Origin of the sequence: Flavobacterium sp. 38-13, assembly GCF_001899155.1 — a bacterium.
GTDB lineage: Bacteria > Bacteroidota > Bacteroidia > Flavobacteriales > Flavobacteriaceae > Flavobacterium > Flavobacterium lindanitolerans.
In genome coordinates this window covers 233,654-291,324 of record NZ_MKVG01000014.1, presented here as the reverse complement: position 1 = coordinate 291,324, position 57,671 = coordinate 233,654, and the positions used below count along the sequence as shown (strand labels likewise).

Below are 57,671 nucleotides of genomic sequence, written 5' to 3'. Positions count from 1 at the left end.
AACCTGATGTTTAGAAACCAGGCCGGTACTATTCCAAATGCCAGTCATTTTGAAAAAAATTCGGAAGATTTGGAAGAAGAACAGGATGATTTCATCAAAATACGATTAGGATACAATTCCAGAAACAATTACCACAGACAGGTTCTTTTAGGTTTTATGAACGAACTTGCCAGCAGTGAAATTGAACCGGGCTATGATGCCATCCACATTGACAATCAGGTTAACGACATGTATTTTGTCCACAATGGCACTAAACTGGTCATTCAGGGTGACGGTTATTTTGATGTCAACAATATCTATCCTGTAGCAGTAAAAGCAGACGCGGCTGGAAATGTAAAATTCATGCTTGACAAAGTAGAAAATCTGGACGAAAATCAGGGTATTTATATTTTTGACAACATGACCGGAATCTATCACAACATCAGGAACAATGCCTTTGAAATCAATCTTGATGCGGGATTGCACGACCGAAGATTTTCGCTACGATTTTCACCACGTGAAAACTTAGGAATTGAAAACCCTACTCTGGAACAAGGGGTTGATATTGCCTTTACGAGCAACAACAATACGTTACACATCAAAAACAAATTATTGGATACTACGGTAACTTCGGTTGCTGCATATACAATATTAGGCCAAAGCCTTACCACATGGAATGTGGAAAATCAAACACAACAAAACATTCAGATTCCAATTTCAGGTTTAAGCGCCGGAGCTTATATTGTCAAAATAATCACTACAGATGGTGAGCTAAGCAAAAAAATCATCGTAAAATAATTATAATAATGGGGATTATAATTATTTAGGTTGGTTTAATAAAAAAGTCCCGGGTTTCCGGGACTTTTTTTATTCATATTTTAATTATTGTAACATCTTTTTCAGGCCTTCAAAATCTAAAGTGTGTTTCTCACCCGTTACCAAATCTTTTAGGCTGTAGCTTCCGGTTGCAATTTCATTAGAACCTGCCATTACAGCAAAAGTAATCTGTCGTTTTTCGGCATATTTGAACTGCTTATCCAATTTCGCCTTGTCAGGATACAATTCTACTTTTATGCCTTCATTTCTTAATTTTGTAATGGCCTGCATCGCATAAAAAGCTTCGGTTTCACCATAATTAAAAAAGATGGCTTTGGAAGTAGCCGTAACCGTTTGCGGAAAAAGCCCCAATTCTTCCAATACCAGATAGATTCTGTCAAGTCCGAAAGAAATCCCGACACCACTCACATTTTTCAATCCAAAGATTCCGGTCAGGTCATCATACCTGCCACCACCACCAATAGAACCCATGGCAACGGTTTTTGGAGCAGCTACTTCAAAAATAGCTCCTGTATAATAGTTCAATCCACGAGCGAGCGTAACATCCAAATCCAGATTTGATTTTTTCAAGCCTAACTTAGTCACCGTATCACAAATAAATTGCAACTCCGCTACTCCTTTTTTTCCTTCTTCAGACGACTGCAAAAGTTCTGAAAGCTTCTCTATCTTTTCTGCAATTGTTCCGGTAAACTGAAACAAAGGCTGGACCTTTTCGATAGCTTCGGGCAAAATTCCTTTTGCAAGCATTTCTTTTTTCACGCCTTCTTCGCCAATTTTATCCAGCTTGTCCAAAGCCACAGTAAAATCAATAAGTTTATCGCTTGCGCCAATAACTTCTGCAATACCGGACAAAACTTTTCTGTTGTTAATTTTTATGGTAACACCTTCCAGACCTAATTCGGTAAAAACCGCATCATACAACTGTACCAATTCCACTTCCTGCCATAAAGAAGTCGAACCAACCACATCGGCATCACATTGGTAAAATTCCCTAAAACGTCCTTTTTGCGGATTATCGGCTCTCCAAACAGGCTGAATCTGATACCTCTTAAACGGAAATTCTATCTCCGCCTGATGCTGTACAACATATCTGGCAAAAGGCACGGTCAGGTCATAACGCAATGCTTTTTCTGATAATGAATTGGAAAATTTGGCAAGATTATTTGCCTCCAAAGCTGCTAAATCCGCTTTTTTAACCTTGTCTCCAGAATTTAAAATCTTAAAAATCAAACGGTCACCTTCTTCTCCGTATTTTCCCATAAGGGTTTCAGAATTTTCAAAAGACGGCGTTTCAATAGGCTGATAGCCATATCGTTCAAAATTGGTTTTTATAATCTGGATAATATACTGTCGCTTCGAAACCTCGATTGGTGAAAAATCTCTGGTCCCTTTTGGAATTCCCGGTTTGGCCATTTTTTAGACTTCTTATATTGTAATTTAAACTTATGCAAATATCTTATTTTTATTTGGGATTTGGGAAAATAGAATCGGGTTTCAACTTCCCTCCCCGACTTTCGACTTTCGACTTTCGACTTTCAACCTTCGACTTTCGACTTTGGACTTACAACTTTCAACCTTCGACCTACAACTTTCGACTTTCAACTTGCAACTTTCGACTTAAAATTCATACTTTAGAGCCATAAAACGGAGACATGTTCAAACTGCTGAAAGAAAACGTGCATATCGCCATGGGTTCCATCCGAACCCAATTATTGCGTACCATCCTGACGGTACTTATTATCGCTATCGGAATCACGGCTTTGGTTGGAATCCTTACCCTGGTATCTGCTTTGGAGAATACCATTAGCGGTAATTTTTCCTCTATGGGCTCCAACACCTTTTCAATGAGCCAATATGATTCATCCGCTCAAATCAACAGGAATAATAATACTGAAAAAGTCAACCCGATTATAAGCTATCCGCAGGCAAAAGCATTTCAGGAAAAATATTCCTATCCTTTTACTACAACCTCTTTATCTTTTACGGCAACCTCAACTGCTGAAATCAAGTTTGAAAATAAAAAGACTGACCCGGATATTTCCGTTTTGGGTGTAGATGAAAATTTCCTGGTGAATTCAGGACTGGAAACACAAACCGGAAGAAATTTTACCGGGTTTGATATTCAAAACAACAATTATGTATGCATTGTGGGTTCCGATTTTTTAAAAGGAATTCTAAAAGACGTCAATCCAATTGATAAAGTACTTTCCATTCGGGGTGCTAAATTTAAGGTAATTGGAGTACTTAAAGAAAAAGGCTCCACCTTTGGAAACAGCCAGGATTTGCGCGTATTGATTCCAACCCAGATTGCGCGTTCCCTGTTTACGGCACCCAACATCAATTATGACCTTAAAGTACTTGTAGGAAAAAAAGAATTATTGGATTCGGCTGTTGATGATGCCATTATTACTATGCGTAGAGTACGTAAACTGAATCCGGTTGAAGAGAATAATTTTGGAGTTACCAGAAGCGACGAACTTTTAGAAATGCTACGCTCCCAAACAGAAATTATGGGCTATGCCGCCTGGATTATTGGCATCATTACCATTTTTGGCTCTTCTATTGCCCTGATGAACATCATGATTGTTTCTGTGACTGAAAGAACGCGTGAAATTGGCGTTCGGAAAGCACTTGGAGCAAAACGTTCCACCATCGCCTTCCAGTTTTTCACAGAAAGTCTTGTTATTGGGCAAATTGGAGGTTTTGTTGGAATTTTTCTCGGAGTACTGATTGGCTATTTAATTTCTCTCGGTCTGAACTTTGAATTTGTTGCTCCGTGGATGGCAATCATCGCTGCTGTAATTATCAGCTTTATCGTCGCCTTATTCTCCGGACTCTATCCTGCCATTAAAGCAGCCTATCTGGACCCGATAGAAGCTTTAAGATACGAATAACAGTCTATTTTCTTCCGAAAATCATCCTGTCATTTCCATAAATATCTTTTCTTAATTCGATTTCGTTAAAGTTTTTCGCTTCTAACAAATCAATCATTTCAGTCCCCAGGTATTGATTAATTTCAAAATACAGCATTCCGTTTTCTTTTAGGTTTTTCTGTGCCAGTTCAGAAATCTTTCTGTAAAAAAGCAAGGCATCATCATCTTCCACAAACAAAGCCAGATGGGGTTCATACTCCAAAACATTCTTTTTGATTTCGTCCTTTTCAAGGTTTCTCACATAAGGCGGATTGGAAACAATAAGGTCAAAATTCTGTTCCAAATCTTCTGTTTTTAGTATATCCCTTTGCATAAAAACAACATTGACTTCATTAGTAAAGGCATTCTTTTTTGCTGTTTCCAAAGCTTTTCCAGAAACATCAATGGCAAAAACTTCTGCATCGGGAAGGTTTTTCGCCAGTGAAATCGCTATACAGCCACTACCTGTTCCTATATCCAGAATTTTGATTTTTCCTTTGAATTCGTTCTTTTTGACAATCCATTCCACCAATTCTTCGGTTTCCGGCCTCGGTATTAATGTATTTTCATTCACTTCAAATTCAAGTCCGTAGAAATGGGCCTTACCCAAAATATATTGTATCGGAATTTCTTTTTCGAGCTTTTCCACAACCAGATTCCACCTGCTTATTTCCTGGTCTGTAAAAACAAAATCAGGTTGCAACGCCAGGTCAATACGTTTCATTTGGTAAAAATCTTCTAAGAGGATATAGAAAAAACTTTCTGCTTCAAGCACATCATACAGAGGTGCCAGCTTTTGTATAAAACGATTCCGGTAATCTTTGGCTAACATTTTTGATTGGTTTTTTGCAGATTTAGCAATCGAACTGGATAGCAATTTCAGCAACTTTTTTGACATTGCTTCCGGGTTCGGCTTTGGAAGAAAGGAACAAAATTACTCTTTCCTCTTCATAATCCCTATTGGCCCCAAAAATAAAATCCAATTTGCCATCGCGGTCAATATCGCCTGCAAAAAGTAATTCAACAAAAGTATCATTAAAAGAAGGTTCCTGTAAAAGTAGCTTTTCGGGAGTATTTTTCGTGGAAATATACAATTTGTAGTTTTTCACATTCTGAAAAAGCTCTTCTTTCCCGTCATCATTAATCACTTTTTCAGATGCCAGCACTTCTCCTTCTCCTCGCAAAACATATTCCGTGCCATTAAAAGTAAGTGTTATTTTTTCGTTTGGCCAAATCTTATTCCTGTCCATTTTCAATGATTTGACTTCACCTGATTTTAATTCAGGCAAGTCTATAAAAAGAAGTGTTTTTGTAGCAGAGTTGATAATTTTGGTGGAATCACCGGCACATTCGTCATAGCCGTTTTCTATCTTAAAATCAGCTTTCCCCAGATAAAACCTGCCATTCTTCTCATACAAATCCGCCCAGTTTTTAGTCAAGGAAGTGGCCGGATTTTCATTCTCCCAAGTGCGATAGCTTGTAGCCCTTAAAATATCAAAATCGTTTTTAAAATCAGCTTCATCTGCAGGCATCGCCACCGGAGTTTCTTTTTCTACCACCGGAACATTAACCGTATCAACGTTTTTTTCCTGCTCTACCACTTCTGCTTTCTTACAGGAAAATAATATAAAAAAGACAAAAAAAGGGAATAGTATTCTTTTCATTTCAGATTCTGGATTTCAAGCCCTAAAAATTTTAGCTTATTTTTGTTCCGTGAAGATACACGAAAAATACATATTACGATGCATTGAGCTTGCCAAAAACGGACTTGGAACAACTTATCCGAATCCTTTGGTGGGGAGCGTTATCGTATATGACGGCAAAATCATAGGCGAAGGCTGGCACAAAAAAGCCGGAGAACCCCATGCCGAAGTCAATGCGGTCAATTCTGTAAAAGACAAATCACTGCTCGAAAAAGCAACCATTTACGTCAGTCTGGAACCCTGCAGCCATTTTGGAAAAACGCCTCCTTGTTGCGACCTGATTATACAGCAAAAAATCCCCAATATTGTCATAGGAACAATTGACCCTTTTGCAAAAGTATCCGGAAACGGAATCAGGAAACTCGAAGAAGCCGGCAGGAACGTAACGGTTGGCATTTTGGAAAAGGAATGCAACGAACTGAACAAGCGTTTCTTTACATTTCACCAAAAGAAAAGGTCCTATATTATTTTAAAATGGGCTGAAAGCGCTGACGGTTTTTTAAGTCCGGACACCCGGGACGAACAAAAACCGGTATGGATTACCAATACCTATTCCCGACAATTAGTCCATAAATGGCGAACCGAAGAACAAGCCATTTTAGCAGGAACACAAACTGTATTGGACGATAATCCGAAGTTAAATTCCCGCGATTGGAAAGGCAATAACCCTATCCGAATTGTATTGGACAGAACCGGAAAAATCCCAAATCACTATGCCGTCAAAGACAATACGTCCAAAACGGTTATCATTACCGAACAGGAAAAAACGACAAATTCTGAAAATATTATTTTTGAAAATACTATCTTTGATAGTAGCCTCCCCGATTCTATTTTGAAAATTTTGTACAAGAACGATATTCAGTCCGTGATTATCGAAGGCGGCAAAATGACATTGCAAACTTTTATAGATGCAGGACTTTGGGATGAAGCCAGAGTCTTTAAAGGAGCCATTTCATTGGTTTCAGGAACGGCGGCTCCAAAATTTAAAGGAGAATTGATAGACAGGAAAAACATCCTGAATGACGAACTTTTAATTTTCAAAAGCCATGATTAATACAATAATTTTCGATTTTGGAGATATTTTTATCAATCTGGATTTCGAAGCCATGCAAAAGGCGTTGAAATCATTGGGATTAAAAGAATGGACAGAGGAACTGGACAAATTGAACTATAAATTCGAAAAGGGAAACATCAAAGAAGAAGCTTTCCTGAAAGGAATCCAAAGCCATATTCCTAATGCTTCGCTGGAAGAAATCAAAAATGCCTGGAGCAAAGTGCTTTTGGATTTTCCCTTATACCGATTGGAATTTCTCCAAAAGCTCTCGCACAATTACCGTTTATTTTTGCTAAGCAATACCGATTCCATCCATGTGGAGCAATTTGAACATATTGTTGGCGAATCGTTCAGCCGGGATTTTTACCAATGCTTCGAGAAAGTTTATTTTTCGTTTGAAATCGGACAGCGCAAACCGGAACCGGAAGCCTTTAACTATATTATCAACAAACACGAATTATCACCCAAACGCACTTTATTTGTTGACGACCGGAAAGACAATACAGATGTTGCCGAAAGCCTCGGGTTTCAGGTATGGAACTTAAAAGTTGGCGAAGAAGATGTTGTAGATATGTTCGACAAAAAAATTATTTCATTATAAATCTTGGAAGTAAAAGATACTTACAGAACGCTTGATTTTCCTTCGGAAGAAGTCTTATACAAAGAAAAAAACAGCAAATTTTTCGGTTATGCATTCCCGATTTCCTCTGAAGAGGAAGCCAAAGAAATCCTGGACAGCCTGCGCAAGCAGCATCACTCTGCCAGACATTGGTGTTATGCGTTCCAGATTGGAACAGAAAAAATACATTTCAGGGCTAACGATGACGGCGAACCCAGCAATAGTGCCGGCATGCCCATTTACGGACAAATTCAATCGTTTGAAATCACAAACGTACTGGTTGTGGTTGTTCGTTATTTTGGAGGAATCAAATTGGGCGTTGGCGGATTGATTGTTGCCTACAGGGCTGCGGCACAAATGGCGCTGGAAGCTTCAGAAATTGTAGAAAAAACAATTGACATCCATTACCTGATTTCTTTTGACTACAAAAACATGAATAAGGTAATGCGGGTCATCAAGGAAAAAAATCTGGATATCGTTTCACAAAAAATGGAAATGAGCTGCGAGATTGAAATAAAAACCCGAAAAAAAAATGCCGAAATGGTATTCGACATTTTTTCTAATTTATATGAAATCGGCATCAAATTGAAAGAATAAATACCGATTTGATATTATTCTTCCTCAAGCGCTAAAAGCTTCTCAACAATATAGTCCGGAGGAAGCGTTGGACGTCCGGTTTTCATGTCAACAAATACTAACACCGAATTACCGATTGTTAATAACTCATTCTTTTCATTATAAATTTCGTAGTCGAATTCTATCTTGACAGACGTCTGGCTTTTAAAGATAGTTTTTACACGAATCAGGTCGTCATATCGAGCCGGTTTTTTATAGTTCATAGAAAGTGAAACTACGGGAAGCATAATTCCGTTTTCTTCCATCCATTTATAAGAAACCCCTAGATTTCTGAGCCATTCCACACGCCCCATCTCGAAATATTGGGCATAATTTCCGTGATAAACAACCCCCATTTGGTCCGTTTCAGCATAACGAACTCTTACTTTAAACTCATATTCCCGCATACCTTTTTTTGTAATTTAAATTTAAGGTTAAGACAATGTATTTTTACTGTGTACTTACAACAATATTTTTACAAAATCAACATGTAATTAATTTTTTTTTACAGATTTTTGTCACATATTTGTTCTCCCAAAGAAGTTACGAAAGAGGCTCTTTTTCTTTTGTAGGAATAACTTTAAAAACATAATAATTTATCAGGATAATATGAACAAAACTGCGCAATCGGTATGGGAAAACTGTCTCTCTTTTATAAAGGACAACATTCAAGATCAGGCATACAAAACTTGGTTTGAACCTATTAAATCGGTTGAGCTAACAGACAATGCTTTATACATCCAGGTTCCTAGTAAATTCTTCTATGAATGGTTGGAGGAACACTATGTTAAATTATTAAAAGTTGCGTTGACAAAAGAACTTGGAAAAAACGCAAAGTTACTCTATAAAATTAAAATGGAAAACACTTATGGCAATAAACAACCGTTTACGGAACAATTGCCTAGTGCGCACCGCCAACCTGTAAAAGCACAGGATGTTGATGTTCCGTTACAAAATAAAAATCCTGAACTGAAGAATCCTTTTGTTATTCCGGGAATCAGAAACGTCAAAATCGAATCCCAGCTGAATGCCAATTATAGTTTTGACAACTTTCTGGAAGGTGATTCCAACCGATTGGCCCGTTCGGCAGGTATGGCCGTTGCCAATAAACCAGGCGGTACTTCCTTTAATCCTTTGTTGATTTTTGGCGGCGTTGGTTTGGGTAAAACCCACCTGGCACACGCAATAGGTGTCGAAATAAAAGACAAATACCCTGAAAAAACCGTACTATATATTTCTGCCGAAATATTCACGCAGCAGTATATTGATTCCGTAAAGAAAAATACGCGTAACGATTTCATCCATTTTTACCAATTAATAGATGTACTTATTATTGACGACGTACAGTTCTTATCCGGAAAAACAGGAACACAGGATGTATTTTTCCACATATTCAATTACCTCCACCAAAACGGAAAACAGGTAATCCTTACTTCTGACAAGGCTCCTGTTGACATGCAGGATATTGAGCAAAGATTGCTTTCCCGTTTTAAATGGGGACTTTCTGCAGAATTGCATCAGCCGGATTACGAAACAAGAATTTCCATCTTAAAGAACATCCTTTATCGTGATGGAGTTGAAGTTCCGGAAGAAATCATAGAATATGTTGCCCGAAACATCAAGACAAACGTACGCGAACTCGAAGGAGCTATAATTTCATTGATTGCACAATCTTCTTTCAACAAAAAAGAAGTAACCTTGGATCTTGCCAAGCAGATTGTAGAAAAATTCGTGAAAAACGTAAAACGCGAAATCTCAATCGACTATATCCAAAAAGTCGTGTCGGATTATTTCCAGCTAGATTTGGATATGCTTCAATCAAAAACAAGAAAGCGACATGTGGTACAGGCAAGACAGCTGGCCATGTTCTTTGCTAAAAAATACACCAAAGCTTCTTTGGCCAATATTGGCTCACAAATTGGAGACCGTGACCACGCAACCGTGCTTCACGCGTGCAAAACTGTTGACAACCTAGTTTCAACAGACAAACAGTTCAAAAAATTTGTAGACGATATCAACAAGAAATTATCTTTATAAGAATCCGGAAACTTCCCGAAGCCTGAATTCTGATAACTGACATCTTTTAAAATTATGCCCGTAAAAATATTGATGGTCTGTCTCGGAAACATCTGCCGTTCACCATTGGCAGAAGGAATCCTGCAGTCCAAACTTCCGCGTGACAGGTTTGTTGTAGATTCTGCAGGTACCGGCGACTGGCATATAGGCAGACAACCTGATTCCCGATCAATAGCCGTAGCCAAATCAAACGGACTCGATATTTCAAGACAAAGAGGAAGACTGTTTACCGCCACAGATTTTGAGACCAACGATTATATTTTTGTAATGGACAATTCCAATTATAAGGATGTGATGCGTTTGGCTCCGAATGCAGAAGCAAAATCAAAAGTCAGCCTGATTCTTAACGAACTTTTCCCGGGTGAAAATGTAGATGTTCCGGATCCTTATTTTGGATTGGAAGACGGATTTTCAAATGTTTATGGAATGTTGGACGAAGTTTGTGAAATCATAGCCGAAAAACTCAAAGCAAAACACCAATGAAAGTCTTAGGAAAACTATACCTGATTCCGACCACGCTTGGCGAAAGTGACCCGATGGACGTATTGCCTCAAACCGTGAAAAGAGCCATTGATTTCATTGACTACTATATTGTCGAAAACGAAAAGACAGCCCGAAAATCCATAAAGGCTATACACCCTGAAAAAAAACAGCCGGATTTAAAAATAAGCCTGCTTAACAAACATACAGACAGTCGCGAATACGAACAGATGATTAAACCCTGCCTGCAGGGAATTAATATAGGATTAATGTCTGAGGCCGGATGTCCAGGAGTTGCAGACCCAGGTGCTGTAATCGTCAAGATTGCACATGAAAGAGGAATTCAGGTTGTGCCATTAGTAGGCCCTTCCTCCATCCTATTAGCTCTTATGGGTTCGGGAATGAACGGACAGAGCTTTGCCTTTAACGGCTATCTCCCTATTGACAAGTCAGAAAAAAAATCAGCTTTAAAAAGCCTGGAAAAACTGTCCTACGATAAAAACCAGTCACAGCTTTTTATAGAAACACCTTACAGAAATAACAAACTTCTGGAAGACCTGCTCCAGACATTGCAAGGCAACACCTTATTATGTATTGCGTGCGACATTACGCTGCCTACGGAATATATCAAAACATTAAGAGTGGCAGATTGGAAAAAGACAAAAGTTGACCTCCATAACAGACCTTGTATTTTTATTATTCACAAGATCAATTAGCAAAAACATAAAGCAATAAAAAAGGAAGACTTTCGTCTTCCTTTTTTATTCTCTCATAAGCTTTTAATTCAGCTTCACTTTTGCATTCATATTAGGAATGATATGCGAAGTATCATAACCGCCAAACAGCTTAAAATAACTCTTCATCGAGGTACCAAAACCATCTTTAAATTTGCGTTTGCCATTGCTGTGCAAATAATTCTTTACAGAACCGGCTCCACCTAAATGTGCCGCTGCCAGAATCCCGGATTCGGTAATTTTCACACCGTTGATAATCTTTCCTTCAAATTTTTCAATTTCAGCAGACAATTGTGCCTTGTTGATGGACAATAGCGCCTTGAAAGCTTTTTCCTGAAGTCTTGGATTGTTTAAGAATTCACTTCGGCTTTTAATGCCGATAGAACGCAGAGCCGACATACCAAACTGGTATTTGCCCATGTATCCAAAAGGATTCACTAATTTGTATTGGCCTTGAGATTCTCGGATAGCTATGGCTTGTTTAAAGCCGGTGTACGATTTCCCGGTGTAAGGGAGTTCCAGGTTGACATATTGGCTTTCATCCAGTGTAGGAACGGTGCTAATGATTTCTTCATCATCTCCTACATAAAACCAAGAGTCTTTTTCAGATTCTTTAGAGGTAAACCCTAATGTAATGAACGCAACGGACAGTATCAGTCCGCCAAAAAAATAATACTTTCTTAACATAAATTTGATTTCTCAAGCGCTGTCACCATCTTGAAATTTCTACGCGGCAAATATACAACAAATAATATTAATCTGAAAATCAGCCTGTTAATGTTTTCTAAAAATAGATAAAGTGCCACTTTATACCGCCTAACTCCCTGAATTCTATAGTTGGTGCAGGAATTTTTACAGAATTAAAAACAGAGAAAAGCGTCTTTAAAAAATGTGAATTGGTATTAATTTTTGTCAAATCAACGTCAAGACTAAGATAAAATTGGCGCGTTCTTTCCTTTTCGGGCAGGAAAATCGTATTTACCAATTCGTCATTTGCCGTAATCATTCCTTCTCCTCCATAGCCAACAGCCACATTGAGCCATTTTGGGATTTTTGATTCCTTAAAAAAAGAATGGATATTGGCTGAAAGCCAGTAGGTCTGGCCGTTATAATCTTTTAGAATTTCTTCAGAAAAAGAAGCGCCCAACACTTCCGGTCTTGCCTTGGCATAAGGAGTTCTGTGAAAAGAAAACTTAGGAACAATTCGCTGTTCGTTCCAAAGCAGTTCCTGTGATACATATAATAAAGTTCCCGAAGCATTTGCCGCGGCATCACCCCACGAAAATCCCCATTCAGAAGAATAGCCGTCAAGGACTTCCACGGCGGTCAGGAAAACAAAACCTGTGGTGGCCCCGTAAATTAGCTGGTCCTTTTTTGAAACACCACTCCAGTTGAGAAGTTCTGCTCCAAAACGACCAATATGATAAGAAGAATAAACATGCCCGGCTTTGTCCATCTGAAGCCAGGAAGCATTGTCATTTTTGAAATGGAAGCCGGATTTGTCGTAATCATTGTACCACAATTGGCTCAATCCGACTAAGGCTCCTGTTATGGCTACACCTTCCGAAATAACAACGGCATTTCTTCGCGGTATATTTAAACTATCAGATGGCCTGAGAAAATCCTGAAATTGATTTTGCGCCAGGCCATCTGTAAATAGCAGCAAGAATAAAAAATATAATGCGCTATGATATTTCAAAACTATCTTTTGATTCCTTGTTTGTTCACCCAAGCTACATATTTCTGACGGTTTACCTCATGCTGAGCAGGTGTCACTGCAAATTCATGATAACCAAAATTAGTAACGCTTGCACAGAAATAGATGTAATTGTGTTTTTCCGGATTCAATACGGCATCAATTGCCGATACGTCAGGCATAGCAATAGGCCCAGGAGGCAATCCAAAATTTCGGTAGGTATTGTATGGTGATACCGTTTCAAGGTCCTTGTACAGAACTCTTTTTATGACGCGGTTAAAATCATTGGCTTCTTTTTTCACGGCATAGATAACCGTAGGGTCCGCTTCCAGTTTTATTCCTGATTTTAATCGGTTTAGGTAAACACCCGCTACTCTTGGTCTTTCGTCTGTCTTTACCGTTTCCTTATGTACGATTGATGCCAAAGTAGAAACTTCCAATGGTGTAAGATTTTGGGCTTCAGCTTTTGCCTTTCTTTCATCATTCCAGAAAGCACGGTATTCTTTTGCCATCCTGTCACGGAATTTCTCTGCAGAAGTATTCCAGAAAAATTCATACGAATTAGGGATAAACATACTCAGTACATTTTCTTCCGTAAATCCGTTTTCATCCAAAAATGCCTTGTCTGTAAAAGCTTTCATCAGAGAAGTACTGTCCGCTTCAATCTGCGAACCGATTCTTCCCGCAAAATCCTCCAGTCTTTCCTGGTTATTGAATGCCAGTTTTACCGGAAGGCTTATACGTAACGAATTGATGATATCATTATTATTCATTCCTTTTTTCAAAAGAAATTTACCCGGTTTTACATTAGTAATGTATGATTTCTTTTCTGCAACCATCCTGAAGTTATCCAGATTTTCAACATAGGGTGCTACAATTTTTTCTGCAGTTTCATAATTTGCATCTGTCGGAATATAGACATACACCTCTTTTTCTGAGAAGTTGGTATTGGCAGAAAAGATTTTTCTGTACAACATATAACCATAGACAGATAATGCCAGCACTAAAAGCACTGAAAATATGGCAACGATTTTTTTAATTTTCACGTAATACTTTTTTTAAGATTGTTGATTGATTAGCTGAAACATCGCTTCGTCTTTATAAACGCCATCGATGAGATTCCATTGTTTTTTTATTCCGATTTTTTCAAAGCCAAAATTAGTAAAAAGAGCTATACTTGCTTCATTCTCCGGATTGATATTTGCGAAAAGCTGTTTTAAATTTAACTGGCGGAAAGAATATTGGATAAGCAGTTCCAATGCCTGCGAGCCTATACCCTGATTCCGATTCCCTTCGTTTTTGATTACAACCCCTATTCCGGCACGATTGTTCCTTGGGTCGTATTCAAAAAGGTCAATCAGTCCGACAGCCTCGAATGTATCATTTTTGCAAATAGCCAAACGCAGTTGTTTGGCTTCATAAATATCCTGATGGGCATTTTCGAGATACTGACGGATAAGAAACCTACTATAAGGAGTTTGCGTATTGCTAAATTCCCATATCGATTCATCGTTCTCAACGGCAAAAACAAATTCAAGGTCTTCGGGTTCGAGAGCTCTCAGATAGATGGTTTTTCCTTGCAGCGTTATCATCAGGAGTTTTTATTAAATTGTAATATTTCCGCCAAAGACAAAAGTGGCAGGACCTTTTAAGAAAACGTCTGTATATTTTCCGCCTTCTGGAACAAAGGAAACTTCCAGTTTACCGCCTTCAACATTTAGCTGGATTTTATCTGAATTTGTTTTGCCCAAAGCATGCATTGCAATGGCTACAGCAGTTGCTCCGGTTCCGCAGGAAAGCGTCTCATCTTCTACTCCTCTTTCATAAGTGCGTACTGAAAAAGTGTCAGCTGATTCCTGATTTACAAAATTAACGTTACTTCCCGCCTGTCCGTATAATGCTCCATATCGAATTGCAGCACCTTTTCCTTTGACATCAAAATGTTTTAAATCTTCTACCAGTTCCACATGATGTGGTGAACCTGTATTTAGAAACACATAACCTTTTTCTATTTTCACCTCATCTACATCTTTCATCTGCAACGAAACTGTTCCATCTTCAAAGACAGTAGCATTGTGCAATCCGTCTGTGGCTACAAACGTAGTTTCATCGCCAATAACACCAAGTCGCTTTGCGAAAGCAACAAGACAACGCCCGCCGTTTCCGCACATAGAACTCTCATTGCCATCTGAATTATAGTAGACCATTCTGAAATCTGTCGAATTGTCATTTTCAAGCAAAATCAATCCATCGGCACCAATCCCGAAACGCCTGTCACACAGACTTTCCACCAATTTGGTATTATTTTTGGAAAATAATCCCTGACGATTATCAATCATGATAAAATCGTTTCCGGTTCCTTGATATTTATAGAAGTTGAGTTGCATTTTTCTTTCGTTTATTAAACCTGGCCAGGTGTTGGAACACCCTGCCAGGGTAGGAAATTTATCAGAACAAAAATAGGAATATTTAATGAAAAGTTAATCATTGTTAATCGGGAGTTAAACTTAAAATCATGGCACAATTTTCAATATATATTTACGATTAAATAACTTAATTACAAATACTATGAAACGATTTTCCGGTTTATTCTTAGTGTCCCTATTAAGTGGCGCAACCACTTTGGGCGCTTACAAGCTGTTTATTGAAAATGACGGCTTATTTTCTGACAATCAAAAATCAGTTGTGACAACTGCCCCCGTTAACTATACGAAAAATGTGGGCTTGGGCGCAGAAGCAGTTGATTTCACCGCGGCAGCGGATAATGCAGTACATACTGTAGTCCACGTTAAAAATCTTTCTTACAGAACCATCAGTAATCCGATGCTGGAATATTTTTACGGCTATAAAGGAGGCCAGCAACAGGCACAGGTAGGAACCGGTTCGGGGGTTATCATTTCTGAAGACGGCTATATTGTTACCAATAACCACGTAATACAGGATGCATCTGAATTGGAAGTGACCCTGAACAACAAAGAAACCTATAAAGCAAAATTGGTAGGAACCGATTCCAAAATGGACATTGCCCTACTTAAAATCGATACCGGTAAAAAACTTCCCTATGCCATTTTTGGAGATTCAGACAACGTGAAAGTGGGTGAATGGGTACTTGCAGTAGGAAACCCATACAATCTGACCTCAACAGTTACGGCAGGTATTATTTCTGCAAAAGCCAGAAATCTGGACCAAAGAGGCATTCAGTCTTTTATCCAGACTGATGCGGCTGTAAACCCTGGAAACAGCGGAGGAGCCTTAGTCAATACAAGAGGTGAACTGATTGGAATCAATACTATGATTTCTTCAATGACCGGTTCTTATGTAGGATATTCTTTTGCGGTTCCTTCTAACATTACGCGAAAAATCATTGAAGATATTATGGAATACGGAAATGTACAGCGCGGTGTCTTTGGTGTGGAAGGTTATGAATTGAACAGCACTATCACAAAAGATATGGGGCTTTCTACCTCTCAAGGTTACTATGTAAAGAAAGTGGTTAAAAATTCCGGTGCTGCCAAGGCAGGAATACAGGAAGGCGATATACTGATTAAATTAGACAACACCAATATTTCAAGTTATGTTGACCTGTCCAGCTACGTAAATACCAAACGTCCAAATGATGTGGTAAAGGCAACATTTATCCGAAACGGAAAAGCAATGCAGGTGCCTGTAACCATAACCAAAAACGAATTTGTCAATGCAGAACTCAACGGAATTATTTTTGAAAACCTTGACGCTTCCGATAAAAAACGATTCAACATTGACTATGGTGTAAAAGTAAAAGACATCACAAATAAAAATTTCATGCGTTACTATAATGCTTTGAAAGGAAACATACTTATAGGTATTAACGATGCCAAGGCTGTAGATACCGAAACAGTCGCAAATATTCTCAACGAAAAACTCTCAAACGAATCAGTGGTCGAATTGACCATGATTAACAAGCAAGGTGTATTGGTGAAATTTTTTGTTGAAGTAAATTAAATTTTTGACAATTTACCATCCGGAACACGCAAGTATACCTAAAATATTTGTCACAGAAAGCCAGTTATCACAACTGGCTTTTTTTATGTAAATTTTTTTAATAAAATACTTTACGAAAACGTTTGAAATCTATACTTTTGCGCCATCAAAATATGCACAACACACTAAACTACATTTTTTTACATTATGACAAAGACCGCATTATACGAAAAAGAGCTTTCTTTTCAGGCAGACAGAAGAAGAGCTGGCGTAGAATTCATTAAAATCATTAGTGATTTATGGTATGACAAGTCTATTGAATTAGTTCTTTTCAAAAATCAGCTAATCAACACGAATGTAAGCGACATTATTAATCTTCACGAATATGCCGGAGAATTTGTCGGAAAACCTATTAATGTTTTTGACTCTGTTGAAATTGCACGTGCCATCTTATCTTTAGACCTTCCTCCTGCGAAATTGGATATTGGTAAACTAACTTACGAATACCATCTGGAGGACAACAAATACAATGATGCGAAGGCTTTTGTTATTGACAAATTGAAAAACGCAAAAGATTTTCCAAACAACAAGCCGAAAGATGTTGTATTATACGGTTTTGGGCGTATTGGAAGACTACTCGCACGTGAATTGATGTCTAAGACAGGGAAAGGAACACAGTTGCGATTGAGAGCGATTGTGGTTCGTGAAAAAAATGATGCTACAAGCTTAGAGAAAAGAGCTTCTCTTTTGAGATATGACTCTATTCATGGTGACTTCCAGGGTTCTGTTGCTGCAGACCCGGAAAACAATTCCCTGATTATTAACGGAACTACTGTTCACGTTATTACGGCAGGAAGCCCGGAAGAAATCGATTATACAACTTATGGAATTTCTGATGCCCTGGTAATAGACAATACAGGTGCTTTCACAACACAGGAAGCTTTGGCCAGACACCTGAAATCAAACGGTGTTGATAAAGTTTTACTTACGGCTCCAGGAAAAGGCGTTCCAAACATCGTTCATGGTGTTAACCACAACGAATACAATCCGGACGAAGTAAACATCTTCTCTGCCGCATCCTGTACTACAAATGCTATTACTCCAATCTTAAAGGCAGTTGAAGATACTTTAGGCGTTGTAAAAGGACATTTGGAAACTATCCATGCCTATACAAACGACCAGAATCTGGTTGACAACATGCATAAAAAATACCGTCGTGGCAGAGCCGCTGCCTTAAACATGGTTATTACTGAAACCGGCGCCGGAAGTGCAGTTGCAAAAGCATTGCCTAGCCTTGCCGGAAAACTGACTTCCAATGCTATCCGCGTTCCTGTTCCAAACGGTTCGCTTGTAGTGTTGAATCTTGAAGTAAACAAGGAAACATCTGTTGAAGAAATCAACAATATTATGAAGCATTATGCTTTGGAAGGAGAACTTGTTGAGCAGATTAAATATTCGCTTAATAACGAACTTGTTTCTTCTGACATTGTAGGAACTTCTGCTCCATCAATTTATGACAGTAACGCAACCATAGTTTCTGCCGATGGAAAAAATATCGTTCTCTACATCTGGTACGATAACGAATATGGCTATAGCCACCAGGTAATTCGCTTAGCGAAATACATCTCTAAAGTAAGAAGGTATTCTTACTATTAGTAGTTTTTTGAATTTTAATTTTGGTAAAAAATCCGTCATAGCAATAAGGCGGATTTTTTTTATTTACATAATTCACAAAATGAAACTTATTAAATATTAACATTCTCATTTTGCGATTTAATGTATTGTTTTATAACTTTGGTAGTACCCAAATCTAAAATGTTATGAAATCAATACTACTCCATCTCATGATGCTATTGCCAGTACTTGGATTTTCGCAGGTAGGAATAGGCACAACCGACCCAACTGCTATGTTAGACGTCAACGGTAATTTCAGATTACGAAGCACTACCAGCAATACGCGTGCAACGGCTGCAAAAGACTCTATACTTGTAGTAGATGCTATGGGCAACGCACAAAGAATATCATCGAAAAGTGTTATTGAAAGTCACCTTAAGACTTTTATCAAAGGTGGATTTGCATCAGGCAGTCCGGCATTAATCAATATAAGCATTTTGGCAAATGCCTATACTACCATACCTTTCAATACAATAGAATTTGACACCAATAACGAATACAACACTACAACCAATACTTTCACTGCAAAGCAACCCGGAATCTATTCCATATATGCTGCTATCAAAGCCAGTCCTGGACTTGTAGCAGCCAGTGATTTTGGTCTGGCCATATTTAAAAATGGCGTCCTCAATGTAAGGGAGAGCTATATGAATGTACAGCTATTAGGAATAAATATTAATCCACCCAACCGATCCATACAAACTTTGATGCAGTTAAATACAGGCGACACAGTAACTTTCAGAGGTTTTAGCGGAGGAGTTCTTACCGTGGGAATATTATCTGGCGGCGAAGAATCTTATTTTACTATTCATCAGGTTAGATAAATAAGCTATATTAAAAATGGTTAAATTTGTGAGACAATGATTTTTAAACTTCACAAATGCACCCAGAACACAACTACAAGCTGACTGTCCGCTGGACCGGAAATAATGGTACAGGAACATCCAGTTACAGGGCTTACGAAAGAAGCCATGTAATTCTTATTGACAACAAAGTCGAGATAAAGGGTTCGTCAGATCCTGTTTTTCATGGCGACAAAACCGTCCATAATCCTGAAGATCTTTTACTGGCTTCACTTGCTGCCTGCCATATGATGTCTTATCTGCATGTGTGCGTCAATGCAGGAATAGTCGTAACCGATTATGAAGACAATGCTACCGGAAAAATGACCGTGAACAATGATGGTTCAGGACATTTTACGGAAGTCACTTTAAATCCAATAGTGACAGTAAGCGACTCTTCCATGCTGGAAAAAGCAAATGAATTACACAAAATGGCCAACAAGCTTTGTTTTATTGCCAATTCGGTCAATTTTCCGGTAAAACATATTCCTCAGAGCAAAATCTAAAAAAGATATGGGCAGAATTTTGAAACAATATATTCAAACAGTCACGGTCGTATTCTTTTTTATTACTCAGGTCAATGCACAAAATGATAATTATGATTCGCTAATTGCTGAAGCAGGATTATTTCACCTTCAAAAAGATTATAAAAATGCGATTGCTTCTTTTGAAAAAGCTTTTAAAATAAAAACGCCTGATGCCCTAAATTCCTATAAAGCCGCAGGAGCCTACTCTCTAGATAACAATAACGAAAAAGCTTTCAAATACCTGAATCTAGCACTAGATAACGGATGGACAGAAGCCGATTGGCTCGCTTTTGACCCCTACTTTGATTACCTTAGAAAATCCAGTCCTGAAGAATGGGCGAAAATAGAAAATAAGGCATATGCTAAAGAGCAGGAGTACCAAAAAAAAATAAAGTTCCCCGAACTTCGGAAGCAAATCAATTTAATGACTCTAAACGATCAGAAACTCCGGTATCAAAGGGCACAAACAAAAAATACCGAAGAAATAAGAGAACTGGACCAGGCTATTAATCGTTCCGACTCTAAAAACCTGGAAGAGTCAAAAGCTATAATTGCCAAATACGGCTGGCCTAAAATATCCGAAATAGGAAAAGATGGGCAAAACAATTTCTGGTTGATCATACAGCATGCCGATCAGGATGTAAGATTTCAAAGGCAGGCTCTAACTGCAATGGAAAAACTTTTTAAGACAAACGAAATCAGCTTAGAACATTATGTCTTTCTTTATGACAGGATACAATGCAATCTAAACTATAAGCAATTATATGGAACTCAGGTAGTCTGGACACAGAACGGCAAGGCGTCGGGCTTTCGTCCCATCCTAAAAGAAGACACTACAGATGAACGAAGAAACAAGATTGGACTACAACCTTTATCTGTTTATTCTAAGACTTATGGTTTTGCCTATAGAAATAAAACTAAAGAAGAAGCGAAACAAATTGAAAAGGCTGATTTAGTTTATACTCAAAAGCTTATCGACAGTGCAAAAACGGCTTATGATAAAAAAGAATTCCAAAAAGTGTATGATTATTACAATACTGCCTCTACTGTTATGGGAGGCATGAATGAAGCCCAAAACTATGAAGCAGCCGTACTGTTTGCAACTATTTTTAACACCAACGGAGAAGAACAATACCGAAGTATTTCTTTAGATTTCCTCAGTCTGCTTCATTTGAGAGGGACGTTACCCCTTAAAAAATTAAAACGTAATCCTGAATTTGCGAAATTCCGCGGAGATGACCGTTGGATTGCTATTCTGAAAAATTCATAATCCTAAAATATGGCAAAGTCAAAACTTAGCGAACAAGAACAAGTCACTGAATACATTCAAAAACTTGACCCTTCAATTTCCGAAACGATTACATTTTTAAGACAAGCTATTCTTGCAATCAATAATGAGATTAGCGAACATATCAAATGGAATTCTCCCAGTTTTTATTATTCGGGTGAAATGAAACCTTTTGACCCTAAAGAATACAAAAGGGATATCCTGGTTATGAATATACGCCCTGGCAAGCCAATTTTACTTGTTTTTCCAACCGGAATCAAAATAACTGACACTTCTGGGCTATTGGAAGGCAATTATTCTGATGGCAGAAAAATAGCCACAATAAAAAATTTGGAGGAAGCAAAAAGCAGGCAAAAGGATCTAGAGAATGCAATCAGAAACTGGATGGACCAGATAGAAAAATAAAAAAACTCCCGATAAATCGGGAGTTTTTTATAAATGATTGGCTATGAATTAAGCCTTTCCTGCTGCTGCAATCAGGTTTAATGCAGAACCGGCAATAAACCATCCAATCTGCCCTTCATTATAAGTGTGGTTTGCCAGAATTGTTTCTGTTGTTCCGTTATCGTGGAAAATCTCAATAGTAAGTGGTTTTCCCGGAGCAAATTCTTTCAGGTCTACGAAATTGAAAGTATCGTTTTCCTGGATTTTATCATAATCTTCTTCATTTGCAAATGTAAGTGCCAACATACCTTGTTTTTTCAGGTTAGTTTCGTGAATACGTGCAAATGATTTTACCAATACTGCTTTTACTCCAAGGAAGCGAGGTTCCATTGCAGCGTGCTCACGGGAAGAACCTTCACCATAGTTATGGTCACCCACAACAATAGTAGGAACTCCTGCCGCTTTGTATTCTCTTTGAACCGCAGGAACTGAATCGTATTTTCCATTCATTTGGTTTTTCACAGAATTTGTTTTTTGGTTAAAGGCATTCACCGCACCAATAAGCATATTGTTTGAAATATTATCCAAGTGTCCGCGGAAACGCAACCATGGACCTGCCATAGAGATATGGTCTGTCGTACATTTTCCGAAAGCTTTGATTAGCAATTTAGCACCCATGATATTTTCTCCATTCCATGGCTCAAAAGGAGCTAATAACTGCAATCTTTCTGAAGTTGGGCTAACAATAACCTGAACTCCTGAACCGTCTTCAGATGGTGCCTGGAAGCCCGGGTCTTCTGCTTCAAATCCTTTTGGAGGCAGTTCGTTTCCTGTTGGCTCGTCAAGCATTACTTCCTGACCGTCTTCATTGATTAATTTATCTGTTATAGGGTTGAATCCTAAATCACCGGCAATAGCCAAAGCTGTCACCAATTCAGGAGAACCTACGAAAGCCAAAGTATTTGGGTTACCATCCGCACGTTTTGAGAAGTTACGGTTGAAAGAGTGAACGATAGTATTTCTTTCTTCTTTTTCAGCTCCTTCTCTATCCCACATTCCAATACATGGTCCGCAAGCATTAGCAAAAACAGTCGCACCGATTTTATCAAACGTATCGATAAAACCATCTCTTTCGATTGTATAGCGAACTACTTCAGAACCCGGAGTAATGGTAAATTGTGCTTTGGTTTTTAAATTTTTATCGGCTACCTGTTTTGCCAAAGAAGCCGCACGTGAAATATCTTCGTAAGAAGAGTTTGTACAAGAACCTATCAAACCTACCTGAATTTCCAATGGCCAGTTGTTTTTGATAGCCTCTTCTTTCATTTTAGAAATTGGCGTAGCCAAATCCGGAGTGAAAGGACCATTCAAATGTGGCTCCAATTCAGAAAGGTTGATTTCGATTACCTGATCAAAATATTGTTCCGGATTAGCATATACTTCTGCATCACCTGTAAGGTATGGCGCTACTTTATCTGCAGCTTCTGCCACATCCGGTCTTCCTGTAGAAATCAGGTAACGGCGCATTGAATCGTCATAACCAAAAGTTGAAGTAGTGGCTCCGATTTCTGCTCCCATGTTACAGATTGTACCTTTTCCGGTACAAGACATAGCAGTAGCACCTTCACCAAAATATTCAACAATAGCTCCGGTTCCTCCTTTTACAGTAAGGATTCCGGCTACTTTCAGGATTACGTCTTTTGGAGCTGTCCAACCAGACAATTTTCCTGTCAATTTAACACCAATCAGTTTTGGAAATTTCAATTCCCAGGCCATACCCGACATTACGTCTACAGCATCAGCACCACCAACACCAATGGCAAGCATTCCCAAACCACCAGCGTTCACTGTGTGAGAATCCGTACCAATCATCATACCTCCAGGGAAAGCATAATTTTCAAGAACTACCTGGTGGATAATACCTGCACCCGGTTTCCAGAAACCAATTCCGTACTTGTCAGAAACTGATGAAAGGAAATCAAAAACTTCATTGCTTTGTGTTTTTGCTCTGGCCAAATCGGTTGCAGCATCCACTTTCGCCTGGATTAGGTGATCACAGTGAACCGTTGTAGGAACGGCTACCTTATTTTTTCCGGCGTGCATAAACTGCAATAATGCCATCTGTGCCGTAGCATCCTGGCAAGCCACTCTGTCCGGAGCAAAATCAACATAATCTTTTCCTCTGGTGAAAGCCTTAGAAGGCATTCCTTCCCAAAGGTGTGAGTATAAAATCTTTTCTGAAAGCGTTAATGGACGACCAACCAATTGACGTGCCTTATCAACACGCTCTGCCATTGTTCCATACGCTTTTTTAATCATTTCAATATCAAAAGCCATAATCAGTAATTAGTCTATTTTATTTATATTTTAGTTTGTTTCTTTGCAATGCAAATTTACTCATTTCCCTCCATATTTGAAAGATTTTTAAAAAAAGCGGTGTTTCGAAACATTATTATTCCCAAAATCTGATTTTTAATGATTATTATTAAATTATAATTAAAAACCAATTAATTTTTTCCGTTTTTGTTAATTTAAAATCTTTTTTTTGTCAAATTCGAAATTTAGGCCAACCGAAAGAGCACCCTATAAATTAAGAATGTTTCTAAATTACAGACAGAGCATGAAAAAGGCGAAAAAATGCTTCGTAAAAATGTTATTTTTTTGACTTTTCTCTCAGGTCCATCATTGGCTTTTCATACCAAATATAGAGCCCATAACTAAGGATGATTGTGAGCAATAAATAGATGAAAGTAAAGACCTGTTTTTGTAGCATCGAATAGTCTTCTGTTGGCATAAAATACTTCATAAGCTGCAAGATTACGCTATAATGCAACAGATATATCGAATAGGAAATCAAGCTTACAAAAACGACAGGTCTTTTCAGTTTCGATTTCTCTGATTTCCAACCCGATAAAAACGGAAGAAAAAAGGAAATAGAGACAGAAACTATTGGAAGATGAGCCATATAGAGATACTTATTTTGCCCTTCTGCCGTGAATCCTATTTTGCCTATTCCGAAAGCTATAAACAGGAAACATAAAACGCCTACTACCAGAAAAAAGGACTTGTTCCTTTTCCAGAAGTTCTGGTGTTGGCAATAAATCCAACTTGCCAATACTCCATAAAAAATAGCATCCAGACGATAAATCACCACTGCTTTTAATGATGTGTTCCAAATATCCAAATTGGTATAACCCGTATTCTGATAACAAATGATTTTTGCCAATAGGGAAATTATTAGCAGCAAAAACAAAAGGAGTATAAAGAATTTTGATTTGTTTTTAGGCGCAACAAAAGGTGTTATTAGTAATAAAAGCAATGGCAGTACAATATAGGCCCATTCTTCTACGGCAAGACTCCAGGATTCCGGAAAGAAAGCAGGCATGACGCCGCTAAAATTCTGGACAAAAAAGAAATACTTCCACAGCGACTCTATTTTGTAACCGATAACAGATGCTATGAGTATATTGACAAGCAGAATCAGAAAATAATTCGGAAATGTTCTAAACCATCTTCTTTTTAAAAAATCCCTGACCTGTGAAAAAGAAAAGTCATCCTTGAGATACGACTGCAAAAGAATTCTTCCGATAAGAAAACCACTGAGAACGAAGAAAATTTCAACCCCTAAAAACCCGAAAAGTTTTAAAAGCTGTGCAATAAAACTGTTGCTTTCAGGATAAATCCAAAGACAATGCGAACTGAGAACCATAAGTATGGCTACAGCCCTCATAAGGTCCAAACCGAAAATGCGTTGCGGATTGTTTAGTTCTTGCTTTAGCAATGTGTTTGTATTTCTGTCAAATATAGAAATACAATTTGTGAATAGTTTCTACAGAATATAAATTTTACAGCTTACATTAATTTCTGGATAATCATTTCTTCCGAAATTCCTTCCGCATCTGCTTTGTAATTCTTGATAATCCTGTGACGAAGAATGCCCGTTGCAACTGCTTTTACATCTTCAATATCCGGAGAAAATTTCCCATTGAATGCAGCGTGAGCTTTTGCAGCCAATATCAGGTTTTGAGAAGCTCTGGGCCCTGCTCCCCAGTCTAAATAGTTTTTCACGTAATCATTTGATAACGTATTATCCGGACGTGTTTTACTTACCAACGTTACGGCATATTCAATTACATTATCTGCTACCGGAATACGGCGAATAAGGTGTTGGAAATCGATAATTTCCTGTGCTGTGAAAAGCGGATTTATTTTTTCTGTCTGATCTGTCGTTGTACTTTTCACAACCTGTACTTCTTCAGAAAATGACGGATAATCTAATTTAATAGCAAACATAAAACGGTCAAGCTGGGCTTCCGGAAGCGGATAGGTTCCTTCCTGCTCAATTGGGTTTTGGGTTGCCAATACGAAATAAGGCAGGGATAATTTATAATGCTGTCCGGCTATTGTTACCGCCCTTTCCTGCATGGCTTCCAAAAGTGCTGCCTGTGTTTTAGGCGGTGTCCTGTTAATCTCATCTGCCAAAATGATATTTGAGAAAATAGGTCCTTTTATAAATTTAAACTGACGGCTTTCATCAAGAATTTCACTACCAAGAATATCAGAAGGCATCAAATCCGGCGTAAACTGAATACGTTTGAAATCCAAACCAAGAGCCTGAGAAATCGTATTGACCATCAGCGTTTTTGCCAATCCGGGAACTCCAACCAAAAGGGCATGCCCTCCTGAAAAGATGCTCAACAAGATCTGGTCAACCACTACTTCCTGTCCAACAATTATTTTTGAGATTTCTTTTTTAAGCTCTATTCTTTTCTGAACCAGATTCTGTATTGCAGCTACGTCTGACATTCTATAATTGTTTGGTTATTAAAATTTCGATTCGGTTAAATGTGTCTGATTATTTTTTAAGCCAGTTGTTTACAAAAACGCAATCTCTGTACTCGCCATTAATCTTGATGTATGTTTCCTTGATTTTTTCATCTGTCCATTTGCTGATAGCTTTGATTTGTTTTTCTTTCAAAGCCAAATCCTTAATTTTCAGATAATCCTGCGCATAGTCTGCTGTATGGGCATCATAACGTTTTGTAACAGTAATCAGCTTGAATGTCTTACGTCCCAACCTGTCTTCGTCAACCATTGGTTGTGATACCTGACCTTCATTAAGATCTGAAATCTGTACATATAATGACGGATCCATTTTAGTCAGGTCAAAACGAGGATCAAGCGTTTGAGGATTAATCAATACACCTCCATTGGCTCTTGTTTCTTTTTCATCAGAAGAATTTCTTGCGGCATCGGCAAATGAAATTTCGCCGTTAACAATTTTATTTCTGATTCCAATAATCTTGTCTTTGGCTTCCTGCATGGCTTCCTCAGATATTTTCGGAATCAGCAATATGTGCCTTAGGTCAACATCCTGTCCGCGAATTTTTTCAACCAGAATAATATGCCATCCGTATTCTGTCTGAAAAGGTTCTGAAATTTGTCCTTCTTCAAGACTAAAAGCTCTTTCCTTAAATTCTTTTACCAGATTTGTTTTTCTGTTGACACGCATAAAACCTCCATTGGATTTTGTGCCCTCATCTTTGCTGTACAACACCGCCTTACTAAAAAAGCTACCATTACCGGCCATTACATCATTCCTGAATTCATTCAGCTTGTCAATTACTTTCTGCCGTTCTTCTTTGGTAACTTCCGGATTGATTACAATTTGGGATACTTCTACTTCCGCACCAATCTGTGGCAATTCTTCTTTAGGAAATTTTCTAAAGAATGTCCTTACTTCTTCAGGAGTAATTTCAACATTTTCAATGATTTTATTTCTCATTTCCGAAGTCAGCTTACCCATTTTCAAGATATCAAAGAAATAGGTTCTGAATTCTTCCTCGTTTGGCCTGTTATAAATCTTTAATAATTTTTCCATCGAACCGGCACGCTCTACAAAAGCATCGATTCTTTCCTGCATCATACTGTTGATTTCAGCATCTGTCACAACAATACTGTCCTGAACAGCCTGGTGTGCATAGAGTTTATCTTCCAGCAATTTTCCAAGCAACTGACATCTTGTAATATCTTTTATAGGGTTACCCTGGTTTGCAATTTCAATATAGGCAATATCGATATCAGAGTCTAAAATCACATAATCTCCCACAACGCCAATCACTCCATCAATCTTCTGTTTCTGGCTTACAGGCTTCGGAACGACCTTTTTTACAGTATCGTTCTGAATGATTTCCTGTGCATTTACGGCATTAAAAAATGCTGCAAAGCCAAAAATCAGACAGGCATTCTTAATTATAGATTTCATACTTCTCATTTTTAATGGCATCATCAGTAATGTCTTTTTCAATTTTTTTTATTAATTCTAATTTTCTTTTGTTTAAAATCACCTGTTCCAGTGTCGGCTTTATATATTCGTATGGGCTCACTTGATTTTTATCCAAAACGTTTGTGACTTTCACAAGATATACTTCTAAAGAATCCTGTTTTTCTATTGCTTTCCCAGCAGCAATATATTGCGACCTGTTGTCTGGAGTAATGAAAGGCAGTTTACGATACACCTGATTCATTTCAACCCAGACGGAATCATTCAACACAAAACTTTTGAACTGCATTCCATAAGTATCCCAAAATTTCCTGTCTGATTTTCTGTAGTCAAAAAATTTGCTTTTTATGGTTTGAAATTTCGGGTGGTCTTTTGGCAATTGTATATAACGCAATTTTACCAAAGTTCCGTCTGTCTTGAAATTTTCTTTGTTCTGTTTATAATATTCTTTTAGCTCAGCTTCAGTAATTGTTGTGTCTACTGTAGTCTTTACTAATTCTTCCAAATAACCTTTTGTATAAAGATCAATTTTATACTGCCTGATAAGTCCATTGTATTCTGCCTGCTTGTCAGCACTCAAATTAAGCTCTGCTGCATTCATCATCAATTTCTGTGATGCCCAACGGTCGATGAAATTCCTGACAATTACTATACTGTCTTCTTTTGAAGTTCCCGGCGGCACCAGGTCCTTAATTTCATCCTTAAATAAGTATGAGTCATTTACTCTGGCAATGGCTTGTGGTTTTGCTTCCGGTTTGGTATTACATGAAGCAAAAAACGACAGCAATCCTATGACCGCATACTTCTTCATTTATGACTTAATCTGCTTTTTCACCTTTTCAAAAGCAGGCTGGTTAACATCTACCTTGAATTCCTGTTTCAAATCACTAACCCATTTTTCTTCAAGATATTGTTGGTAATCGTTCACAACTTTTCCTTTTGCCTCTTCCAGTGTTTTTGGACCGGCTTCAAGATGCTTGTTTATTTTGACAACAAAATAATACTCACCGTCTTTTATAATTCCGGAAACACCGTCTTTCTTTTCAAGTCCTTTTGGGAGAGCATCACTGTTTTCTTCAAAAATTCCGGCATTTGACATTACCTCAACTTTGCCGTTCTGGTTGAATTTTTCCTTGATAAATTCAGCTGATTTTCCTTGTTTCAACAATTTTTGTGCTTTTTTAGCCATATCCATTTTTGTTGAAGAAAGAATCAGTGCATCTACCCTATTCCCCCAACGGTAATTATTTTTTCTGGCTTCATAAAAATTCTGCAATCCAATCGTATCCGTTTTTGCCTTTTCCCAGATTTCTTTTTCCATCAGGTCAAAAAGCAACAGTCCGTCACGGTATTCTTCCATCACAGCAGCAAAATCAGGGAATTCATTTTCAAGATTGTTATTGTACAACTCATTGACTTTCGCATCCACATACTCCTGGTATTTTTTCTCTACCAGTTTACTGATTGGTCTGATTGTATTTTCACCTCTTTGTTGTGCGACCAAATATTTAAGAAATTCATCTCCTGATATTGTCTTCTTATCTATTGTAACCAGGTTTCCTTCAAAAGGCTTCATATTTTCCGGAAGTTTCCAGTCACCGGTATAGAATTTATCATTTACCGTTTTTGAAATTGCAGCAAACAGCTTGTCATTTCTTTTTATTGAGTATTTCTTTTTCAGCTTTTCAGTCAATGAATTTGTAATCAGTCGCGAACGCTCGTCTTTTCTGATTTTACCATCCAGTTCTGACTGCATTTCCTGCGCTGTTTTAAGCGGATGTTTTTCGATTAGCTTAATGATGTGCCATCCAAAATTACTTTCTACCGGAGCTGAATAATCGTTCGGGTTTTTCAATGCGAATGCTGCATCTTCAAATTCTTCAGAACTTAATTGTCCTGAACCAAAACGATTCAGCACTCCGCCTTTTGAAGCCGACGATTTGTCTTGAGAAAATTGCTTGGCAAGGCTTTCGAAGTTTTCGCCCTGTTGTAGTTTTTTATAGATGTCCTGGATTGTAGCCTTTGCTTTTTCAGCTTCTTCAGGGTTTTGGTTGTTTGGTTTTAGGATCATAATGTGGGCAACTGTAAGTTCGCCACGGTTATCTCTGATGTCTTCCACTTTTATTATGTGGTAACCAAAACGGGTTCTCACAATTTTTGATATGTGCCCTTTTTGAGTTTTGTAGGCTGCAGATTCAAATGGATATACCATTCTGAAAGCTGAAAAATAACCTAACTCTCCTTTATTTTCTTTCGCTGAAGGATCTTCGGAATATTTAACAGCCAGGTCACCAAAGTTTTCACCTTTCAAGGCTTTTTCCCTAACCTCAACTGCTTTTTTATAGGCTTTAAGAGTATCTTCCGGCGAAGCATTCTCATCTACCATAAACAAGATGTGGGCTGCCTTGATTTCTTTCTGTGACCTTTGATAGGCTTCTTCGATTAATTCCTGTGTAACCTTGGAATCCGTAAGATAATTTTTTGAAAGTTGGTTTCTGTATGACTTTAATTCCGCCTGATAGGCCTGTCCGTTTTGAAGTCCCAGCTTATTGGCTTTATTAATTTTCAACTTATAACCTACAAATAAGTCCAGATATTGATTTAAATCTTTTTGGGATTCGTCTTTTACCAAATCAATATTTTTATTGTAAACCCTTGCAAATTCGTCGGTATAATAAGGCTTACCGTCAATTGTAAATAAAACTTCCTTATTGTTATTTTGAGCAAAACTCGTAAAACTTGCGGAAAGCAGTACTCCGAAGAACAATTGTTTTAATTTCATTATGTAAATTCTATAAGTTGGGAATTAATTTAACGCCTGAATAGCAATCAACAAAAGTAACAATTCAAACGCATTAAACAAGTACGGGCCTTACTATTAACAAAAATTTATTAACAAATTATTAGCGATATTTTCATGTATTGGGACGCCGTATTTATAAAAAAGCATAACTCCGGTTTCTTGTTATTATTATACGCTGATTATTTGTTGAATAAATAGTATTTTTGCAATCCATTTTTATACAGGATATGAGTTTTCAAAAAGAAATAGAAAGAAGAAGAACTTTTGGGATTATTTCGCATCCCGATGCCGGAAAAACAACACTGACTGAAAAATTACTTTTGTTTGGAGGAGCAATTCAGGAAGCCGGAGCCGTAAAAAACAATAAAATTAAGAAAGGTGCCACTTCCGACTTTATGGAAATTGAGCGCCAGAGAGGGATTTCGGTTTCGACCTCGGTTTTGGCTTTCAACTATAAGGATAAAAAAATCAATATTCTCGATACGCCGGGACACAAGGATTTTGCGGAAGATACCTATAGAACGCTTACTGCAGTTGACAGTGTTATTGTTGTTATTGACGTGGCAAAAGGGGTTGAGGAACAGACAGAGAAATTAGTTGCTGTTTGCCGAATGAGAAATATCCCGATGATTGTTTTCATCAACAAATTAGACCGCGAAGGAAAAGATGCTTTCGACCTGATGGACGAAGTGGAACAAAAATTAGGATTGACGGTTACTCCATTGAGTTTCCCAATTGGAATGGGTTATGATTTCCAGGGAATCTATAACCTGTGGGAGAAAAACATCAATCTTTTTAGTGGCGACAGCCGTAAAAACATTGAAGAAACCATTGCTTTTTCTGATGTCCAGAATCCTGAACTGGAAAAAATCATCGGCCAAAAACCGGCAGATAAACTGCGTGAGGAGCTGGAACTGATTGAAGAAGTTTATCCAAACTTTAACAGGGAGGCCTATCTTGAAGGAAAGCTACAGCCTGTATTTTTTGGTTCTGCCCTGAATAACTTCGGAGTTCGTGAGCTTTTGGATTGCTTTATAGAAATTGCACCGTCACCAAGACCGAAAGAATCTGAAACAAGATTGGTAGACCCTTACGAAAGTAAAATGTCGGGATTTGTATTTAAAATCCACGCCAATATGGACCCAAAACACAGGGACAGGCTGGCTTTTGTCAAAATCGTATCGGGTACTTTTGAAAGAAACAAGCCTTATTTGCATGTACGCCAGAATAAAACTTTAAAATTCTCAAGTCCGAATGCTTTCTTTGCCGAGAAAAAAGAAATTGTCGATATCTCTTATCCGGGTGATATTGTAGGTCTGCACGATACCGGGAATTTTAAAATTGGAGACACCTTAACGGAAGGCGAATTGATGAGCTTTAAGGGAATTCCTAGTTTTTCGCCGGAACATTTCCGTTATATCAACAATGCCGATCCGTTGAAATCGAAACAGCTTGAAAAAGGAATTGACCAGCTGATGGATGAAGGTGTAGCCCAGCTTTTCACTTTGGAAATGAACAACAGAAAAGTAATCGGGACCGTGGGAGCTTTGCAGTATGAAGTTATCCAATATAGATTGGAGCATGAATACGGGGCTAAATGTTCGTATGAAAACTTTCCGGTGCATAAAGCATGCTGGGTAAAACCTGATGATGCCCGAAATGAAGAGTTTAAGGAGTTCAAACGCATCAAGCAGAAGTTTTTGGCCCATGACAAATACGGGCAATTGGTATTTCTTGCCGATTCTGATTTCACTATCCAGATGACACAAAACAAATACCCAACTGTGAAATTGTTTTTTACTTCAGAATTTGATTAATCAAAAAACATCAATAAAAAAAGGCTGTACATTGTACAGCCTTTTTGTTTTTGAGCTTCTAACAATTAAGCCTTTTTCGCTTTTCCTTTAATAAAAGTGTAGCCTAAAACCACTCCTGCCAAAAGCATTGGCACGATATAATCATTGATTGGTGCTGGCGTTACATCTTCATCATCTGGTGCTTCAGTTGGATTTTGAGCGAAAGATGCCGTGCTTAGGAATAACAAAAGCAACAGGCTTGATATTTTTGTTGTAATTGAGTTTTTCATATCTGACGGGGTAATATTAGTAAACAATTTTTTTGTTGGCAGTTCCATTTTCAGCCGTAGTAATTTTAACTACCAAAACCTGGTTTGCAATAGGAAGATTTGCTATTACTGTTGATGAAGCGTCGATATTATTTTTGGTATAAATAAGACGGCCGCTCATATCGTAAAGCTCAATGTTTTCCATAACATAGTTTCCGGAATTGATAACCAAAGAACCGTTTTGTTTGTATGCTACAATATTATTAGAAGAAATTGTAGGTACCTTCACACCAAGTGCTGCTCTGTAAACTATCTCAAAACGATTGTTAAATACTCCTGTTTCAGACGCAAATGAATAAGCACCTGATTTAAGATTATGAAGTTGTCCTGTCGCATTATCTTTTAAGAAAACTTCCTGGCTGCCCGCAAAAAGTCCATCAACATGATCAATTGCAATAGTGTAGTTTCCTGCAACATCTGTTTTAAAGCTCATTGGAACCACATCATCAGATGTAAAAGGAAGACTTCTTCCCTGAATTGCAAATTCCTTGTTTTCGATATAAGAAGTGAATGCAATGGCACTATCATTAAAATAGCTACCTTCAATACCATAATCAACACCTGAAGTAGCACCTGTCATATAACCTAATAAAGTCTGACCTACAACCTCAGTTCCGTTAGAAAGATTCAACCATATTCTGTGTCTTTCTACTTCGGTTGTATTTGCATTTCTAAAAAATGCACCTCCGGTAGTTGCTGAACGAAGCGCATTGCTAAAATTCAATGTATTTTGAGTCGCTCCTGATTTTACTTTTACGAAAAATCCTTGTCCGGCATTGATTACACCATTTGGGTTAAGAGCTGCTGCTTCCGGCTGGGCACTTGTTACTCCCATTCCTGTTGAAGTAGCGTAACCGCTACCTGAAGCTCCGTTTCTTTTTCTCCAGAACCAGATTGTTCCATCAATTGCATCGGAGTTAGAAGAAAACAATTGAGCAATTGAAATTGCAGATGGATAAGGATTTCCAACAAGGTTGAAACCTGTATTTGCATTTGAAAGTGCCACGTTTACACTTTGGTTGTATGGAACACCTGTAAATTCTGCATTGATTGCAGTTCCAGGATTGCCTGCAACATAGGCCGGATGTGAGTCCGGAGTTCTGATTAAGTAACCTTTTCCTGATTCAAAATTATAGGACCCTTCACTTTGCGTTGGGAAAACAGCTTCGTAATCACCATTTGTACCCGTAGCTGTGTTGTATGTATAAAATCTGTTGGAAAGCGTTGCCGAAGAAAAACCTTTTAGGTTTTGCCCGATTACAGGTGAAGACCATAAAGTGTAGTCAAAACGGTATAATGGGTTACTATTTCTTTTTACTTTGATTGATCCTGTATTGGCTACAGCATTTGTCTGAATCAGATTCGCATTGTTCTCTACAATAAAATTACTTGAAGCTGCATTGTTTACAATTGCATTTTCAACAGTTACCGAAGTTCCTGATGCCACTGTAAATATCCCTGAATTTACCGCAAGCGATTTAGCTGTAAATGCCCCTTGTGGCGCAGCTGCACCTGTAGAGTAATCTCCTGCTATAATAGCGTCTAAAGAAGAAGTTGGTGTTCCGTTTGACCAAGCAGTTCCATCCCAAGTTGTAATTTGTTTTGCCTCGATCGTAACTTTAATATCATCTAACCTCCAATTTGCGGTACCTGCCGATGCACCGCCTGAACCATTAGAACCATATATTCTAAGTGTTATGGCTACATTTTGCCCACCCGAAATAGCAGTCATTGATGGTGAAATTAATTGCCATGTACTTCCTGTAGATAAAGTATTTGAAGCCACTGTTGAACCATAATTATCAAGACTGGTTCTGATAGAAGCCAAAGCTGGCCCTGTACCTGATGATCTAGAACCAAAAGACACACCCGTTATGGAAAGCGAATATCCCGATGCAGGTGTAAAAGAAATTTCAACATAGGCACTACCATTAGACGCTGTATTTAGTGCTCCAGTTCTAGCTGCAAGCCCGAAATTACTAGTACCAGAACTTCCTGCATAACCCGATGAAGCAGCCGTGGTAGTAATAAAGGTAGTTGTCCCATTATTATTCCTCTGAGCCCAAGTGCCAACAGTAATATTTGAGTTTGTTCCAGATGTAGGGGTAGATGCAGAACTACAATCCCACACATATTCTGTTTGCCCCCATACTCCATTAAAAAATAATCCAAACACCAAAATCATCAGTGTCCGTAAGGTTGTAAATAGTAAAGTTTTTTTCATTATAAATTTGTTTTTCACAAAGTTAAGGATTCGTTAATAAAATATTAAACAAACGTATTATCTTTTTGTTAAGAATTAACATTTTATGTTATTCATCGAAACTTATTGTGCTTTAAACGATTACAAAGAAATTTTTTAACAAAAAAAATCTTTATAGAAATTTAAAAATTTTCATTTTAATAACTTTTTTACAACAAAAAAAGCCTCCCGAAGGAGGCTTTTCATTTTATCAATAAAAATTGATTATTGATTTTTCAACAGTTTAACCATTTTAGATTTGTTGCCTGCAGACACTTCTAACAAGTAAGATCCTGCTGGCAAATTAGACATATCGATTTGTGTCTCATTTGCATTTACTGATTTAGTAATCAGCTGCTGACCTACCATGTTGTAAAGTTTAAGACCAGTTATGGCTTCGCTGTAAGATACAGTTAAGATATTGTTTACAGGGTTTGGATAGTACTTAAAGTTTGCATTATCGAAACCAATTACTCCCAGTGCCGTACCCGCCTGTATAGCTACTCTTTGAACACTTTCGCAACCACCAACAGTTTGTGATGCATAGTAAGTTGTTCCAGAAACTATTGGAGTTGTAGATGGCAATACGTTTCCAGCTGCACTTGAGTCATACCAGATAATTCCAGTACCATTCACAGTCAAACTTGCCAATGTTGCACCAGCAGGGAAATCTTGTGGAGAGGTAGCTGTTGGAGCCGGAGTAACCGTTACAGTTACATTCAACGTTTGAGTTGTAGCACATTGTCCTGCAGCCGGAGTAAACACATAGCTTCCGCTAGCTGTGTTACTGATTGTTGCAGGACTCCATGTTCCTGTAACTCCATTTGGAGAAGTTGTTGCCAATGTTGGAGCTGTTGAGCCCTGACAAATATCTGCAATTGGTGCAAAGTTAGGAACAGTCTGTGGAGTAATAACCACATTCAACGTTTGGGTTGTAGCACATTGTCCAGCGGTTGGCGTGAACACATAACTTCCGTTTGCACTCATATTAACCGTTGCAGGAGACCATGTTCCGGTAATTCCGTTTGGAGAAGTCGTAGCAAGTATTGGAGCCGTAGATGACTGACAAATTGTTCCAATTTCAGCAAAGTTAGGAGTTACAGTTGGTGTAACAGTTACCAAAGTACTGTCTGCTGAAGAACAGGTTCCAATAGTAGCAGTAGCTGTATATGTTGTGTTACCAACAGGTTTCACATATATTCTTCCTGCTGCACTACCGGCTACGTATGCAATTGTACCTGCTGCGTCAGTAAACAAGTCACCTGTTCCAGTTGATGTCCAGGTAATTGCAGGAGCAATTATTTCAAACGTAACATCATTTCTAGAGCTATAAGTAAAACTTGAAGTTCCAACAAATGCATCTATTGCTGTACCAGTCACATTATCTGCTCTATAGAAAATAGTACTTACAAAAGTTGTAGGGCTATGTTTAGCCGTGTTATAAGTAGTACTATTACCACCGTTATTATTGCTATAGTTCATTTCAATAATTAAGTTATCAGTACCATTCCAGGTAAAAGGAGCGTCTAACACAAAATTATTCAAGCCTACAACCGGAGTATAGTTAGCAGCAGCCTTAACCGTTGTCATACCCGCCTCCCATGAAGTAGCTGTAGCAAAACTTGCTGTAGCAGAGTTTTTCATTTTTACAACAAGATTGTTAAGTGCATATGTAGTATTGGCTGTAGCTAAATCTAATTTTATAGCACTAATCTGCGTATTAGGAATAAAGCCTAAAGCCGTCAATTCAGCTGCAGTATAAATCCACTGTTGTTTTGTACCACCATAATATGCCTGGAATGGATTTGGACCTAATGTTGCATTAGTAGCGTTAGTACCTGAAGTAGCAGCTCCCGTTCCGGAAACAACAGTTGGTGAGGTAGGCACACCTGATACTGTCAATTGCTGTACACTTCCGGCGCAAACTGCAGGCGCATCAGGCGTCACAGTAATTGCAGGAGGAGTTGTATTTACAGTAACATTCACTGTTGCGGTATTAGAACATCCACTTGTAGTGTTGGTTGCAGTAAGCGTGTATGCAGTAGTTGCCGAAGAAGTGAATGTCCATCCTGAACCAGCATTTCCGGAAACACCTGTAGAAGGCGACCATACATACGTATCATAATCTGAAGCACCAGCAGTAATTGTTACAGCTGTAGTAGCAACACCTCCACAAACCGCGGCCGGGTTTCCACTCAATGTAAGAGCCGGAGCAGTTGTTACCGTAGCAACAACAGCAACTCTTGGCGAAGAACAGATGGACTGCCCGTTGATTATAAATTTAGGTCTGAAATTAGTTGTACTGCTTACATCCGTTTCAGCTAACATCGCTGCAGGAGTAACACTATCTCTCTGTCTGTAAGCCGATGCTACGAATCCTACATCATCTACCTTTAAAGAACTACTTGAAGAAGATGTATTGCTTGGAACACTACTCCATGAAATAGTAACAAGAATGTTAGAACTACCATCCCAGTTGAATACTGAAGATGAACCTGCACCTGTTCCAAAAGCTAATGTATTCACTGTGTTAGCTACTGGTGTAAATCCACCATTGGTTCCGGTTCCAGCGTATACTTGGACCAATCCTGAGTTAATAAAAGTAGTTGTAGGAGCTGTCGTTGCTGTTGTATTTGCCAATTGTACAGTAAATCCTTGGTAAGCCTGACCTGAAGTTGTAGGTTCAAACCCTAAACTAGTAAAGTTAGACGTTCCTGAAAATCCAGCGGCAATCAATTCAGAAGCTCTGATAATATACTGAGTCTTGGTTCCTCCCCAGCTTCCAGGGAAGAAAGATTGTCCTGCAGTAGTTGAATTTGTTGCTCCGGCTCCTAATGTATTAGCAGCAGGTGGAGTAGACACTTCAGCAGCAACATAGTAGGTTGTTGTTGCAGAAATAGATGGAGTTGTAAAGGTATTTCCTGTAGCTACCGGAGCACCTCCAGCTGCTGCTGCATACCAATTGATAGTAGCACCTGCACTTGGTGTAGCTGCCAACTGAACAGTTCCCGTACCACAACGTGTAGCCGGCGTATTTGTCGCAACCTGATGTGTGAAAACAATATGCACAGGAGTTGAAGTTCCTGTAGCTGGTCCCGCAGAACATGTCACTACGCACTCATAATATGTAGCTACCGTTGGCACTACAGTCAATGTAGGTGTGTTTGCCCCGGCAATATCATTATAAACAGTTCCGTCTGTAGAACTTTTCCATTGATACGTAACACCTGAACCAGAAATTGCATTTTGCAGGCTTAATGCTACAGAAGCACCAGCGCAAATTGTAGTAGCAGAAGCTACAGTATTTCCTGGATTTGGAGTACCACTACAAGCATTAGAATCTGCAAAAGAAACATAGCCTGTGAAATTAGCGGCAGAAATAGGCAGATTGGACTGAGTAGTATTAGGAGCTCCAGCCGTTCCAGCTGCATAAGTAGCAACGCTACCAAAAGCATTTGTGTAAACACCTGCGGGAGTTAACGCCTGAACAGGGATACTTGTGCTCACAATTGAAGCATCTCCCAATCTTACATTCATATCAGTAATTGTACCTGACATTAAAGGAATTTCCCATCTTCTTGTTGCAGACAAATTAAGTAAGCTTACGTCTGCTGTACCTGTATTAGAATCAAAAGCTTCTGCTTTAAAGTTAGAAACCGCAGTAGTAGCAGGAGCTAACCAAATTGGTGCATAAGCAGCTTTTCCAACTGGGAAATGCAGGTAAGTAGTATTTGGGTTACCACTTATTATAGTTCTTGCCAACGGACCGTTTACATAAGCTGTTGCGCTTCCTCCTGTTAATGTTCCACCAGCAGTAGCAGTTCCTAATGTCAATAGGTTAACATTAGTCGTATTAACTTTTCCGCTTGTAAGCGTTAATGTCCCACTAATTGATAAAGGAACATCCAAAGTTAATCCTGTTGCGTTAGTATTGTTAACCGTTAAAGATGTCAAATTAGCAGTAGAAGTAGTTCCTGAGTTTCTGAATACACCTGCTCCGGAAATAGTCTGAGGATTTGTAGATGGAACAGCCGAACCATTAAAGTCATTAATATTTAATGTACTTCCTGCTGTTAGTGTTCCGTTATTAATAAGGTTTCCTGCTAAATGGTGTGTAGTTCCCATTTGGTATTCACCGGAAATAATATTCAGGTTACCTTTAATTGGAATCGTACTGTTTGTTTTTACAAATCTATTCGTCCCAATAGTACCTACATCTACAGTAACATTTCCTAAACCATAAAGGGAGCTTCCCGGGAAGAGGTATATATAAAATCCATTACTTCCTGTAGCACTATTATCATTAGATATACCATCTCCAAATTTGAAAGTATGGTTAACTCCAGCTGAATTATATGCTCCAGCTTGAGAAATTCTCAACGAATAGGTTGAAGTACTTGAACTTTGAGGAGGGTCAACAATAGTAATCGTACCACCTGTAAGACTTAGATTAGCCACAGCATTTGCAGTAATGTTCAAGATATTTGTTCCAGAAGCCACAGAGTTAGCAGCATTTCCTCCATCATTACCGTCAATATTGATATTTCCACCACTTTGATTGAAAGTAGAACCTCCATTGTGAACCATGTTACCGAAAACATTTACAGTTCCCGATGTAACAGTCATAACCCCATTATTTGCAAAAGTACGGTTATTTGCTCCTGCAGCAGAAAGGTTAATTGTACCTCCTCCAACAGTAAGCGTAGCACTAGCTCCATTTGTGATACCTGTAGTGCTTGCTCCTGTAACACTTAAGCTACCGCCAGTAACACTCATTATGTTATTATTTGTAACAGTACCAGAAGCTGCCAAAGCACCACCTGAAACATTTACGGTACCGCTATTTGTAAGGCTTGTAAAATTAAGACTTCCGGTTGCCGCATTCAAAGTACCTCCTGTTGCTACGGTCAAACCTGTAATAGTATTTGTTCCGTCTAAAGCTACAGTTGTGTTATTTGCTATTGTTACAACATCAGTAGTACCTGGCACTGCATTCTTATTCCATGTAGCTGGTGTAGTCCAGTTTCCGTTAGCAACAGAAATAAATGGAATATCAGAAGATGCAACACCCACATATAAAGGAGCCGAAAGCAAGTCTGTCTGAGATACTGTAATTCTTTGTGCTCCCGGAGTTGTCGTCCCATTTTGGTGAGCACCTCCAATAGCCGCATTAGCAAACATAACTCTTGCATTTCCATTCACCAATGCAGGAAATGCATTTTGCGCGAATAAAACTACAGTATATGAGCTTGAACTAATAGGTGTCCCTTCATTTGAAACTACCCAGTTTCCATTATATCTTTCGCTTACGGTATAAGCTCCGTCTGCAACGGTCAAACCTGAAGTAATACCAGAAGCATCATTATATATAACTGCCAATTCACCGGCTGCAGCACCTGTTGCGTTAGTTCTAGTAATGTACATTGCTCTACTGTCACCAGCAGCATTGATAAACGGATATCTACTCGCCGTTCCTGTAGGATCTGATCCTGCAGAAATACCTGTTCCTGTTGCAGTAGCCGTCCACCATCTTGAAAACTTAGCTCCTGACAAGAATCCTGTACCCACAGGTGCAGTCAAAGTATTACCTGCAGCACCATTCCCAAAAGTCATTTTGTTAGTACCCAAATTAATTCTGGCTCCTGTAAGGTTTAGGTTATAAGCCACCTTTACATTATTGATAAGCCAGTTAATGTTTGGCGTGGCCGTTGCAGTATTGCTGAACGTCAGGTTTCTGATAACACCTGTATTAAATGTTCCAGAACCATTCACTGTTTGAACAGCCGTTCCACTTAATGTTAAGTTACCAGCTGTAGTTGCACCGACGGACACATCAATCACACCATTGTTTGTTATATTTCCGGCAACAGTCAATGTTTTTCCTGTAGTTCCGTTAAAAACGTTTACAATTCCACCTGATGCTACTGTTAGATTATTGCCTACCGTAAAATTGGTTGGTGTAGTTCCATAAGCTAAAGTTCCTTCAACGGAAAGATTGTTTATAGACAAACCGGTTGCATCAACCGTTACCGTTGTTCCTGCAGAAACTACCGCATTGTCAAAAGAATTCGGAACGCTTCCTGCATCCCAGGTTGCCGCTGAATTCCAGTTTCCTGTTGCAATAGATGTAAAAGTGCCCGGAGGATTTGTTGCCTGAACAGCATCTAAGTTTGTACTTTTCCCTCCTTCACTAATGGCATAAATACGCCATGAATAGGTAGTACTTGGAGTTAATCCAGTTGCATTGTAAGTAGTAGTTCCTACGTTTACAGTACCAGCCAGTGTATAAGTAGCTCCACCATCAGAAGATCTTAAAATTATATATTTTACTACATCAATATTAGGAGAAGATTCAGCCCAATTCAATGTCATATTGCCTGCTCCAACATTTGAAAAAGATAAAAATGTGGGCGGTGGAATAACAGTAGCTAGTGCATTACCAGGATTTCCCGGAGGAATAAACTGATAAACTCTTCTGCTCCCATCAGCAGCTGAATCCAGATTGGCAATAGCTCCTAAAGCAGCTACTGCAGGATTGGCAGCATATGGATTCGTTACAGAAACAGTATTTCCAGCATATAAAACTGAAGCAAAAGCACCTGTAGCAGACCCAGTATAAAAACCAATAGAAGGGGATTTGTTTCCGGCACCAACATCTACAGCCGACATACTTCCATAAACATATTCTACATTACCTTTTTCATAAAGTCGTATCTGAAATGTCGAATTTCCTGACATTGCCGAACTTGTATAGAAAAGCTGCATATTAACGAACTCAACAACCAAAACTCGGTTAGGTGCTGTACCTGATACTTTATAATGAACTTTTCCTGTAGTCTGACCTGTTCTTAAATCAGCATTAAAAGCTGAAAGTCTTGGAGAAGTAGCCGAACCTCCATTTATTGTGTAGGTATTGGTTGGCGCAGCTGTTGATCCCAATTGCAAGATTCCATCTTCCTGAACCGAAAATTGGGTAAACCTGTTTCCCATAAAGTGGAAGTCGAATCCAATATTCGTAACAGCTGAAGCGGTTGCGTCAAGACCAGCACCTACCAGCTGTGTTGTTCCTGTACTCATATCAATGGCTCCGCCATTCATATCAAGTGCCAGTGAACCTGTAGTGGAAGTGGCAAACGTGTAATTTGCCGAGTTCTGGGCCCAAACTGAATGATTCATAGCCATCAACATGACTATCAAAAACAAGCTAACCCAAGAAGGCCTAGCTCCGCGAGAAATAGAATCAGGCCGGGGGTCAGCCAAATTCCCAATCCCTTTTCTGAGTTTAGAGGTTTTTCTAAAACTCGAAAGAGTGTAATAATTCATCATAGTTTAAGTAAATTGATTAAAAATAAGGTAAGAACATCTGTTAATTGAATCCCACATTACAGGACAGAACAAAAGAGCTTCAAAGAAATTGACAAATCCCTTAAAATATCTCCATAATTTGCATAAAAAAATGCGATTCAAACAACGCGGAAAATTAATATAATATTTAACACAAAATTAATATTTAAAGAAAAAATTTATGAACAGCATTGAAACTACCATATATAAGCAATAAAAAATCTTTTTTTTAAACACTTTTAGCAACGAAATTCACCATTAACACTATTGCAACAAATGCATAACTTTTAGAGAAGTTTTGCCGGTTTTATTATTTAAAAAAATTATTTATACAATTTTTTCTTACAAAAACTCTAATCTTTTTATCCGAGACATAAAAAAACCCTCCATCACAATTTGAAAAAAAAAGGAAGAAGAGCATTACTTATTTAAATCTTTATTCTTGATGTCACTAACCAAAAAGACCTGCACAACTCAATAAAAGTAAAACCATAAACACAAAAAATCTGACAATGGAATTGCTTGACAGCATTGTATCATCATTACGACCAACGGCATTCGATTCTTTATACAAAATCTTCATCTCAAATAAATTTAATACATTACTCTAATCTTAGGGAAAATTAGCTAGCGTGGTAGTATTGGCAGTATTTGTAATGAAATTTTAATTCACAGATAAACTTAGAGAAACTGCTGTCCAAAAAAAAATAAACCCGATGAAGTTCAATAAAAAACGTTGAAGTAGCATTACGCTGAGCAAACAATGCAAAATAAAAAAGCCTCCTGAAATTTAGGAGGCTTTTTGTTTATGCTTGTCCGGCAGGACCAAAATTCAGAGGAATTGGAGGTTGTTCCGTGTCTTTTATTTCGCCGTGGGCGCTTTCATAACGGTGGATATTCTCTCCTATAGCCTTTAATAATCTTTTGGCATGCTGCGGTGTCAAAACGATTCTAGATTTCACTTTTGCCTTTGGAATTCCCGGCATGATGCTTACGAAATCCAATACAAATTCTGAAGCTGAATGGTTAATAATAGCCAGATTGGAATAAATTCCTTCGGCAGTTTTTTCATCCAATTCAATATTGATCTGACCTTGTGGTTGTTTTGAATCGCTCATATCTTAATAATTATATTCTTCTTTTGCAGCCATTAGCTCATTGTATTCTTCTTTAGAACCTACAATTACATTATCGTAATCTCTCATACCTGTACCAGCAGGAATTCTGTGTCCAACGATAACATTTTCTTTAAGTCCCTCAAGCATGTCTACTTTTCCAGCAACAGCAGCTTCGTTCAATACTTTAGTTGTTTCCTGGAACGATGCCGCAGAGATGAATGATTTAGTCTGCAACGAAGCTCTGGTAATACCTTGTAACACCGGAGTAGCAGTAGCCGTGATAACATCTCTTGCTACAACCTGATTTTTATCCGTACGCTTCAATAGTGAATTTTCGTCACGTAATTGACGAGGAGAAACAATCTGTCCTGGTTTAAGGTTTTCAGAATCACCTGCATCTTCAACTACTTTCATACCGTAAAGCTTATCGTTTTCATAGATAAAGTCTTTAGTATGGATTAGCTGATCTTCAAGGAACAATGTATCTCCCGGATCCTGAACCTGAACTTTACGCATCATCTGGCGGATTACAACTTCAAAGTGTTTGTCGTTGATTTTTACCCCTTGCAGACGGTAAACTTCCTGAATTTCATTTACAAGATATTGCTGTACTGCTGATGGTCCCTGGATTCTCAAGATATCGTCAGGAGTAATTGCTCCGTCAGACAATGGCATACCTGCTTTTACGAAGTCGTTTTCCTGTACAAGAATCTGGCTGGAAAGTTTTACAAGATATTTCTTGATTTCGCCAAATTTAGACTCAATTACGATTTCACGGTTACCTCTCTTGATCTTACCAAACGATACAACACCGTCAATTTCAGAAACAACAGCCGGGTTCGAAGGATTACGAGCTTCTAACAACTCCGTAATTCTTGGAAGACCTCCGGTAATATCTCCAGCTTTAGAAGAACGACGTGGTATTTTTACCAAAACTTTACCTGCTTTAATCTTCTCACCGTTTTCAACCATCAAGTGGGCTCCAACCGGTAAGTTGTAAGAACGGATCAATTCACCGTCTTTACCGTAGATTAACAAAGTAGGAATCAATTTCTTGTTTCTTCCTTCAGAAATTACTTTCTCCTGGAAACCTGTCTGCTCATCGATTTCAACCTGGTATGACTGTCCTTGCTCTAAATCTTCATAGGCTACTTTACCTGTGAATTCAGAGATGATAACCCCGTTATACGGATCCCATTTACAGATAGTCGTTCCTTTTTCAACAACGTCACCATCTTTAACAAAAATGCTTGAACCGTAAGGAATGTTATGTGTATTAAGAACAATACCTGTCTTAACATCAATCAATTTTAATTCTGTTGAACGAGAAATTACAATATCAGTAGTATTTCCTTCAAGATCTTCTCCTTTAACAGTTTTAAGATCTTCGATTTCAAGACGACCGCTGAATTTTGTAGTGATGCTTGATTCTTCAGAAAGACCTCCAGCAACCCCTCCAACGTGGAAGGTACGAAGTGTTAACTGTGTACCTGGCTCACCAATAGACTGCGCTGCAATTACACCAACAGCCTCACCCTTTTGGGTCATTTTTCCGGTTGCCAAGTTTCTTCCGTAACATTTAGCACAAATTCCTTTATCTGCTTCACATGTTAATGGCGAACGAACTTCCACTTTTTCAATTGGCGATTCGTCAATCAATTTAACAACAGCTTCAGTAATTTGTTCACCAGCTGCAACCAAAACCTCGCTGGTAAGCGGGTTGATTACATCTTGTAAAGCTACACGTCCTAAGATTCTTTCTCCAAGAGTCTCAACAATCTCTTCGTTCTTTTTCAATGCTCCTACTTCAACACCTCTCAATGTACCGCAATCTTCTGTGTTTACGATAACGTCCTGAGAAACGTCGTGCAATCTTCTTGTCAAGTAACCCGCATCCGCCGTTTTCAAAGCGGTATCCGCAAGACCTTTACGAGCACCGTGAGTAGAGATAAAGTACTCAAGGATGGAAAGACCTTCCTTAAAGTTAGACAAAATCGGGTTCTCGATAATTTCACCACCACCGGCAGTCGATTTTTTAGGCTTAGCCATCAATCCACGCATACCGGTCAGCTGACGAATCTGCTCTTTAGAACCCCTCGCCCCAGAGTCAAGCATCATATACACAGAGTTGAATCCTTGCTGATCTTCTCTAATGTTTTTCATTGCTAATTCTGTAAGCAAAGCATTGGTTGAAGTCCACACGTCAATAACCTGGTTGTAACGTTCGTTATTGGTGATAAGACCCATGTTATAGTTCATTGAGATACCTTCTACCTGTTCGTTGGCATCATCAATTAATGATTGTTTTTGATCTGGAATTTTGATATCTCCCAAGCTGAATGACAGACCTCCGCGGAAGGCGAATCTGTAACCCATATCTTTCATATTATCAAGGAAGGCAGCAGTTGTAGGTACATCTGTTACGCTTAAAATTCCACCAATAATATCTCTTAACGATTTTTTGGTCAATACCTGGTTGATATATCCGGCTGCTTCAGGAACTACTTCGTTGAAAAGTACACGTCCTGCAGTAGTCTGGATGATTTTATAAACCAATTCTCCATTTTCATTGAAATCTTTAGCTCTGATTTTCACTCGGGCGTTTAATTCCAATCTTCCTTCATTCAAGGCAATGTTTACTTCTTCCGCAGAATAGAATGTCAATCCTTCACCCAAAATTTTGTGATCCGGAGTAGACAAACGCTCTTTGGTCATGTAGTACAGACCCAAAACCATGTCCTGAGAAGGTACCGTAATTGGAGCACCGTTAGCAGGGTTCAAGATATTGTGAGAAGCCAACATCAACAATTGAGCTTCCAGGATAGCCTCTGGCCCAAGTGGCAAGTGAACTGCCATCTGGTCACCATCGAAATCCGCGTTAAAAGCCGTACAAACCAATGGGTGAAGCTGAATTGCTTTTCCTTCGATTAGTTTTGGCTGGAACGCCTGGATACCCAATCTGTGCAATGTAGGAGCACGGTTCAGTAATACAGGGTGTCCTTTGATTACATTTTCAAGGATATCCCATACTACCGGTTCTTTTTTATCAATAATCTTCTTAGCAGATTTTACTGTTTTTACAATTCCTCTTTCAATCAGCTTACGGATTACGAAAGGCTTGTAAAGTTCAGCAGCCATATCTTTTGGAAGACCGCATTCAAATAATTTCAATTCAGGTCCAACGACAATTACCGAACGGGCAGAATAATCCACACGTTTACCCAAAAGGTTTTGACGGAAACGTCCCTGCTTACCTTTCAAGGAATCAGAAAGTGATTTTAATGGTCTGTTAGATTCTGTTTTTACAGCAGAAGCTTTTCTTGTGTTATCGAATAACGAGTCAACAGATTCCTGCAACATACGTTTTTCGTTACGAAGGATTACTTCCGGAGCTTTAATTTCCATCAAACGCTTCAAACGGTTGTTACGGATGATTACTCTTCTATACAAATCGTTCAAATCTGACGTTGCAAAACGACCACCATCAAGCGGCACCAACGGACGCAATTCAGGCGGGATAACCGGAACTACTTTCATGATCATCCATTCCGGACGGTTCTCACGGTTTTCGTTAGACTCACGGAATGATTCAACAACCTGAAGTCTCTTTAAAGCTTCAGTCTTACGTTGCTTAGAGGTTTCGTTGTTTGCAGAGTGTCTTAATTCGTATGACAATTCATCCAAATCAATTCTTGCCAACAAGTCCATGATACATTCAGCACCCATTTTAGCGATGAATTTGTTTGGATCGTTGTCATCTAAATATTGGTTTTCCATTGGAAGCGTATCCAAAATATTCAGATACTCTTCTTCTGTCAGGAAGTCCAATCTATGTAATGAATCTCCATCAGGACCTTTAGCGATACCTGGCTGGATTACTACATATCTTTCGTAGTAAATGATCATATCCAGTTTTTTAGACGGAAGTCCAAGGATATAACCAATTTTGTTTGGAAGTGAACGGAAATACCAGATGTGAGCAATTGGCACCACCAAATTGATGTGACCTACTCTATCTCTACGTACTTTCTTTTCAGTAACTTCCACACCACAACGGTCACAAACGATACCTTTGTAGCGGATTCTTTTATATTTACCACAAGCACATTCGAAATCTTTTACAGGACCGAAAATTCGTTCGCAGAAAAGACCGTCACGCTCTGGTTTGTGGGTTCTATAGTTGATAGTTTCCGGCTTCAAAACCTCACCTCTTGACTCAGCCAAGATAGATTCTGGAGAAGCTAATCCTATCGAAATTTTGTCAAACCTTTTAATTTGGTTTTTATCTTTATTTCTGTTCATCATAGTCTTTACTATTGATATTGTGATATTGAAAACCTTTTATTTGCTTAAAGCCCGGAGTTTAGGACGGATATCCTAAACTCCGGAACTAAAAACTATTCCTCTAATCTGATGTCTAATCCAAGACCTTTCAATTCGTGCATCAATACGTTGAACGATTCTGGTAATCCTGGTTCTGGCATAGTTTCACCCTTAACGATAGCTTCGTAAGTTTTAGCTCTACCAATAACGTCATCCGATTTAACAGTCAAAATTTCTCTAAGCGTGCTTGATGCACCGTAAGCTTCAAGAGCCCAAACCTCCATCTCTCCAAAACGCTGACCCCCGAATTGAGCTTTACCTCCAAGAGGCTGCTGAGTGATCAACGAGTATGGTCCGATAGAACGTGCGTGCATCTTGTCATCAACCATGTGTCCAAGTTTCAGCATATAGATAACTCCGACAGTTGCTGGCTGGTGGAAACGCTCACCTGTTCCTCCATCATAAAGGTAAGTATGTCCGAATCTTGGGATTCCGGCTTCGTCAGTCAATTTATTGATTTCATCCAAAGAAGCACCGTCGAAGATTGGCGTAGCGAATTTTCTACCCAATTTTTGTCCGGCCCACCCTAGTACTGTTTCATAAATCTGACCGATGTTCATACGTGAAGGTACCCCAAGTGGGTTCAATACGATATCAACTGGTGTTCCGTCTTCCAGGAAAGGCATATCTTCGTGACGAACGATTCTGGCAACAATACCTTTGTTACCGTGACGTCCCGCCATCTTATCCCCTACTTTCAGCTTACGTTTTTTAGCAATGTACACTTTTGCCAATTTCAAGATTCCGGCTGGTAACTCATCTCCAACAGTAATCGTGAATTTCTCTCTACGCAATGCTCCCTGAAGATCGTTTAGCTTAATCTTATAGTTGTGGATCAAGTCGTTAACCATTTTATTGGTTTCGTCATCAGCAACCCACTGTCCTTTGCTTAAGTGTGCAAAATCTTCAACAGCATTTAACATTTTTTGAGTGTATTTCTTACCTTTTGGCAATACTTCTTCACCCAAATCATTCATAACTCCTTGCGAAGTTTTTCCGTTTACGATATTGAAAAGTTTATCAACAAGCTTGTCTTTTAATTCAACAAATTTGGTTTCAAATTCCATTTCAAGAGCGGCCAAATCATCTTTGTCTTTACCTCTCTTACGTTTATCTTTTACCGCTCTCGCGAATAATTTTTTATCAAGAACCACACCATGTAATGAAGGAGAAGCTTTCAATGAAGCGTCTTTTACATCACCAGCCTTATCACCAAAGATTGCTCTTAAAAGTTTTTCTTCCGGTGTTGGGTCTGATTCTCCTTTTGGAGTGATTTTTCCAATCAGGATGTCGCCAGGTTTTACTTCGGCTCCAATTCTGATCATACCATTTTCATCTAAATCTTTGGTAGCTTCTTCTGAAACGTTTGGAATATCGTTCGTTAATTCTTCGTTACCCAGTTTAGTATCTCTAACCTCCAATGAATAATCATCGATATGGATAGAGGTGAAAATGTCATCACGAACTACTTTTTCAGAGATTACGATTGCATCCTCGAAGTTGTACCCTTTCCAAGGCATGAACGCTACTTTAAGGTTTCTACCTAAAGCAAGCTCACCATTTTGAGTTGCATAACCTTCTGAAAGCACCTGCCCTTTAACAACTCTGTCCCCTTTTCTTACGATAGGCTTCAGGTTGATTGAAGTACTCTGGTTGGTTTTTCTGAATTTGATCAAATTATAAGTTTTTTCATCCGGGTCAAAACTTACCATTCTTTCTTCATCAGTTCTGTCATATTTAATAGTGATGATATTAGCATCAACATATTCTACTGTTCCGTCACCTTCTGCATTAATCAAAACTCTGGAATCAGACGCTACCTGTCTTTCAAGACCTGTACCCACGATTGGAGCTTCCGGTCTTAATAGAGGAACCGCCTGACGCATCATGTTTGATCCCATCAACGCACGGTTCGCATCATCATGCTCCAGGAAAGGAATCAAAGATGCAGAAATCGAAGCAATCTGATTAGGCGCAACGTCTGTATAGTGAACAACATTTGGCTCAACAACCGGGAAATCACCTTCTTCACGGGCAATTACCTTATCGGCAGTAATTTGTCCATCATCATTCATTTCGATGTTGGCCTGAGCAATCATCTTACCTTCTTCTTCCTCAGCGCTCAAATAAACCGGTTCAGAAACCAAATCTACTTTTCCATCCGTTACCTTACGGTAAGGTGTTTCGATGAATCCCATTCCGTTTACTTTTGCGTAAACCCCAAGAGAAGAAATCAAACCGATGTTTGGTCCTTCCGGTGTTTCAATCGGACATAAACGTCCGTAGTGCGTATAGTGAACGTCACGAACCTCGAAACCTGCTCTTTCTCTCGAAAGACCACCAGGTCCAAGGGCAGACAATCTTCTTTTGTGTGTAATCTCTGCCAATGGGTTTGTTTGGTCCATGAACTGAGATAACTGGTTTGTTCCAAAGAAAGAGTTAATAACTGATGATAATGTTTTAGCATTAATCAAGTCAATTGGTGTAAACACCTCGTTATCTCTAACGTTCATTCTCTCACGAATGGTTCTTGCCATACGAGCCAAACCAACACCGAATTGAGCTGAAAGCTGCTCTCCTACAGTTCTAACACGACGGTTTGACAAGTGATCGATATCATCAATCTCTGCTTTAGAGTTGATCAACTCGATTAAGTACTTCACAATAGTAATGATATCTTCTTTGGTCAAAACCTGTTTGTCCATTGGGATATCAAGATCTAATTTTTTGTTCATTCTGTAACGACCTACTTCACCTAAGTTGTAACGTTGGTCTGAGAAGAACAATTTATCAATAATGCCACGAGCTGTTTCTTCATCAGGCGGTTCTGCATTACGCAACTGACGGTAGATGTGCTCAACAGCTTCTTTTTCAGAGTTTGTCGGGTCTTTTTGCAAAGTATTGTGGATGATAGCATAATCTCCCTGATTTGCATCTTCCTTATGCAATAAGATAGTTTTTACGTTGGCATCAATGATTTCTTCAACATTATCTTTATCGATAACCGTATCACGATCAAGGATGATTTCGTTACGCTCAATAGATACAACTTCTCCTGTATCCTCATCAACGAAATCTTCATGCCACGTATTCAAAACACGTGCAGCCAATCTTCGGCCGATGTATTTTTTAAGTCCTGTTTTTGATACCTTGATTTCTTCTGCAAGGTCAAAAATTTCAAGAATGTCTTTATCTCTTTCGAAACCAATCGCTCTGAACAGAGTTGTAACTGGTAATTTTTTCTTTCTATCGATATAAGCATACATTACGCTGTTGATATCGGTAGCAAATTCTATCCAGGAACCTTTGAAAGGAATTACTCTGGCAGAATATAATTTGGTTCCATTTGCGTGAAACGATTGTCCAAAGAAAACACCTGGTGATCTGTGTAATTGGGAAACAACAACACGTTCAGCACCATTGATAACAAATGTACCACTTGGCGTCATATAAGGAATTGTTCCAAGATATACATCCTGTACAATAGTTTCAAAATCTTCGTGCTCTGGATCTGTACAATATAGCTTTAGCCTGGCTTTTAAAGGAACGCTATAAGTAAGTCCTCTTTCTATACATTCTTGAATGGTATAACGTGGTGGATCAACAAAGTAATCTAGGAATTCCAATACAAATTGATTTCTTGTATCTGTGATTGGAAAGTTCTCCATGAAGGTATTGTAAAGCCCTTCGTTGCCTCTTTCGTCAGATTTAGTTTCCAGTTGGAAAAAATCCTTAAAAGATTTTACCTGAATATCCAGGAAATCCGGATACTGAGGAATATTTTTTGTCGAGGCAAAATTCAATCTTTCAGTCTGATTTGTTATCATCAATGGACAAAATTTTGATTAAAAAAAAGTAGTTTTTTGTGTAAAACACTGTTTAATTATACTTTTCTTTTTGTAATCAATACATCTTGAAAAATAAAACAGGGAAAATCCGGTTTTGATTTTTTGTCTTCGTATTGATCAAAAACTTTTTCGTATTTTAAACTATTATTATAATAAAACTTGATATAATTTTATTATACGAAAAATGGTTTAGGCCATTGGACGTCTCTGTCCAAGGCCTAAACCTAGTTATTGTAACTTAGTAAGCTTATTTAAGCTCAACTACAGCTCCAGCTTCTTCTAAAGATTTTTTAAGACCTTCAGCCTCGTCTTTAGAAACACCTTCTTTAACGTTTGCAGGAGCAGCGTCAACTAAGTCTTTAGCTTCTTTAAGACCTAAACCTGTAAGTTCTTTTACAGCTTTAACAACAGCTAATTTAGAAGCACCAGCATCTTTCAATACTACAGTGAATTCTGTTTGCTCTTCAGCAGCTGCACCAGCATCACCACCACCAGAAACTACAACAGCAGCTGCAGCTGGTTCGATACCGTACTCTTCTTTTAATATTGTTGCTAAATCGTTAACTTCTTTTACAGTCAAGTTAACTAATTGTTCTGCGAATTGTTTCAAATCTGCCATTTTTTCTATCGTTTAAATGATTTTTTAAATATAATTTATTTGTGCGTACTGATTAAGACTCAGCTCCTTCTTCGTTAGCGAATTGGTTCTTAAGAGCAGAAATAACTCTTTGAGCCGGAGACTGAAGTAATCCGATGATTTCTCCGATAACTTCTTCCTTAGATTTAAGTGAAGCAAGAGAATCTAAAAGGTTATCTCCAATGTAAATTTCATTGTTGATGAATGCCCCTTTAAAAACTGGCTTATCAGATTTTTTACGGAATTCTTTAATGATTTTTGCAGGAGCATTAGCTACGTCTGCAATGAATATAGAAGTGTTTCCTTTCAAAACTCCTGGTAGTTCACCGTAGTTGTTTTCAGAAGCTTCCATAGCTTTTTCAAGCAATGTGTTCTTAACAACTTCCAGTTTGATACCCGCTTTGAAGCAAGCTCTTCTTAAACTTGAAGTAGTTTCTGCATTTAGTCCAGAAATATCTGCTACATAAACAATATTTGTACCAGCTAACTGTGCAGTTAAATCTCCAATCGCGATTGATTTTTCTTCTCTAGTCATACTAAAAATTTTTAACTACCAATTATACCGCTTTAGGATCTAAAGCAATAGCAGGACTCATTGTTGCTGAGATGTGGATACTCTTAATGTAAGTACCTTTCGCTGCAGTTGGTTTCATTTTGATTAATGTTTGAATAATTTCATGCGCATTTTCTGAGATTTGCTCAGCACCGAAAGAAACTCTTCCGATTCCTGCATGAACGATACCAGTCTTGTCAACTTTAAAGTCGATTTTACCTGATTTTACTTCCTGAACTGCTTTTGCAACATCCATAGTAACTGTTCCTGTCTTAGGGTTTGGCATAAGACCTCTTGGTCCTAAGATTCTTCCTAATGGTCCTAGTTTACCCATTACAGCCGGCATAGTGATGATTACATCAACATCTGTCCAACCATCTTTGATTTTTTGCAAATAGTCATCTAAACCTACGTGGTCTGCACCAGCAGCTTTAGCTTCAGCTTCTTTATCTGGAGTAACCAATGCCAAAACTCTGACATCTTTTCCAGTTCCGTGAGGCAATGTTACTACACCTCTAACCATTTGATTTGCTTTTCTTGGATCTACACCCAATTTAACAGCGATATCAACAGACTCATCAAATTTTGCAGAAGCAACTGTCTTGATTAATGCAGAAGCATCTTTCAAAGAATACAGCTTGTTTTTCTCAATTTTTGATGCAGCTTCTTTTTGTTTTTTTGTCAATTTTGCCATGTCTTTTCTTAATTAGAAGGAGCGTCTCCCGTTACAGTTATACCCATAGATCTAGCTGTTCCAGCAATCATGCTCATAGCAGACTCAATTGTGAACGCGTTCAAATCAGCCATCTTGTCCTCAGCGATAGCTCTAATCTGATCCATAGTAACTTTCGCTACTTTTTTACGATTAGGCTCTCCAGAACCAGACTTCAATTTTGCAGCCTCTAATAGTTGAATAGCAGCAGGTGGTGTTTTTACAACGAAGTCGAAAGACTTATCTTTGTAAACAGTAATTTGTACTGGTAACACTTTGCCAGGCTTATCTTGTGTTCTAGCATTAAATTGCTTACAGAACTCCATGATGTTAACCCCAGCAGCACCCAGAGCAGGTCCAACCGGTGGCGATGGATTCGCGGCACCTCCCTTAACTTGTAGTTTAACTACTTTACTAATCTCTTTAGCCATTGTTTAAAAAATTTAACGCATCATCTTGGAAGCGATAGATGCGGTTTTTACTATATGTGTAACAAAAATTATACTTTTTCAACTTGCATAAAACTCAATTCTAATGGCGTCTTTCTACCGAAAATTTTCACCATTACCTCAAGCTTACGCTTTTCTTCATTGATTTTCTCAACAGTTCCGTTGAAACCATTGAAAGGACCATCAACAACCTTAATTGTTTCTCCAACAGTAAAAGGAATAGCATGATTGTCTGTCTTAACAGCCAACTCATCTACTTTTCCTAACATCCTGTTTACCTCAGATTGTCTTAAAGGCACAGGGTCACCCCCTTTAACTTCCCCTAAGAAACCAATAACACTAGTAATAGACTTGATAATATGAGGTATTTCGCCAACAAGATTAGCCTCAATCATTACATAACCAGGAAAATAGACTTTATCTTTGCTGATTTTTTTCCCATCTCTTACCTGTACCACTTTTTCAGTAGGCACAAGCACCTGAGAAATATAATCAGCCATTCCCAATCTGTTGATTTCAGTTTCGATATAAGCTTTGACTTTGTTTTCCTGTCCGCTTACCGCTCTGACCACATACCATTTTTTCACATTATTATCCGCCATCTCAAAAAATTAACCTTTTATCAAATTAAAGAAACCAGCTAATGCTTTTGCGAAAACAACGTCTACTCCCCATGTTGCCAAGGCGAATATTACAGAGAAAACAGCAACTACAATTGTCAAGCGCTGTACTTCTGCCCATTCCGGCCAAGTAACATTATTTTTTAATTCACCGAAAGCTTCGGTTATGTAATTAACAACTTTTGTCATTGTAATTTATTTTTGCACGGGCGGAGGGATTCGAACCCCCATCAACGGTTTTGGAGACCGCTATTCTACCCTTGAACTACGCCCGTTTATTAAAAACCAGCAGAGCAACCCAGAGGCTCTCTGCTGGCTATTTATTTAATAGATAATTAGTCTAAAATTTCAGTTACCTGACCAGCACCAACTGTTCTACCACCCTCACGGATAGCGAAACGTAAACCTACGTTCATAGCAATTGGGCTCAACAAGCTAACTTCGATAGTCAAGTTATCACCTGGCATTACCATCTCTACACCTGCTGGTAAAGCAATAACTCCTGTTACGTCAGTTGTACGTACGTAGAACTGCGGACGGTAGTTATTGTGGAATGGCGTGTGACGACCACCTTCTTCTTTTTTCAAGATATAAACCTCAGCTTTGAATTTAGCGTGTGGCTTAACTGATCCTGGCTTAATAATAACCATACCTCTTTTGATATCAGCTTTATCAATACCTCTCAACAACAAACCTACGTTATCTCCAGCTTCACCTCTGTCAAGGATTTTACGGAACATCTCAACTCCAGTAATTGTAGAAGTCAATTTGTCAGCTCCCATACCGATGATTTCAACAGCATCTCCTGTGTTTGCAACTCCAGTTTCGATACGACCTGTAGCAACAGTTCCACGACCTGTAATTGTAAATACGTCTTCAACTGGCATCAAGAATGGCTTAGCAACGTCACGAACTGGCTCTTCAATCCAGTTGTCAACAGCTTCCATCAATTCCATAATTTTAGGAACCCATGTAGCATCTCCGTTCAATCCACCCAAAGCAGAACCCTGGATAACTGGACCATTATCTCCATCATATTCGTAGAAAGACAACAAGTCTCTGATTTCCATTTCAACTAGCTCTAACAACTCAGCATCATCAACCATATCCACTTTGTTCATGAATACAACGATTCTAGGAATACCTACCTGGCGACCTAAAAGGATGTGCTCACGAGTTTGCGGCATTGGTCCGTCAGTAGCAGCTACAACCAAGATAGCACCGTCCATCTGAGCAGCACCAGTAACCATGTTCTTTACGTAATCCGCGTGACCTGGACAGTCAACGTGTGCGTAGTGACGGTTAGCAGTTTCGTACTCAACGTGTGATGTATTGATCGTAATACCTCTTTCTTTTTCTTCAGGAGCATTATCAATCTGATCGAAAGATTTTGCAGCTGTTTTAGAAAAACCAGCTTCTGCCATTACTTTAGTAATTGCAGCAGTCAATGTAGTTTTTCCGTGATCTACGTGTCCAATTGTACCTATATTTAAGTGCGGTTTGGAACGGTTAAAATTCTCCTTTGCCATTTTACTTAATTTTAATCTTAGTTATATATTAGTGTTCAAATTCTTACTTACTTGAGCCAATGACGGGATTTGAACCCGTGACCTCTTCCTTACCAAGGAAGCACTCTACCCCTGAGCTACACCGGCAGGGAATCCCGATTAGGATTTTCTGATTTAAGGTTTTTGATTTAAGACACAAATCTTAAATCCCAACCCACAAATCATTTTTTTTGTGGGGAGAGCAGGATTCGAACCTGCGAAGGTTTCCCAACGGATTTACAGTCCGTCCTCGTTGGCCGCTTGAGTATCTCCCCTAACCATTTTGTTTTCAATCTAATAAAAGAACTGAGCCGATAGAGGGACTCGAACCCACGACCTGCTGATTACAAATCAGCTGCTCTAGCCAGCTGAGCTACACCGGCAAACTCAATAAAAAAAGTCCGCTATTTCTAACGGACTGCAAATGTATATCATTTTGTTTCTTAATCAAAATATTTTTGAAAAAAAATTATATTATATATGTGTTCTTATCTTTTCTTTTCGTTTCACCAACAACCTCTCTAAAGCTTCAGACGAAAGTTCCACTCCTTCCTCAAATGTTTTACATTGTTTTTTGACAATAAACTCATCTCCGGGAACATGGATTTTTATCTCCACTATCTTATTTTCCTTATCACTCGTTTTTTCCACCTTCAAAAAAACATCTGACGAAACCACTCTGTCATAGTACTTTTCTAACTTATCCAATCTGGCCTGAATGAATGCTACAAGCTTTCCGTCAACATTAAAGTTAACTGCATGAACGTTTACCTTCATAATAATAAAATTTTACATGGTTGAACATTTTTGAATTATTTCTGATTCCGGGGATGTGCATCTCCGTAAACCTTTTTCAGCTCAGCCAAGCTGCTGTGGGTATATATTTGAGTGGATGCCAAACTGGAATGTCCTAATAATTCTTTTACTGAGTTTAAATCTGCCCCGTTATTCAGCATATGAGTCGCAAAGGTATGTCGCAAGACATGCGGACTCTTTTTTACTTTCTCCGAGACATTACTAAAGTACATATTTATTAGTCGATAAACAAGCGAATCGTTTAATTTAACTCCTTTTAACGTAAGAAAGAAAAACTCCCCATCTTTAATCTCTTCCAGACCAGCCCTTTCAGACAAATACAAGCGTATTTGCTCCTGTATCACGGGTAGCATCGGAAGAATCCTCTCTTTATTTCTTTTCCCCAAAACCTTCAGAACACCTTTCGACAAATCTACGTTGGCTACCTTAAGCCCAATCAGTTCCGCCCGACGTATTCCTGTCGTATAAAACAAATCTATAATAAGCTTGTCACGCATTCCTTCAAAACCTTCCGGATAGACAATATAATTCAACACATTATCTAATTCTTTTTCAGAGAAAGGGATTTGTAGTTTTTTTGGCGTTTTTAACGCCTTGTGTTTCAGCAACGGACTTACCTGAATCCGCTTTATTTTTAAAAGGAATTTATAAAATGATTTCAGGGAAGAAATTTTCCTGTTGACCGACGTATTTGAGATACCGGCATCGACCAGGGAAACAATCCAGCTTCGGATCTGACTGTAATTCACATCCTCCAGACTGTCCTGATCAAAATCCTGCTTTAAAAAAGCCTCAAAATCAGACAAATCAT

General features: G+C 38.5%; 45 protein-coding genes and 4 tRNA genes (2 of these 49 running past the window's edge). 15 read left to right on the top strand and 34 right to left on the bottom strand.

Features of this window, described 5'->3' with window-relative positions; all coding sequences use genetic code 11:
• Positions 1–777: the 3' portion of a DUF8202 domain-containing protein gene (locus tag BGO88_RS09665; RefSeq protein WP_286706727.1), read on the top strand. It extends 3,867 nt beyond the left edge of the window; 777 of the gene's 4,644 nt are visible here — the last part of the coding sequence; its start codon lies off the left edge, out of view; the stop codon is at positions 775–777.
• Between the two features lie 84 nt (positions 778–861).
• Here the strand turns inward: BGO88_RS09665 and hisS are convergent, their stop codons facing one another.
• The gene (gene hisS / locus BGO88_RS09660; protein WP_286706726.1) at positions 862–2,229 is read right to left on the bottom strand and encodes a histidine--tRNA ligase; all 1,368 of its coding nucleotides are present in this window, start codon (positions 2,227–2,229) and stop codon (positions 862–864) included.
• Positions 2,230–2,468: 239 nt separating this feature from the next.
• Here hisS and BGO88_RS09655 point away from each other — a divergent pair, with 239 nt between their 5' ends.
• Positions 2,469–3,710 carry an ABC transporter permease gene (locus BGO88_RS09655; RefSeq protein ID WP_056069422.1) on the top strand — a complete coding sequence of 414 codons (1,242 nt, stop codon included), beginning with the start codon at positions 2,469–2,471 and terminating at the stop codon, positions 3,708–3,710.
• Positions 3,711–3,714: 4 nt separating this feature from the next.
• Here the strand turns inward: BGO88_RS09655 and prmC are convergent, their stop codons facing one another.
• Both prmC and BGO88_RS09645 read right to left on the bottom strand, forming a co-directional pair.
• A complete protein-coding gene (prmC, locus tag BGO88_RS09650) occupies positions 3,715–4,560 on the bottom strand; it encodes a peptide chain release factor N(5)-glutamine methyltransferase (protein ID WP_286706725.1) in 846 nt (281 codons plus the stop codon).
• Between the two features lie 22 nt (positions 4,561–4,582).
• Complete coding sequence (locus BGO88_RS09645; protein ID WP_286706724.1) at positions 4,583–5,392, bottom strand: hypothetical protein; 810 nt, start codon at positions 5,390–5,392, stop codon at positions 4,583–4,585.
• 49 nt (positions 5,393–5,441) lie between these two features.
• Here BGO88_RS09645 and ribD point away from each other — a divergent pair, with 49 nt between their 5' ends.
• The 3 genes from ribD to BGO88_RS09630 are packed head-to-tail and all read left to right on the top strand — an operon-like array spanning position 5,442 to position 7,701.
• The gene (gene ribD, locus BGO88_RS09640) at positions 5,442–6,485 is read left to right on the top strand and encodes a bifunctional diaminohydroxyphosphoribosylaminopyrimidine deaminase/5-amino-6-(5-phosphoribosylamino)uracil reductase RibD (protein WP_286706723.1); all 1,044 of its coding nucleotides are present in this window, start codon (positions 5,442–5,444) and stop codon (positions 6,483–6,485) included.
• Positions 6,478–7,086, top strand: coding sequence for an HAD family hydrolase (locus BGO88_RS09635; protein ID WP_056069409.1), 609 nt, complete (start codon positions 6,478–6,480; stop codon positions 7,084–7,086). Before ribD ends, BGO88_RS09635 begins: the two co-directional genes overlap by 8 nt.
• Before the next feature lie 3 nt (positions 7,087–7,089).
• On the top strand, positions 7,090–7,701 hold the full coding sequence (locus BGO88_RS09630; RefSeq protein ID WP_056069406.1) for an IMPACT family protein: 612 nt from the start codon (positions 7,090–7,092) through the stop codon (positions 7,699–7,701).
• Between the two features lie 14 nt (positions 7,702–7,715).
• On the opposite strand, the gene BGO88_RS09625 is transcribed toward BGO88_RS09630, so the two are convergent.
• Positions 7,716–8,126 (bottom strand): acyl-CoA thioesterase, encoded by a 411-nt coding sequence (locus tag BGO88_RS09625; RefSeq protein WP_056069402.1) that lies wholly within the window; start codon positions 8,124–8,126, stop codon positions 7,716–7,718.
• 202 nt (positions 8,127–8,328) lie between these two features.
• Here BGO88_RS09625 and dnaA point away from each other — a divergent pair, with 202 nt between their 5' ends.
• From dnaA to BGO88_RS09610, 3 genes are read left to right on the top strand one after another with little or no spacing between them, the layout of a single operon-like run.
• A complete protein-coding gene (dnaA, locus tag BGO88_RS09620) occupies positions 8,329–9,756 on the top strand; it encodes a chromosomal replication initiator protein DnaA (protein ID WP_056069399.1) in 1,428 nt (475 codons plus the stop codon).
• A gap of 54 nt (positions 9,757–9,810) precedes the next feature.
• Complete coding sequence (locus tag BGO88_RS09615; protein WP_286706722.1) at positions 9,811–10,278, top strand: low molecular weight protein-tyrosine-phosphatase; 468 nt, start codon at positions 9,811–9,813, stop codon at positions 10,276–10,278.
• On the top strand, positions 10,275–10,991 hold the full coding sequence (locus BGO88_RS09610) for an SAM-dependent methyltransferase (protein WP_286706721.1): 717 nt from the start codon (positions 10,275–10,277) through the stop codon (positions 10,989–10,991). The genes BGO88_RS09615 and BGO88_RS09610 overlap by 4 nt, the downstream gene beginning before the upstream one ends.
• Before the next feature lie 63 nt (positions 10,992–11,054).
• On the opposite strand, the gene BGO88_RS09605 is transcribed toward BGO88_RS09610, so the two are convergent.
• The 5 genes from BGO88_RS09605 to dapF all read right to left on the bottom strand — a co-directional run bounded on the left by BGO88_RS09605 (position 11,055) and on the right by dapF (position 15,092).
• Positions 11,055–11,696, bottom strand: a complete 642-nt coding sequence (locus BGO88_RS09605) for a hypothetical protein (RefSeq protein ID WP_056069389.1) — start codon at positions 11,694–11,696, stop codon at positions 11,055–11,057.
• A gap of 97 nt (positions 11,697–11,793) precedes the next feature.
• A complete protein-coding gene (locus BGO88_RS09600) occupies positions 11,794–12,708 on the bottom strand; it encodes a DUF2279 domain-containing protein (protein WP_082482194.1) in 915 nt (304 codons plus the stop codon).
• Positions 12,709–12,710: 2 nt separating this feature from the next.
• Positions 12,711–13,751 (bottom strand): endolytic transglycosylase MltG, encoded by a 1,041-nt coding sequence (gene mltG / locus BGO88_RS09595; RefSeq protein WP_056069383.1) that lies wholly within the window; start codon positions 13,749–13,751, stop codon positions 12,711–12,713.
• A gap of 12 nt (positions 13,752–13,763) precedes the next feature.
• Positions 13,764–14,297, bottom strand: coding sequence for a GNAT family N-acetyltransferase (locus tag BGO88_RS09590; RefSeq protein ID WP_056069380.1), 534 nt, complete (start codon positions 14,295–14,297; stop codon positions 13,764–13,766).
• A 12-nt stretch (positions 14,298–14,309) separates the two neighbouring features.
• Positions 14,310–15,092, bottom strand: coding sequence for a diaminopimelate epimerase (gene dapF / locus BGO88_RS09585; RefSeq protein ID WP_286706720.1), 783 nt, complete (start codon positions 15,090–15,092; stop codon positions 14,310–14,312).
• A 181-nt stretch (positions 15,093–15,273) separates the two neighbouring features.
• On the opposite strand from dapF, the gene BGO88_RS09580 reads away from it, so the two are divergent.
• From BGO88_RS09580 to BGO88_RS09555, 6 genes are all read left to right on the top strand, one after another.
• Positions 15,274–16,686: a S1C family serine protease gene (locus BGO88_RS09580; RefSeq protein WP_286706719.1), complete on the top strand. Its 1,413-nt coding sequence runs from the start codon at positions 15,274–15,276 to the stop codon at positions 16,684–16,686.
• A gap of 186 nt (positions 16,687–16,872) precedes the next feature.
• Positions 16,873–18,321: a glyceraldehyde-3-phosphate dehydrogenase gene (locus BGO88_RS09575; RefSeq protein WP_056069371.1), complete on the top strand. Its 1,449-nt coding sequence runs from the start codon at positions 16,873–16,875 to the stop codon at positions 18,319–18,321.
• A gap of 164 nt (positions 18,322–18,485) precedes the next feature.
• On the top strand, positions 18,486–19,163 hold the full coding sequence (locus BGO88_RS09570; RefSeq protein WP_286706718.1) for a C1q-like domain-containing protein: 678 nt from the start codon (positions 18,486–18,488) through the stop codon (positions 19,161–19,163).
• Positions 19,164–19,219: 56 nt separating this feature from the next.
• The gene (locus BGO88_RS09565) at positions 19,220–19,687 is read left to right on the top strand and encodes an OsmC family protein (protein WP_286706717.1); all 468 of its coding nucleotides are present in this window, start codon (positions 19,220–19,222) and stop codon (positions 19,685–19,687) included.
• Between the two features lie 7 nt (positions 19,688–19,694).
• Positions 19,695–20,978 carry a DUF6624 domain-containing protein gene (locus tag BGO88_RS09560; RefSeq protein WP_286706716.1) on the top strand — a complete coding sequence of 428 codons (1,284 nt, stop codon included), beginning with the start codon at positions 19,695–19,697 and terminating at the stop codon, positions 20,976–20,978.
• A 9-nt stretch (positions 20,979–20,987) separates the two neighbouring features.
• A complete protein-coding gene (locus BGO88_RS09555; protein ID WP_286706715.1) occupies positions 20,988–21,401 on the top strand; it encodes a DUF1801 domain-containing protein in 414 nt (137 codons plus the stop codon).
• A 48-nt stretch (positions 21,402–21,449) separates the two neighbouring features.
• Here the strand turns inward: BGO88_RS09555 and BGO88_RS09550 are convergent, their stop codons facing one another.
• From BGO88_RS09550 to BGO88_RS09525, 6 genes are all read right to left on the bottom strand, one after another.
• Positions 21,450–23,717, bottom strand: coding sequence for an aconitate hydratase (locus BGO88_RS09550; RefSeq protein ID WP_286706714.1), 2,268 nt, complete (start codon positions 23,715–23,717; stop codon positions 21,450–21,452).
• A 316-nt stretch (positions 23,718–24,033) separates the two neighbouring features.
• Positions 24,034–25,161 carry an acyltransferase family protein gene (locus BGO88_RS09545; protein WP_286706713.1) on the bottom strand — a complete coding sequence of 376 codons (1,128 nt, stop codon included), beginning with the start codon at positions 25,159–25,161 and terminating at the stop codon, positions 24,034–24,036.
• A 71-nt stretch (positions 25,162–25,232) separates the two neighbouring features.
• The gene (locus tag BGO88_RS09540; RefSeq protein ID WP_286706712.1) at positions 25,233–26,186 is read right to left on the bottom strand and encodes an AAA family ATPase; all 954 of its coding nucleotides are present in this window, start codon (positions 26,184–26,186) and stop codon (positions 25,233–25,235) included.
• 49 nt (positions 26,187–26,235) lie between these two features.
• Complete coding sequence (locus tag BGO88_RS09535; protein ID WP_273239233.1) at positions 26,236–27,666, bottom strand: peptidylprolyl isomerase; 1,431 nt, start codon at positions 27,664–27,666, stop codon at positions 26,236–26,238.
• Positions 27,629–28,474 (bottom strand): hypothetical protein, encoded by an 846-nt coding sequence (locus tag BGO88_RS09530; protein ID WP_056069348.1) that lies wholly within the window; start codon positions 28,472–28,474, stop codon positions 27,629–27,631. Before BGO88_RS09530 ends, BGO88_RS09535 begins: the two co-directional genes overlap by 38 nt.
• The gene (locus tag BGO88_RS09525) at positions 28,475–30,445 is read right to left on the bottom strand and encodes a peptidylprolyl isomerase (protein WP_056069344.1); all 1,971 of its coding nucleotides are present in this window, start codon (positions 30,443–30,445) and stop codon (positions 28,475–28,477) included. It abuts the gene before it with no gap.
• A gap of 248 nt (positions 30,446–30,693) precedes the next feature.
• Here BGO88_RS09525 and BGO88_RS09520 point away from each other — a divergent pair, with 248 nt between their 5' ends.
• The gene (locus tag BGO88_RS09520; protein ID WP_286706711.1) at positions 30,694–32,283 is read left to right on the top strand and encodes a peptide chain release factor 3; all 1,590 of its coding nucleotides are present in this window, start codon (positions 30,694–30,696) and stop codon (positions 32,281–32,283) included.
• Between the two features lie 65 nt (positions 32,284–32,348).
• On the opposite strand, the gene BGO88_RS09515 is transcribed toward BGO88_RS09520, so the two are convergent.
• From BGO88_RS09515 to BGO88_RS09425, 19 genes are all read right to left on the bottom strand, one after another.
• Entirely contained in the window at positions 32,349–32,552 is a 204-nt protein-coding gene (locus tag BGO88_RS09515) for an Fjoh_0651 family PID-CTERM protein (protein WP_143394998.1), read from the bottom strand.
• Between the two features lie 16 nt (positions 32,553–32,568).
• Positions 32,569–34,815: a RemA C-terminal-like gliding motility protein gene (locus BGO88_RS09510; RefSeq protein WP_286706710.1), complete on the bottom strand. Its 2,247-nt coding sequence runs from the start codon at positions 34,813–34,815 to the stop codon at positions 32,569–32,571.
• 243 nt (positions 34,816–35,058) lie between these two features.
• Positions 35,059–42,009, bottom strand: a complete 6,951-nt coding sequence (locus BGO88_RS09505) for a T9SS type A sorting domain-containing protein (protein WP_286706709.1) — start codon at positions 42,007–42,009, stop codon at positions 35,059–35,061.
• A gap of 974 nt (positions 42,010–42,983) precedes the next feature.
• Complete coding sequence (locus tag BGO88_RS09500) at positions 42,984–43,295, bottom strand: DUF3467 domain-containing protein (RefSeq protein WP_056069326.1); 312 nt, start codon at positions 43,293–43,295, stop codon at positions 42,984–42,986.
• Positions 43,296–43,298: 3 nt separating this feature from the next.
• Positions 43,299–47,600 (bottom strand): DNA-directed RNA polymerase subunit beta', encoded by a 4,302-nt coding sequence (rpoC, locus tag BGO88_RS09495; RefSeq protein WP_056069319.1) that lies wholly within the window; start codon positions 47,598–47,600, stop codon positions 43,299–43,301.
• A 92-nt stretch (positions 47,601–47,692) separates the two neighbouring features.
• Entirely contained in the window at positions 47,693–51,505 is a 3,813-nt protein-coding gene (gene rpoB, locus BGO88_RS09490; RefSeq protein WP_056069315.1) for a DNA-directed RNA polymerase subunit beta, read from the bottom strand.
• Positions 51,506–51,773: 268 nt separating this feature from the next.
• The gene (rplL, locus tag BGO88_RS09485) at positions 51,774–52,145 is read right to left on the bottom strand and encodes a 50S ribosomal protein L7/L12 (RefSeq protein WP_056069312.1); all 372 of its coding nucleotides are present in this window, start codon (positions 52,143–52,145) and stop codon (positions 51,774–51,776) included.
• Between the two features lie 52 nt (positions 52,146–52,197).
• The gene (gene rplJ, locus BGO88_RS09480) at positions 52,198–52,698 is read right to left on the bottom strand and encodes a 50S ribosomal protein L10 (RefSeq protein WP_229563171.1); all 501 of its coding nucleotides are present in this window, start codon (positions 52,696–52,698) and stop codon (positions 52,198–52,200) included.
• A 22-nt stretch (positions 52,699–52,720) separates the two neighbouring features.
• Entirely contained in the window at positions 52,721–53,410 is a 690-nt protein-coding gene (gene rplA, locus BGO88_RS09475) for a 50S ribosomal protein L1 (protein WP_056069306.1), read from the bottom strand.
• 8 nt (positions 53,411–53,418) lie between these two features.
• Positions 53,419–53,859, bottom strand: a complete 441-nt coding sequence (rplK, locus tag BGO88_RS09470) for a 50S ribosomal protein L11 (protein ID WP_056069304.1) — start codon at positions 53,857–53,859, stop codon at positions 53,419–53,421.
• A 68-nt stretch (positions 53,860–53,927) separates the two neighbouring features.
• A complete protein-coding gene (gene nusG / locus BGO88_RS09465; RefSeq protein ID WP_056069301.1) occupies positions 53,928–54,479 on the bottom strand; it encodes a transcription termination/antitermination protein NusG in 552 nt (183 codons plus the stop codon).
• 9 nt (positions 54,480–54,488) lie between these two features.
• The gene (gene secE / locus BGO88_RS09460) at positions 54,489–54,686 is read right to left on the bottom strand and encodes a preprotein translocase subunit SecE (RefSeq protein WP_056069298.1); all 198 of its coding nucleotides are present in this window, start codon (positions 54,684–54,686) and stop codon (positions 54,489–54,491) included.
• Between the two features lie 15 nt (positions 54,687–54,701).
• Positions 54,702–54,772: transfer RNA gene (locus tag BGO88_RS09455), tRNA-Trp, on the bottom strand.
• A 60-nt stretch (positions 54,773–54,832) separates the two neighbouring features.
• Entirely contained in the window at positions 54,833–56,026 is a 1,194-nt protein-coding gene (tuf, locus tag BGO88_RS09450; RefSeq protein ID WP_056069295.1) for an elongation factor Tu, read from the bottom strand.
• Positions 56,027–56,080: 54 nt separating this feature from the next.
• Positions 56,081–56,152: transfer RNA gene (locus BGO88_RS09445), tRNA-Thr, on the bottom strand.
• Positions 56,153–56,238: 86 nt separating this feature from the next.
• Positions 56,239–56,319: transfer RNA gene (locus BGO88_RS09440), tRNA-Tyr, on the bottom strand.
• A 34-nt stretch (positions 56,320–56,353) separates the two neighbouring features.
• Positions 56,354–56,427: transfer RNA gene (locus BGO88_RS09435), tRNA-Thr, on the bottom strand.
• 91 nt (positions 56,428–56,518) lie between these two features.
• The gene (gene hpf / locus BGO88_RS09430) at positions 56,519–56,821 is read right to left on the bottom strand and encodes a ribosome hibernation-promoting factor, HPF/YfiA family (RefSeq protein ID WP_056069292.1); all 303 of its coding nucleotides are present in this window, start codon (positions 56,819–56,821) and stop codon (positions 56,519–56,521) included.
• 35 nt (positions 56,822–56,856) lie between these two features.
• Positions 56,857–57,671: the 3' portion of a tyrosine-type recombinase/integrase gene (locus BGO88_RS09425; RefSeq protein WP_286706708.1), read on the bottom strand. Its footprint extends 82 nt past the window's final position; 815 of the gene's 897 nt are visible here — the last part of the coding sequence; the start codon falls outside the window, past its right edge; it ends in the stop codon at positions 56,857–56,859.

Bases quoted from the DNA above. Each gene is read 5' to 3' on its own strand.
- hisS (WP_286706726.1), bottom strand. From the start codon at position 2,229: ATGGCCAAACCGGGAATTCCAAAAGGGACCAGAGATTTTTCACCAATC.
- BGO88_RS09655 (WP_056069422.1), top strand. From the start codon at position 2,469: ATGTTCAAACTGCTGAAAGAAAACGTGCATATCGCCATGGGTTCCATC.
- prmC (WP_286706725.1), bottom strand. From the start codon at position 4,560: ATGTTAGCCAAAGATTACCGGAATCGTTTTATACAAAAGCTGGCACCT.
- BGO88_RS09645 (WP_286706724.1), bottom strand. From the start codon at position 5,392: ATGAAAAGAATACTATTCCCTTTTTTTGTCTTTTTTATATTATTTTCC.
- BGO88_RS09635 (WP_056069409.1), top strand. From the start codon at position 6,478: ATGATTAATACAATAATTTTCGATTTTGGAGATATTTTTATCAATCTG.
- BGO88_RS09625 (WP_056069402.1), bottom strand. From the start codon at position 8,126: ATGCGGGAATATGAGTTTAAAGTAAGAGTTCGTTATGCTGAAACGGAC.
- dnaA (WP_056069399.1), top strand. From the start codon at position 8,329: ATGAACAAAACTGCGCAATCGGTATGGGAAAACTGTCTCTCTTTTATA.
- BGO88_RS09615 (WP_286706722.1), top strand. From the start codon at position 9,811: ATGCCCGTAAAAATATTGATGGTCTGTCTCGGAAACATCTGCCGTTCA.
- BGO88_RS09610 (WP_286706721.1), top strand. From the start codon at position 10,275: ATGAAAGTCTTAGGAAAACTATACCTGATTCCGACCACGCTTGGCGAA.
- BGO88_RS09605 (WP_056069389.1), bottom strand. From the start codon at position 11,696: ATGTTAAGAAAGTATTATTTTTTTGGCGGACTGATACTGTCCGTTGCG.
- BGO88_RS09590 (WP_056069380.1), bottom strand. From the start codon at position 14,297: ATGATAACGCTGCAAGGAAAAACCATCTATCTGAGAGCTCTCGAACCC.
- dapF (WP_286706720.1), bottom strand. From the start codon at position 15,092: ATGCAACTCAACTTCTATAAATATCAAGGAACCGGAAACGATTTTATC.
- BGO88_RS09580 (WP_286706719.1), top strand. From the start codon at position 15,274: ATGAAACGATTTTCCGGTTTATTCTTAGTGTCCCTATTAAGTGGCGCA.
- BGO88_RS09575 (WP_056069371.1), top strand. From the start codon at position 16,873: ATGACAAAGACCGCATTATACGAAAAAGAGCTTTCTTTTCAGGCAGAC.
- BGO88_RS09570 (WP_286706718.1), top strand. From the start codon at position 18,486: ATGAAATCAATACTACTCCATCTCATGATGCTATTGCCAGTACTTGGA.
- BGO88_RS09565 (WP_286706717.1), top strand. From the start codon at position 19,220: ATGCACCCAGAACACAACTACAAGCTGACTGTCCGCTGGACCGGAAAT.
- BGO88_RS09560 (WP_286706716.1), top strand. From the start codon at position 19,695: ATGGGCAGAATTTTGAAACAATATATTCAAACAGTCACGGTCGTATTC.
- BGO88_RS09555 (WP_286706715.1), top strand. From the start codon at position 20,988: ATGGCAAAGTCAAAACTTAGCGAACAAGAACAAGTCACTGAATACATT.
- BGO88_RS09550 (WP_286706714.1), bottom strand. From the start codon at position 23,717: ATGGCTTTTGATATTGAAATGATTAAAAAAGCGTATGGAACAATGGCA.
- BGO88_RS09540 (WP_286706712.1), bottom strand. From the start codon at position 26,186: ATGTCAGACGTAGCTGCAATACAGAATCTGGTTCAGAAAAGAATAGAG.
- BGO88_RS09535 (WP_273239233.1), bottom strand. From the start codon at position 27,666: ATGCCATTAAAAATGAGAAGTATGAAATCTATAATTAAGAATGCCTGT.
- BGO88_RS09530 (WP_056069348.1), bottom strand. From the start codon at position 28,474: ATGAAGAAGTATGCGGTCATAGGATTGCTGTCGTTTTTTGCTTCATGT.
- BGO88_RS09525 (WP_056069344.1), bottom strand. From the start codon at position 30,445: ATGAAATTAAAACAATTGTTCTTCGGAGTACTGCTTTCCGCAAGTTTT.
- BGO88_RS09520 (WP_286706711.1), top strand. From the start codon at position 30,694: ATGAGTTTTCAAAAAGAAATAGAAAGAAGAAGAACTTTTGGGATTATT.
- BGO88_RS09515 (WP_143394998.1), bottom strand. From the start codon at position 32,552: ATGAAAAACTCAATTACAACAAAAATATCAAGCCTGTTGCTTTTGTTA.
- BGO88_RS09510 (WP_286706710.1), bottom strand. From the start codon at position 34,815: ATGAAAAAAACTTTACTATTTACAACCTTACGGACACTGATGATTTTG.
- BGO88_RS09505 (WP_286706709.1), bottom strand. From the start codon at position 42,009: ATGAATCATTCAGTTTGGGCCCAGAACTCGGCAAATTACACGTTTGCC.
- BGO88_RS09500 (WP_056069326.1), bottom strand. From the start codon at position 43,295: ATGAGCGATTCAAAACAACCACAAGGTCAGATCAATATTGAATTGGAT.
- rpoC (WP_056069319.1), bottom strand. From the start codon at position 47,600: ATGATGAACAGAAATAAAGATAAAAACCAAATTAAAAGGTTTGACAAA.
- rpoB (WP_056069315.1), bottom strand. From the start codon at position 51,505: ATGATAACAAATCAGACTGAAAGATTGAATTTTGCCTCGACAAAAAAT.
- rplL (WP_056069312.1), bottom strand. From the start codon at position 52,145: ATGGCAGATTTGAAACAATTCGCAGAACAATTAGTTAACTTGACTGTA.
- rplJ (WP_229563171.1), bottom strand. From the start codon at position 52,698: ATGACTAGAGAAGAAAAATCAATCGCGATTGGAGATTTAACTGCACAG.
- rplA (WP_056069306.1), bottom strand. From the start codon at position 53,410: ATGGCAAAATTGACAAAAAAACAAAAAGAAGCTGCATCAAAAATTGAG.
- rplK (WP_056069304.1), bottom strand. From the start codon at position 53,859: ATGGCTAAAGAGATTAGTAAAGTAGTTAAACTACAAGTTAAGGGAGGT.
- nusG (WP_056069301.1), bottom strand. From the start codon at position 54,479: ATGGCGGATAATAATGTGAAAAAATGGTATGTGGTCAGAGCGGTAAGC.
- secE (WP_056069298.1), bottom strand. From the start codon at position 54,686: ATGACAAAAGTTGTTAATTACATAACCGAAGCTTTCGGTGAATTAAAA.
- tuf (WP_056069295.1), bottom strand. From the start codon at position 56,026: ATGGCAAAGGAGAATTTTAACCGTTCCAAACCGCACTTAAATATAGGT.
- hpf (WP_056069292.1), bottom strand. From the start codon at position 56,821: ATGAAGGTAAACGTTCATGCAGTTAACTTTAATGTTGACGGAAAGCTT.